Here is a 56,378-nt window from a genome sequence, read left to right on the forward strand (position 1 = left end):
CTTGTGTCATGAGCGAAAAATCCAGCTGCAGCTTTCCTCCATGGCGGCCAGCCCACGCAGCCCGCAGGCTGAAGGCAGGTAAGTCAAAGCGGGGGTGAATGAAATGTCAATTGTCGCGAATGCCGCCGAGATGCAAACGCCCCTCGCCGCCCATGGTAAAACGATCCCCGCTGCAAGGCTCGGCGCACTCGCGCCGACCGATCCCGGAATTGGCACCGAGGCTATCCGCCACCGCTATGAGGAGCATGGTTATGTCTGGCTGAAAGGCCTCCTGCCGCGCGCCGAAGTGATTGATTTCCGTCGTTGGGTCTTCACCCACCTCGCCGAAGCCGGCCTGTTGGCGCCGGGCTATGATCTTGCCCTCGGCGTCGCTGCCGTCGGGGACGTCGACTGGAACCTTGCCAACCGCCGCCTGATGTCGATCGTCCGCTCGGCTGCCTATGAAGGCTTCTGCGCCCAGCCGCGGCTCGTGCACTTCATGGACATCTTTCTCCAGGGCATCTCCTATCTCCATAAACGCAAGCTGATGCGCTATGTCCAACCCGGCACGGCGGTGGCCACGCCCGCCCATTACGACCTCGTCTACCTCCGCGGCGGCACCAGCCGGCTCGTCACCGCCTGGATCCCGATCGGCGACACTCCTGCCGAAATGGGCGGCCTCGTCTATCTCGAAGGCTCGCATGCGCTCGGCCGCGGGATGGAGGCCGAATTCCAGGCAAAGAGCGGTGATCTCTCGCCGGAAGAGCGGATCAGCGCCTATAACAGCCACATGGCCGAGGGCGGCTGGATCTCCAAGGATCTGCCCGACATGGCCCATCGCTTTAACACCCGCTGGCTCGCCGCCGATTACGAGGCTGGCGACGTCGTGCTGCACTCCCCCTACATGATTCACGCCGCCACCACCAACGAGGACCGCGCCCGGCGGCTCCGCCTCTCTACCGATATCCGCTACCAGAATGTCGACGACGAAATCGACGTCCGCTGGAACAACCATTGGAGCCTGGGGGATATGCTGTAAGGCTTTGCTCCGCGCCGCAATGCTTCAGCCGAAGCCAAACCCGCCTGGGATCGATCCTTTGCGAACCAAGACAGCCACTGCGATATCGGCTAGACTTGCCGGCACCGACAGCTTGCTTGGAGGCGTCCCCAGGAGCGGCGGGCGTCGGTGCAGGGGGAACCCGCATGTCGGCAATCGCATCTTTGTTTCAGGAAGCCGCCCGGCTTGCAGCCGGCTTTCGTGAGCGCGCGCCGGCACGCCATGTGCCCCGGCACGATTACGCCGCCTCGCTCGCCGCCTTCGACGAGCCGCTGCCGGCCGCTGGCGCCGAGATGGGCGATGTCATCAGACAGCTCGCAGCGGACGCCGAGCCCGGCCTGCACTTCACCACCGGCCCGCGCTTCTTTGGCTGGGTCATCGGCGGCTCTCATCCGGTCGGCGTCGCGGCCGATTTCCTCACCAGCGCCTGGGGCCAGAATGCCGGAAACCACGTCGCCGCCCCGGCCGCGGCCGCCGTCGAAACCATCGCGGCGAGATGGCTTCTCGACATCCTGAAGCTGCCGGCCGAAAGCTCCGTCGGCTTCGTCACGGGAGCCACGGTCGCCAACTTCACCTGCCTTGCCGCCGCCCGCGGCGAGGTGCTGCGCAAGGCCGGCTGGGATGCGGATGCCAAAGGCCTGTTCGGCGCGCCCAAGATCACCGTGCTGATCGGCGACGACGCCCACACGACGGTCTTCTCGGCGCTTCAATTCCTCGGTCTCGGCCATGACCGCGTGCTGCGTCTGCCGACCGACCCGATGGGACGGATCGATCCGGCCGCACTCGGCGACGCGCTTGCCCCGGTCAGCGGCCCCTGCATCGCCATTCTCCAGGCCGGGCAGATCAATACAGGCGGCTTCGACGAGTTCATCCGCTTGATCCCGGCCCTTCGGGAAAAAGGCGCCTGGGTGCATGTCGACGGCGCCTTCGGCCTGTGGGCGCAGGCTTCGGAGAAATTCAGCCATCTCAGCCGTGGCGTCGAGACGGCCGACAGCTGGGCAACCGACGGCCACAAATGGCTGCAGACGCCCTATGACTGCGGCTATGCCATCGTGCGCCACGAACTCGCCCACCGCCGCGCCATGACGATCGCCGCAAGCTACCTGCCGCTCGCCGCCGAGGGCGAGCGCGATCCTTCCCATTACGTGCCGGAGCTTTCCCGGCGCGCCCGCGGCTTCGCCACCTGGGCGATGCTGAAACATCTCGGCCGCGATGGCATCGCCGCCCTCGTCGACCAATGTTGCGCGTCCGCCCGCCTGCTGGCCGAGCACCTCCAGCGCGAACCAGGCATCACCATCTTGAACGAGATCACGCTGAACCAGCTCATCCTCCGCTTCGCCGCCGACCGCCCGGACGATGAAAGCGACGCCATCACCCGCAAGACCATCGCAAAGATCCGCGACGACGCCACCCTCTTTGCCGGCGGCGCCAAATGGCGCGGCCACGACGTCCTGCGCCTCTCCGTCACCAATTTCCAGACGACCGCGGACGAAGCCCGGCTGGCCGCCGACAGCATCATCGCTGCCTTCCGGAGCGTCAGCTGCGGCTGACGCCAGTGCTAATTAACATTGCGTCAGAGTCGCCATTGCATATTGCGTGCGCTGCCAAGTGCCCAGCCACCCGCCCCCCTCCTTCGAGGCTCCGGCCTCTGGCCTGCGCACCGCAACAACACGGGACGAGGGCGTCCACGCGCCGGCGCTGCCGAAGTTCCGCACACCGTAGCGGATCGGCTATTGACTCATCTCCGAGCAAAGCTACCGTCCTCTGTGCAGGACTAAGGATTCAGCCAGCACCCCTCCCTCGCCACATGTTCTCAACGGCCTCCCATGTCTCAATATCTCCCTGCGATTGCCGCTCTTCTCGCTCTGGTGCCGGCCGCCTCCCATGCCAGCGAGGCACGTGGCAAATCCACGCCTCCTCCGGCGAAGGACTGCGTGGAGGTCAGCGGAACTGCTCTGTCGGGAACAGCCGAGGGCTCGGCCTATGCGGCAGCCGAGCTCAAATGCGGCGCAAAGCTGTCGCTGGTGCTTCAACGCCAGACCGGCAGGAATGGAACCCTTCCCGTCTGGACCGTGATCGACCAGGTGACGATCTCAAAGCCGTCGCCCCGCCACGAGCTTCTGCAGCCGGCCTATTGCTCATCCAGCCGGTTTCCCGACGTCGCCGTCTTTGCGCTCGGCAGGATGGTGGAGCAACCGGATGGCTCCTATCGATCCGAGAATGTGGTCAAAGCCTGGCGGTTCGACGTCAAGCGCGAAAGGCTGGCGGCCATTCCCGCCGACGACGTGATATGTGTGTTGGACGGGGTTGATTGACGGTCTGTGTGGTGAGTCCGATGATAAGCCGCCCCTCATCGTTCGAGGCTCAAGCCTCCGCACCTCAGGACGGGGGCTGACCGTCGGGCCAAGCGCCGCCGAGGCTGACAACGAACCAAGGCCGCCCTCTCTCCGCCCTCCTCCTGAGGCGCCCCCGTAGGGGCCTCGAAGGACGAGGCCCGCCACCACGAAGCTATTGGATTTACTGGAACTAGCAGAAAGGCATAATTCCGGCTTCATCGCCGAACGGCGACGACCGAGCTGGCGCGGTAGCGCGACAGCTGGACCCGGTTGGATTGATTGCCTCCAAAGAGGTAGACGTATTGGCGTCGCTGATCGAAATGATCGAACAGGCTGACATGGAACCGCCTGCCGCTTCGGATGACAACGACGTCTCCCCGCTTCGCCGAGCGGAAGAAGACCGGCTTGCCAAAGCTTTTCCAGGATACCGCCAGGTTGGGATTGGCCGGAGGCTGGCGAGACGATCGTTTGGCGACGAAGGCGAGGAAAGCTCCGCACCACGATGTTCTCCGGGGATTGATGCCGAGAAAAGAAATGGAGCGTTCATGCATGCGATCGTATTTCGAAGCCGTGACCAGCATGTCGGCCTCACACGGTACGGCAAAAACCGTGAGGGCTATGACGAGAATAATTCTCATTGCTTCTCACCATTGTCTGGATAATTTGGAACATCCGAAATGTGGCGAAGAAAAAATCGCAGGCGGAAACGTATGTTCAAATAATGGCAGCAATTAGAATCAATTTAGCCGCGTATTTCCACGAAAATACCCAATGATCAACGAGGAAGAGGGCGAACGACATGGCTTGAAAGCAGACAGTCCGACGATCGGAAATGCGCTGATTGCACACCAGAAGAAGGAGAGTGTCGCGATGAAAGCCGCCTTCGCCCCTAATGAGCCGGCCAGCCCCCACCAAGGCCCGATCATCATACCCACCGCAGCCTAACACCATTGCATAGCTCGGCTTGGCCACTCAACGAGATATATTCCCAGCGGCGCGACGAATACTTGGACCCAAAGGGCAATACATTCTCCTCGCGCGCTAAGCTCCCACCTGACTGCGCCAACCGGATCGGACTGCCTCGGCCCCTTGCTGACGAACAACCGATCCGGCGGGCAATGACGGTCGCGCGAGCTCCGTGCGACGTGCCGAGCAGCGTTGAACCGCGAGTACCAAGCAGCCTTGTTTGAGGATATCGACGCGGAAAGAGGGCTGTGAGAGCTTGCCGACGAGGTTTGAAAGATGGATTGTCGATTCCGGTTGGGCTGCGAAATCAGGCCTTGGCCGAGATCGCACTCAGTTCCTCGAGATCGAGATCCCGCTCCAGCTCGCGTAACGTTTCGTCATCGATATCGCCGGCGCGGTGGAGTCGGATGAGTTCCCGGCGTCCCGTTGCAACAGCCTCGAGAACGACATCGAAGTGAGCGTGGAGAACCGGCACGTAGTGCTCCGTTCTCGCGGCGTAGTCGACGATCGCTGTGGCCCTTCGCTGGTATCGCTCCAGCAATTGAGGATGGATGAGAGTCCCCTCTGCATCATACGCCAGGTTTTGTACCGTCCCGAGCTGCGCCTGCGCCATGGCGGCTTCGGCCTCACTCATGGTAAGGCGCGCCCGTTCCAACTCGGGGCCCGCCAGCCGCGCCCAAGCAATCACCCGCCCCAACGTCGTGCCCTGCACAAGTACGGTTCCGAGAATAACGGCGAACGACGTTACGAGGATGAGGTCGCGGCCCGGGAAATCTTCGGGCAGGCTGAGTGCCAAGGCGAGCGTCACCACCCCGCGTATGCCCGCCCAACTGAGGACGGCGGCGCCGCCGGCGCCCAGCGGTCGGGCGCGTTCGAAGCCGAGGACAGCACAGAACCGGATGACGAAATCGGAGGCGAAAACCCAGGCAAAACGCGCGATCACCAGCGCAAAGAGGATCGCGAGCATCGGCAGACCCATGGTCGCGAGCACGGTGGCGAAGCCGCCGCCGCGTTCGACCACGTCCCGAAGAGACAGACCGATCAATGTGAAAACAGAAGCTTCCATCAGGAAGATCATCACGGTCCAGAAGGACGTGCCGCGCATCCGCGTTGCGGCTGAAAAGACGGTGTGCTGGTGCCAGGATGCGATCAACCCTGTGGTCACGGTGGCGATGACGCCGGAAACATGCAGCAACTCGCCGAGCAGATAGGAAATCCAGGCGAGCAGCACGGTGGCGGCGATGATGAGATACTCGTCGCCGAGACGCCGGACAAGTTTGACCCATGTCGTTCCGATAACGAAACCGACGACGGCGCCGCCAAGCGCCAGCACAAAGAAGTTGCCGGCCGCTTCCATCACGCTGAAAGTTCCTGTTGCGGCGGCGGCAACGGCAAAACGGAAGAGAACCAGACCGCTCGCGTCGTTGAGCAAACTCTCGCCTTCCAACAGAATTTGAAGTCGCCGCGGCAGCCTGACATGCTCCAGCACCGCGCGGGCTGACACTGCGTCCGGCGGCGAAACGATCGCGCCGAAGGCCGCGCAGGCAGCCCAGGGAAGTGCTGGAAAAAGAAGATGCGCAGTCACGGCCACGACCGCGCAGGTGAACAACACGGCACCGACGGCTAGGGAGGCGATGCCGATCATGTGGCGCCGTAGGCGCGCCAGGGGGATCGACCAGGCGCCGTCCATCAGGAGCGGCGGCAGAAAGATGACGAGCACCAACTCGGGATCGACGGTGATTGCCGGCAGCCCCGGCACGAAGGCAAGCAACGCACCACCGGCCAGCAGTGCGACGGATGGCGGCAGTGCGAGCCTATGGGCGGCATATTGCAGCGCGATGATCGCAAGGAACATCCCGATGACAAGCTCGAACAATTGAGTTGGTTCCATCTGCCCTGCCCCCGGCTTGGAAACTGACGTCGAATGCCTACAACATAATCTCTCGGATCGAAATCTACCCATCCCGCGCTTGTCACGGTTTTCCATATCAGCCAATAATTGCGCTTGGCCGTCACGAAAAGTTTGCACCGGTACGAATTTACTTGCCCTTCTTCAATGCGGCATATGTTTCTGCATGCAGGCAAGCGGCGTGAGCGGGGAAACATGACTTCAACACATGCAGACAAAACCGGTGATGCCGTCAGCCGAACCGGCTTTGTCGGATTGGTCGTTGGCGCCGTCGGCGTCGTCTATGGTGATATCGGCACCAGCCCGCTTTACGCCTTTCGCGAGGCGCTCAGACCGTTCACGGCCGATGGCGTTCACGAGTTCGAGGTAATTGGTCTCATTTCGCTGATGGTCTGGACGCTAACCGTGATCGTGACCTTCAAATATGTTCTGTTCCTTCTCAGGGCGGACAATGACGGCGAAGGTGGCACCCTCTCGCTTCTTGCCCTCCTGATGAAAAAGATGGGACGAAACGTGCCCGTGCTGTTCTTCGCGGGCCTGATCGGAGCAGCCCTCTTCATCGGCGATGCGATGATCACGCCTGCCCTCTCGGTCATGTCAGCGCTCGAAGGCCTGAAGCTGGTCACGCCGACCTTTGCCGAGTATGTTCCGCCAATGTCGGCAGCAATCATGATCGCTCTGTTTGCCGCGCAGTCGCGCGGAACCGCCGCTGTTTCAATGTTTTTCGGGCCGATAACGGTATTGTGGTTCCTTACCATGGCGGCAGGCGGCGTCATCCATATCGGCGACGACTGGAGAATTCTCGCCGCGATCAATCCCATCAACGCAGTCTCGTTCCTCGCCCATGCCGGCACCGTCGGCCTCATTGTGCTCGGCGCCGTTTTTCTGACGGTGACGGGTGCCGAAGCGCTGTATGCCGATCTCGGGCATTTCGGGCGGCGGCCGATTCACACGGCGTGGTTCGTGCTCGTCTTTCCGGCATTACTGCTGAATTATCTCGGCCAGGGCGCTCTCGTCCTCAGCCAACCTGCTGCGATCGCCGATCCGTTCTTTCTGATGTATCCCGACTGGGCCTTGCTGCCGGTGGTTCTCCTGGCGACACTCGCTACAATCATCGCGAGCCAGGCCGTGATCACCGGCGCATTTTCGTTGGCCCGCCAGGCGGTTCACCTCGGCTTTCTGCCAAGGCTGCGGATCAAGTTCACCTCGGAGACCAACACCGGCCAGATTTACGTGCCGAGCGTCAATCTTCTCCTGCTGATCGGCGTGCTGATGCTGATTTTTTCCTTCGGCGACTCGGAATCCCTGGCGACGGCCTACGGCATCTCGGTGACTGGGGCCATGGTGATCACAACCATGCTGGCCTTCCAGTTTCTCCGCGCCGTCTGGGGTTATTCTCTCGTGCTCGCCGCCGGCGTGCTGCTGCCGCTCTTGGTCATCGAAGTCGTTTTCCTGGCGGCCAATCTGCTGAAGATCTACGATGGTGGTTGGGTTCCTGTCGCCCTGGCACTGGTGATTATGATGCTGATGTGGACATGGACACGCGGGCAGGCCTATCTGAAGCGGCTGCGCGCGAACAACGAGATCCCGCTCGATTCCTTCATCCGCTCGATCGAGCGAAAGTCTGATCATTCGCCGGTTACGGTTCCGGGAACGGCGGTCTTCCTGACGAGCCTCCCCGACAGGACGCCGAATGTCCTGCTCCACAATCTCAAGCATAACCACGTGCTTCACGAGCAGAACGTCATCCTGACGGTCTGGACCGAGGATGAACCTTACGTTCCCGACAGCAGGCGCACCAAAATCAGCCAGCTGTCGCCGCGTTTCGTGCGTCTCGATATCACCTTCGGCTTCATGGACGAGCCCGATGTCACCAGGGCGCTGGCTCTCTGCCGGGAGGGAGGCTTCAAGTTCGAGATCATGAAAACGTCCTTCTATCTCGGTCGCCGCAACCTCGTCAGGACGCCGAACACCGGCCTGCCCGGCTGGCAGGAACGCATATTCATGGCTCTGGAAGGCTTTGCCATCGACCCCTCCGACTATTTCAACCTGCCGTCCAACCGCGTCGTCGAGCTTGGCGAACAGGTTGCCATATAAAGTCTGATGGCCTCGCCCTGCTTCGCGGCGGCAGCCTCGTCACCGTCGATCATTGCCGGGATTTAATTGGAAGTCCCGGCCTATCCCCCTTACACGCCAAGTCCCGAGACAAAGGAGAGCATATGAAGAGGCGGACTCTTGTACTTGGCGGCGCCGCGATTGCCGCATCGTCGGTCGTTGCTGCGGCAATCTGGCCGCGGCGACATGTCGTGGCGGCAGCCAGGACATTCGCCTGGAAGGGCACCGATTTCCTGAGTGGCGGCACCAAGTCTGTCGCCTTGGAAAAGCTGCCCGCGCCGCTCTTCCGCACTCGCCCGATTGCCTCGTGACCATCGCCCAGACCCTTGGTCCCTGCCATGTCAACGACGTCCCGGCCCGCCAGGACATCTCGGAAGGAGAAGCCGGACTACCGTTGCGGCTGGCCCTCCGCATCGTCCATGCAGCCGATTGCCTGCCGGTCGAAAACGCCGATATCGAAATCTGGCATACCGATCACCGTGGTATCTATTCCGGCCGAGAGGCTGCGAAGATGTGTACGCTTGGTGATGCCGAGGCGATAAGCGGGCTCGCCTTTCGCGGTCGCCAGCTGACTGACATGACCGGCCAGGCAAGTTTTCTGACCGCCTATCCGGGATGGTATAGTGGCCGCACGCCGCATGTTCATTGCCGCATCCTCGTGGATGGCAAGGAGCTTCTCGTCAGCCAGGTCTATTTCGACGATGCCTTGAGCGACATCATCTATGGTGAGCATCCCGATTATCGTGGACGCCCCCGCCGCGATACGCGCAACGACGACGACGGCCTCGTTCCGCAGGATGCCACCGATCACATCTTCGATTTTGAAAAGCTGGGTGGCGGCGTGCTTTCCGCCACGATTACGATCGGCCTCTCTTCCTGAGCCGATAGCAGCGGAGCGACGGGTGAGCCCTTTCCACACGCATCATGAAACCAACGGCAGCATTTCTGCGTATTTCCCCTCGACGGCAGAACACAGACCGCGAGGGATGGTGGCATCGTCAGAGAAGGAAGCATCGCCCATATAGCCAAGCATACCACCGGGAGGGGCTGGCGAGATTGATGCTGAGGCTGCCTGCCACGCGGGCGACGATCAGAGCCGCCGCAGCGGGCCAACCCGATCTCTATGAGCTGTGCGGCGCCTATGGCGAAGCCTGCTCCGTCCTCGACAGCATGCGCAAGGATTGTCGGCCGATTCTGCGATCGTCGCTGAATACGAGATCATCTGCGCGGAAATAGAAGCCGACGTCTTGCGAACGCTGCTCGGCGACCTCTGATGGTCCCTGCCGCCACGGCTTCTCGCCGTAGCGGCGTGCGTCCGGCTATCCTCAGTGCAGCACGCCGTGATGAAGGATAGAGGCGATCACCGGGTCCGCTTCTGAATGATGCAACGGCTGAGGCGTGATCTCATGGTGCGAAATTTCGCTGCCGTTTTCCGGGCCAGCAAGATCAGCGGCTTCGATGGTGACGCCGTGATCGCCGTTGCCGAGTGTCAACCCGTGCTTTTCGACAGCCGCCTTGCCGAAGTGACGAAGCAGCAGGGTTTCATCCGATACACCGTTTTCCCAGATGGGATTGTCGTGATGGGCGCCGACCTTATCCGCAGCAATCTTGTCGGCAGCAAGTTTCAGGTCATTGTGGGATGTGACCCCGGTGTCCGATACGAGGCTGACGCTCGCATCCGCGGCGGCGAGGCTGTCGGCGCTTGCAAGCGTGGTAGGACCTTCTTCGATGATCGTGTTATCGCTGACGGGAAACGTGCCTGCGGCGATGATCGAGGGGGAGATGCTATATGGCGTGACATCACTCGCGATGAAATTGTCATGGAAGGATCCGGATGCCGGCCGGTCGACCTTCAATGCTGCCTGGGTCAGGTCATCGAAGAGATTGCCGTAAATATCGATGCCCTCGCGAACATAGGTCGTCGTGCCGGCGGAGCTGACCGACACGCCCCAGACGCCGTCATGGATATAGTTGCCTGATATATCGTAGTTGCGCGTATCGCCCGTATCGCCAAGACCGATGGCGTAAGACCAGCTGTAGCCGCCATAGCCGGATATATCGTTGTCATGGATAGCAATATCCGTGCCGGCCTGCGCGCTGATCCCGAAGCTGCCGCCAAGGATGGTGTTCCCCTCGATCACCGCGTCCACAGGCCGGATGAGCGTCAGTACTCCCTTCGGCGTCACCGCACCGGTCTGATCGAGATAATTGCCGGTGATGACGATGTTGCTGCTGTCGTTTAGCTGGACGGCATCCGCCGCAGTGCCGTGGGCGTTCGTGACGGTGTTGTTGAGGAGAGTGACCCCGTTGATCTTCTCAATCCAAATGCCGTCGCCGTTGACGTCGTTGATCGTACTGTTTTCGATGGTGATGTTGGAGCCGGTCCGGAAGGTGATGGACCCGGATTTCGACAATCCGGTGTGATCGACCTCGACATTACGAACGGTCCAATTTGAGACATAACCACCATAGATGGCTGCGCCGCCGGTGTCTGAGATCTTGATATTCTCGATGACGATGTTCGACGTATAGAGACTGTGAATGGCATCATTGGGGCTGTGAATGACAGGCGCGTCGCCGACCCCATAGCTGCCGATGGTGATCGGGGCATCGACGGTGCCGGAATATTTCAGGTCGAGCTGATCGTTATAGACGGTGCCGGCCGCAAGCAGCACGCTATCGCCCGGCTGCAGCTTCAGGTTTTCCACTGCCCAGAACGACGCAAAAGGCGCGTCTGCACTGGTTCCGGCATTGGCGTTGGAGCCCGTCGCTGAATTCACATAATAGATTGTCATATCGCCTTGTTCTCGCATTGTCGCGCAACCGTCTAGCTCAGCTGCAACGAGTGGATCGGATGCGGTAGGGACTGAAGGCCATATCAACACGGCCTTCGATTGCCGTTACGGCGTCGACAGGGACTGGCCTGCCTTGCTCCGGAGAGGCGCCTTGCGGAGGCTGCGCCTGGGAGAATACAACCTTCGAGAAAATAATCTAGAGAACAGCGACTAAAAGGTGAATGAACGGTAACCTGCCGTGCTGTCACGGAGGTAGGGGCGAGGTTACCGCGTGGATCAGCCCTCATTCGAACCGCCGCCCTCGTCCTTCGAGGCCTTAGGGCACCTTGAGATCAGGTGCGAAGCGTCGAAGGACGAGGAACGGGCGATCAGCCCGCCACCTTACATCAGCTCAGCAAACCATCCAGATGGACGAAGACGGTCAGCGTATCCCCGTCGCTGTGATGCGAGGTCCCGTCATTGATCCCGTAGCTGAAGGATTCGCTGACGTGTCCGCCGTGGTCGGGGAGCTTCGTCTCATCAAGCGTATAGGCATAATTGCCCTCCCGGTCCACGTGGATGACGCCGTATTCACCGGTCAGCGTCAGACCGTGCTTGCCGACGCTTTGGTCACCGAAGCGGCGGAGCGCCAGGGTCCCGTTGTCCGAGCTGTCGTTTTTGAGGAGATTACCGTGATGGGCATCGCCGGTATCGGTGATGATCTTCAAATTGTCATGGACGGCGACGACCGCCGGATCCACGTTCGCATCCGTCATTGCGGCGGACCTGGCATCAGAACTCGCCAGCACCGTCTCGACACTGGTGACCGTGTGGTTGTTGCTGACGGAAAAAGTGTGCGCGTCGGCGATGGCCGGCGATATGCTGGTCGCCTCTACGCCGCTCTCGATCGTATTGTTGTAAAAGGAGCCGGACGCTGGCCTGTCGACCTTCAGCGCCGCCTGCGTGAGGTCGTCGAAGACATTGTCATGGACTTGGATATTCGTGCGGATATAGCTGGCGCTGTCGGCGGGATCGGTAATGACCACGCCCCATGCGCCGTCATGGATGTGATTTCCCGATATATCATAATCCCGCGTGTTGCCCTGATCACCGAGACCGATGGCGAAGGACCAGTCGTAACCGTGAAATCCCGATATATCATTGTCGTGGATGGCGACGTTCTTGCCCGCTTGCGCGCTGATGCCGAAGCCGCCGCCGCTCAGAGTATTGTCCTCAACCACCGCGTTCACCGGTCTGATGAGCACGATGACGCCTTTGGGGCTATCTGCATGCGTCTGGTCGAGATGATTGCCCCGGATCACGATGTTGCTGCTGTCGTTCACCTGGACGGCATCGGCCGTGGCACCGTGGCTGTTCGTCACGGTATTGTTGAGAAGCTTGACGCCCTCGACTTTTTCGATCCAGAAGCCGTCGCCCTTCCCGGCCGAGATCTTGCTGTTCTCGATCGTGATGTCCCTGCTATTGCGGAAATTCACGGAACCTACTTCGCGCGACAATCCCGCCTTGTCGACTTCGACATGGCGAACCGTCCAGTTCGAAACGCTGCCGCCAGAGATGGCCGAACCACCGCTATTTGTTATTTTAAGGTTCTCGATAACAATGTTCGACGCATAAAGGCTATGAATGCCGTCACCGCCGCTATGGATGACGGGTGCCGCCCCCGTTCCGTAACTGCCGATTTTGATCGGCGCGCTCTCGCTGCCTGAATATTTGATATCAAACTGTTCGTTGAATACGCTCCCTTTGGCAAGGAGCACGCTGTCGCCTGGTTTCAGCGCTAAGGATTCCACTTTGGACAAAGTCGCAAAAGCCGAGTTCTGGTTCGTCCCAGCGTTGCGGTCGGAGCCAGTTGCTGAGTTCACATAGTAGATTGTCATATCACCAATGTTGCCCTGTTCGTCGGATCGCTATGTCGCCACTGAGACCGGCCGGGATCGGCCAATCGCCTGCGGCGGGGGCAACCGTCCACGGCAAGAAGGCGAGAAGATGTTGGCAATGCGGCAGCGGACCGGTTTACGGGCTTTACTCCACAGGCAATGGCGCCGGCTATGATAAGGCGCTGAAAAGCTGCAACTAGAGTCGAGAAAACAGCGACTTGAAGGGGAATAAATTAAGGAACGGGGGCGGGAGATATCTCTCCTTCAGGCTGCACCGTAGTGATTCTGCTCTCGCTTACGCTCAAGCCAAAGCGCCACGCATGCCGATTAGCCCAATGGTGAGAACGCCCGAGGGGCCGTCTCGAATCAGGTGTGGGTGATCATCTCAGCGCCATTCCCCCCTCGCCTGCAAAGCCGAAGTCAGCGGCAGCCGGGCGGCGGCAATCGCCGGCAGGGCGCCCCCGAGGATGCCGATGGCAAGGCCCAGCAGGCCGGCGGTGAAGACCACGTCCAGCGTGACGTCGAGCTGAAAGGCCATCCTGGTATTGTTGGCGCCCATCGTGCTTGCCTGCCAACCGTCGAAACCGAGCTTGGAGGCGAAGACTCCGAGGCCGGCGCCGGCCACCGACAGGAGCACCGCCTCCACCCAGGTAGCGGCGAAGGCCGGCAGGCGGGCAAAGCCGAGGAGGCGTAGCGTCGCGATTTCGACGCTGCGGTCGGAAACCGAACTCATCATCGTATTCAAGGCGCCCGCCGCCGCACCAATCGCCATCAGTAGCGCGATCGGCCAGCCGAATAGGCGGATCAGGCTTTCGGTGCGCTCGGCCTGGCCGGCGTAAAGATCAGCCTCGGAAACCGCCACGAGCGGCATGCCGGGCAAAGCCGGCAGGCGGTCACGCAACGCCGCCAGTGCTCTTGCGGGATCGCCTCCGCCGTCGAGCCGCACACGCAGGCTCTGCACCTGCCCCTGTCGGTCGAAAGCCGATTGCACCGCCTCCAGATCCGCCCAGATCTCCGATTCAAAGGCGCTGCCGCCCGAAGTGAAATGCCCGATGATCCTCCAATCGAGTGCGCCGAGCCGGATCGTCTCGCCGACCGCGAAGCCGGGAAAGGCGTCGGCGACGCGGGCGCCGACGACGATCTCGCGCGCTCCTGGCGAAAACAGCCGCCCCCGCGAAAGCCGCGCGCGTTCACGCAGACCCGGGCCTGCCGGATCCATGCCTCTGAGCGACAGCGTCTGCTCGACGCCTTCGCCTTGTCTCACATCGACGGGAACGACGGTTTCACGCGACAATGCCGGCCCGCCTGCGCCGTCGCGGGCGATCCCGGTGTCGGCGCTCATGGCCGCAAGACTGCGGATCGCCTCGGCCGGCACCTCCGAACCAGTCTCCTGGTTGGTGCCGCCGCCGAGAATAACGGCGATATCAGGCGAGCCGGCGCTGGCGAGGACGGCCTCGAAGCCACGCGCCATCGCCAGGAAACCTGAGAGCACCGCCACGACAAGGGCGACCGATAGCACCATCGACAACGAGATCCACAGCCGTCGCGGCAGGCTGCCAAGGTTGACTCTGATCATAAGAAAGGTCTGCTTGAGCGTTGATGGCATTGGATTATCTCGTTCTGAAGGCGTTGGCGATGGGCAGGCGCACGGCGGTCACGGCAGGCAACAGCCCGGTCAGCAGGCCGAGCCCCGCTATGATGGCGAGAGATTTCGCAAGCACGCTCGCGCCGAAGACGAGGCCGAACTCCGGTCCGATGGAAAGCGTCGCAAGCTTGGCGAGAACAAGTCCGCCCGCGCCGCCGACAAGAAAAATAAACAACGTCTCGCCAAGAATGAGCGCGAGGATCCGCGGACTGGAAAAGCCGAGCACCTTCAAGACGCCGATCTCGAAACGCCGCTCCCTCACCGCAAAGAGCATAGTGTTGACCGCGATCATCAGGATGGTGACGAAGGCCGCACCCACGACGAGGCTGACGATCAGGCCGATGTCAGCGAATTGCCGGAGAAACGCTTCAAGAAACTGCTTTTCCGACTGCGTCCTCGTCTGCGCCGCCGAATTGGCGAATAGAGCATCGATCCGCGCCGCCAGCACACTTGGCGACACCCCCGGGCGCGGACGTACCACGAAGGCGTCAACCGTATCCTTGTTGCGCGCACGAGCGGCATTGAGGGCGTCGTAGCGGGCGAGCATGAAATAGGTATCGGTTCTGGCATCCGCACCCTCAAAAATACCGGCGATCGTGAAGCTCCAATTGCGGTTGCCGTCAGCCCTGGCAAGCTGCCCGGTAAAGCCGATGCGCTGGCCGATCGACCAGCCCTCGGCTTCCGCCAGTGCCCTCCCGACCAGCACCCGATCACCGGCCTCTTCCAATGCCGCGATCAGCTCCGGCGTCAGTTTGAGCTCGTCGCCGTTGGCCGCGGCGATCGCCTGTGGATCGACGGCGCTGACGGCAACCACATTCTTTTCGACCTCGACGAAGCCCCGCATGCGTGCGGTATAGGCAACCGCGGCGACATCGACGTCAGCCGCGATCCGGTTGAGGTAAGCAAGCGGCAGCGGCAGCCCGCGGCTGGACTTGTTGAAGACGCCGAGCAGATTATCGCTGGCGCCGGCCGCGCCTTGGCTGCCGCTGACGAAGCTCGCCGTAAGCCCGTAGATCAGGAAGGCGATGCCGACTGAAAACATCAGCAAAATGGAGCGCAGCCGCTTGCGCCAGGCATTGCGCCGCATGAGCTGGAGGAACGTCATCGGCCCGCCCTTTCCTCGCTGACGAATTCGCCCTTGTTGAGACGCAGCGTGCGCCGGGCAAAGGAAGCGGCCTCGGGATCATGCGTGACCATGATGATGGTCTTCTGAAGCTCGCGATTGAGAAAACTCAGCATCTCCAGGATATCATCGGTGGATTTGCGATCCAGATCGCCGGTCGGCTCATCGCAGAGAATGAGATCGGGATCGGTGACGATGGCGCGGGCAATGCCAACGCGCTGCTGCTGCCCGCCCGACATGCTCGACGGAAACTGCCGCTGCCGGCCCGCAAGCCCGACGAGATCCATGGCCGTATCGACGCGAGCCCGCCGCTCCTTGCGGCCGAGCGGCTTCAACAGTAGCGGCAACTCGATATTCTCCGCCGCATTCAGCATTGGCAGCAGATTGTAAAACTGGAAGACGATGCCCATGGCATGTGCCCGCCAGACCGCCCTTGCCCCTTCGCCCATCTGCTCGAGATGGCTGCGGCCGACCCTGATTTCGCCGGCATCCGGGCTGTCGATACCACCGAGCATGTTGAGCAATGTCGATTTCCCGGAACCAGACGGTCCCATGACCGCGACGAAATCGCCGCGCGGAATGGAGAGATCGAGTCCCGAAAAAATCGAAATCGTCTCCGCACCGATTCGGAAGGACTTCCTGACGCCAGCAAGGGCGATATAAGGTTCTGTGGTGTAGGTCATGGTTCTGCTCCTTTGTGGTTGACTGCTTATGGGCTCGAATGTTCGCGGCCGACCGATCAGCCCTCATCCTGAGGACCCCCGTGAGGAGCCTCGAAGGACGAGGACGGGTGATGAGCCTCCTCGCCCACCACCAGCCGGACGCGCGCCGCCATTGCAGGCCGCATGCCCGGTGGCGGCGAAGAGGGCGACAGGCGCAAGGTCACAGTGCCCTTTTCCTTGGAAATGACCGGCGCAACTTTCGCCACTTCGACCGCGAACGGTTTATCGGGGAAGCCGTCGAGCACCGCCTCGCCTTTGAGACCCGGTCGCAGCAGCGCCATATTGGCCTCGGCCACATCGGCATCGATGACCAGGCTTGCCGTATCGGTGATGGCAAGCAGGCTTTCGTTCTCCCGCACGCTATCTTCGCGCGACAGCACCGTGTCGCCGGCATGCGCATCAAGCCGCGTCACGGTGCCGGAAATCGGCGCCCGCACGGTCAGCGCCTCCATCTGCTCGCGCGCCCTGTCGATATCGAGCTTCGCCTTGTCGAGATTCTGTCTTGCCTGTGCCACGGCATTCCCGGCCGTAGCGAAGGCGGTACGCGCTGCCTCCAGCGCCTCGGCCGACATGGCGTCACGCTGAACCAACCGCTCTGCACGATCCAGCGAAGACCGCGCCTGGACGAGCGCAATATTCCTCGCGTCCAGCGCCAGTTCCGCCATCCGCCCTGCTATATAAGCGCCCCGGAGGGCGAAGCGTGCGCCCGCATCATCAAGCCGCACGAGCACCTGGCCGGCCGCTACCCGATAGCCCGCCTCGACCTCGACGGCGACGATTCGCCCCTCATATTTGGAAAAAAGGGTGGCGATGTCGGGCGCCACGACATAACCGGAGCCTGTGATCTCACGGCTTGGCGCGCCCGCACCCCGGTTCGGTGCGGCGGTGCCCGGAGTTGGCGTGGCTTCGTCAACCGCCGCATCCTCAGGCAAAGCCGCGACTGGCAACGCCGCCCCACCAGCCGATACAACTGCGTCATCATCCATAAATCTTGCAAGCGCGGTCTCGATCCGCTCCAGCGCATTCGGCCGATAAAGAAGACACGCCGCCAGCGACACTGCCCCCGCAAGGGCCAGCCTCGTCGGGAACCCCCGCCGCCGGACTCGGCGCTCCGGCGGCTCCGTCTCGAAGGCCGCGCGCTCGATCGACAGCGATCTGATCCTGGCGGCAAGGTTTCGTTCATGTTCCGATGTTGTGTTCATGCCGACAGAATGGCTGCCGGCGAAAAAACCGCGACCTCGAACATGTTTCAGGCATGCCTCGATCGTGATTGTGTACGCGGTGTCGGGAAAGAGAGGCGACGTGGCCGCCCTCGTTCTTCGAAGCCCCTATGGGGCACCAGGATGAGGTTGGAGAGAGGGCGGCGCTTGGCTTGCCAGAGGCAGAGCGTGGCTTACAACCTCAGCAACACAGCACACTGGTCCGCCTCTCCCCATGCGGCATAAAGACCAGCCCTCATCTTAAGATGCGTCGACCATAGGCCGGAACCTCGAAGGACGGGCATGTGGCTGAGTGCACACGTTGCGCGAATTATTGATAGCACACTGGTGGCCGGGTGGCTCCGCACCTCACCCCCTCTGCTGCCGCCAAGCCACCGGCGTCATATTGGTCACGCGCCTGAACTCCCGATTGAAGTTCGACTTCGTCTGGAAGCCAACCTCGAACATCACCTCGGTCACCGATTTTTTGGTGGCGGACAGCAGGCGGCAGGCCTCGCCGATCCTGTAGTCGTTGACATATTGCGAGACGTTCTTGTCCATCGCCCGGTTGATCGCCGCCGAGATCTGGCGGGTCGGGATGCCGGCCTTGCGGGCGAGCCGGTCCAGGTTGAGATTGGCGTCGCGATAGAGCTTCTTCGCTTCCATCAGCGCGTCGACCGCTGCAATCGTCTCCTTGTCTTCGCTGGCATCGGGCCTGGGCGCGGCCTCCGCCGGCTCGGAGGGGACAGAGCTGCGGCTGGCGGCCGCCGCTGCAATGCCGAGGATGACGAGGCCGACGAGATTTCCGGTGCTGATCAGCGCCAGTGCCCGCTCACCATGCGCCGAGGTCAAATCGAGAAAGACGAGAGTATCGACGGCGGCCGAGAGACACAGTGCGCCGGCCGCGAAGATGATGGCCCGATAGGCCGGCGCGGCGCCTTCGAAGGGCGCGAGCCGCAGCGCGTCCGCCCCCGGGCGCATCAAAAGCAGGATCGCCAGGGCATAACCGATGAAGACGAGCACCAGCGCCATGTCGATCGCGTCCCGCCAGAAGGCCACCAGCAGCAGGATGAGGATAGCGGGCACGGCATGCAGCCCGATCCGCGCCGCAAGCGGCCGCCGGCTCGTCCTCACCAGCCGGGAAACCCCGGCATAGGCAAGCGGCGGCACCATCGCCGCCATCACCGGCGCAACCAGCCCCACCGCCTGCACGCCATAACCCCAACGCAGGCCGGAAAGCACCGATTGCAGCGCCGAGAGCAGGATCAGCGCCAGGAAGGGCAGGTTCGGCGCCGCCTCCTCGTCGCGCCTGAGGACGGCGACGAACAGGATGAGCAGCAGGAGGGCAGCGACGAAGGGAAGAGGAATGAAGATCATGGGGCTCTAAGATCGGAATGGCGAACGGCGCCATCATCGCCGAGTCCGCCGCCCGGCGCGACCTCCATCATGTTTTAGGACACGTTTATCTGGGATTTTTTGGATTGGCGGCCGCGGGTTAGAGCGAGCCGTGAACGACGGAATCAGACACGCCCCAGAAACTCAAGCACACGGGCAGTGAGGAGCGCGGTCGCAGCGGCGTCATATGACGGAAGCGAGCTGTCGGCGAAGTAGTGCTGGTCGCCGGGATAGAGAAAAAGCTCCGCGTCCGCGACCTTCGCCACGATCTCGCGGGCGGCATCGATATCGCCCTCGCCGACGAAAATCGGATCTTTGTCCATGCCGTGGATCTGGACCGGGACCTCGTCTGGCCAGGGTCCGAAGGCCCACTCGCCGCTGATCGGCAGGCAGGAATGGAAAAGCAGTGCCCCGCGGGCGCCGGGCCGCGTTTGTGCCAGTTTCTGCGCTGGCAGCACGCCAAATGAGAAGCCGGCATAGACCAGTTCGGGAGGCAGTTCGGCGGCGAGCCGGACACCGTGTTCCCTGATGGTGTCGAATCCGATCTCGCCGATATGGGCGAGCCCCTCCTCGATGCTATGGAACGTGCGTCCATCGAAAAGATCAGGCGTGTGGACGATGTGGCCCGCCGCCCTGATGGCGTCCGCGAAGGCACGCACTCCAGGAGTCAGCCCTTGTACGTGATGAAACAGCAAGATCTCAGCCATAAGGCGCCTCCCGTCGCGGTGTTTGGCCCGCTCGATGACAAGGTTCAAAGGAGTTCAGACTGGCCCGCGGCAGTTATCTCCGGCGTCGCGCTCGGCCACGATGACGGTATTTAAGGGGCTGCGCCGAAAAAGGCGAGCCGCGTAAAGATCGTGTATTGCGATTCCGATACCATCAGTGCCACGAAGACCAGCACCAGCACCGGCGGCATCAGGATGGCGTAGACGAGCGCCAGCCGCTCCCAGGCCATATGCATGAAGACCGCAACGATCAGCCCGGCCTTCAGCATCATGAACAGGAGGATCAGCGTCCATCGGAGATAGCCCTCAATGCCGAAATAATCGACCAGGTAGGAAAAGGCGCTGAGAACGAATAGCAGGCCCCAGACGAAGAGATAGAGCCGGATCGGATGCTGCTGTCCCGTGTGTGCTTGTGCATGCACCGTTTGGCTTTGGGCATGCGCCGTTGTCTCGCTCATGACGACCTCACCATAGCTAGAGCCCTACCACAGATAAAAAAACGCGAAGATGAAGACCCAGACCAGGTCGACGAAATGCCAATAGAGGCCCATGATTTCGACTGCTTCATAGCGCCCACGCCGGCTGGTGAAAAAACCACGCCGCTCTATGTCAAAATCGCCCCGCCACACCTTCCGGGCGATTATGAGCAGGAAGATCACGCCGATCGTGACATGGGTGCCGTGAAAGCCCGTGATCATGAAGAAGGTCGATCCGAATTGCGCCGCTCCCCATGGGTTCTCCCAAGGGCGCACGCCTTCGGTGATCAGTTTCGTCCATTCGAAAGCCTGCATGCCGACGAAGGTTGCGCCAAGAAGTGCCGTCAGCAGCATCAGTATCGCCGTCACGCGGCGGTTGCGGCGATAGCCGAAATTGACCGCCATCGCCATGGTGCCGCTGCTGGAGATCAGCACGAAGGTCATGATCGCGATCAGGATCAGCGGCACATCCTGGCCGCCGATATGAAGCGCGAAGACCTCGCTCGGATTGGGCCAGGCGACGGGCGTCGACATGCGGGCGGTCATATAGGCGATCAGGAAACAGCCGAAGACGAAGGTGTCACTAAGCAGAAAGATCCACATCATCGCCTTGCCCCAGGAGGCGGTCTTGAAGGCGCGCTGATCCGAGCTGAAATCGGCCGCGACGCCGCGCAGGCCCGCCGGCCTGAGGCCTTGCTCGCCATGTGTCTGGATAATCTGCATCATGTCCAAACCTCCTGGTTCGGCTCCTAATTGATCAATGTGCGGCAGAGATCGACGAAATCGTTGGCCCAGCCGGCAAAGAGCGCGAAGAGCGCAAGCCAGACGGCGAGCATGAAATGCGAATAGATGGCCGAGAGATCGACGCTGAGCCGCAGCCTCTCCGGCTGCACTTCGGCTGAACATGCCCTGACCGTCGTGTGGGCGAGCACGGCAAGGCCGCCGAGAATATGCAGGCCGTGCAGGCCGGTCAGCATATAGAAGAAGCTATTGGCGGGATTGTCGGCCAGCACGTAGCCGGTCGCCGTCAGCTCCCGCCATGCCTGGATCTGCCCGGCGAGAAAGAAGACGGCAAGCGCAAATGCGGCGACGAGCGCCGGCCGCAGGCTTTCCATGCGGCCATGCTGCGCTTCGCGTTTGGCCCATTGCAGCGCCGCGCTGCTCAGCGCAAGGGCTGCGGTATTTACCCAGAGCAGGCGCGGAACCGGCATCCCCCACCAGTCGGCCGAGGCCGCACGCATGAAATAGGCGCTGACGGCAAGGCTGAAGAGCGCGCCGACGACGCCCAGGAACACGAAGAGGCCGATCTTGACTGCCGGTACCGGCGACCGTTCGGCGCCGTCATGCGCCGGCAGCTCCACCGACCCGGTTTCGAGCCAGGGCTTCGAGGCCAACCTCTGGCCGGAGAGCCACCAGATGATGATGGCGGCGACAGCGGCGAGGAAGATCAGCATGACGTTCATGCCGGAATCTCCCGCGTGGCGCCGCCCGTTGCAGGCACGTTCTGCGGAATGAAATCCTCGGCCGCGCCAGGCACGCTGTAATCATAGGCCCAACGGTAGACGACGGGCAGGTCTCTGCCCCAATTGCCGTGCGCGGGCGGCGTCTCAGGCGTCTGCCATTCGAGCGTCGTCGCCCGCCATGGATTGCCGCCCGCCTCCCTGCCCCGGAAAAGGCTCCAGGCGAGATTGAACAGGAAGACCATCTGTCCGGCGCCGACGACGAGCGCCATGACGGTGATGAAGATATTCAGCGTATGGGCCGAAGGTGGAACGAAGGCCGTTTCTCCCATCTCGAAATAACGGCGCGGCACGCCGAGCAGGCCGAGATAATGCATCGGAAAGAAGATCGCATAGGTGCCGAGGAAGGTGATCCAGAAGTGGATGTGGCCGAGTGTCTCGTCCAGCATGCGTCCCGTCACCTTCGGATACCAGTGATAGATCGCCCCGAAAATGACGAGGATAGGCGCGACCCCCATGACCATGTGGAAATGGGCAACGACGAACATGGTATCGGACAGCGGCACGTCGACGACGACGTTGCCCAGGAAGAGGCCGGTGAGCCCGCCATTGACGAAGGTGACGATGAAGGCCAGTGCGAAGAGCATCGGCAGCGTCAGGTGGATATCGCCGCGCCAGAGCGTCAGCACCCAGTTGTAGACCTTGATCGCCGTCGGGATGGCGATGATCAGCGTCGTGGTGGCGAAGAAGAAGCCGAAGGCCGGGTGCATGCCGCTGACATACATGTGATGCGCCCAGACGACGAAGCTCAAGCCCCCGATGATGACGATCGCCCAGACCATCATGCGGTAGCCGAAGATGTTCTTGCGCGCATGCGTGCTGATGAGATCCGAAACGATGCCGAAGGCCGGAAGTGCGACGATATAGACCTCTGGATGCCCGAAGAACCAGAAGAGGTGCTGGAACAGGATCGGGCTGCCGCCGCCATGTTTCAGCTGCTCGCCCATTTCGACGATGGCGGGCATGAAGAAGCTGGTGCCGAGCAGGCGATCGAACAGCATCATGACGCAGGCGACGAAGAGCGCGGGAAAGGCAAGCAGCGCCATCACCGTCGCGGTGAATATGCCCCAGACGGTGAGCGGCATCCGCATCAGCGTCATGCCCCGTGCGCGGCCCTGCAGCACGGTCACCACATAGTTCAGGCCGCCCATGGTGAAACCGATGATAAAGACGATCAGCGAGATGAGCATGAGCAGGATGCCCCAGTCCTTACCGCCCGGCGTGCCCGATAGAACGGATTGCGGCGGATAGAGCGTCCAGCCCGCGCCTGTCGGGCCGCCGGGGGCGAAAAAGCCGACGGCCAGGATCAGCACCGCGATGAGATAGATCCAGTAGCTCAGCATGTTCGCGTAAGGAAACACCATGTCGCGCGCGCCGACCATCAGCGGGATGAGGTAGTTGCCGAAGCCGCCGAGAAAGAGCGCGGTGAGCAGATAGATCACCATGATCATGCCGTGCATGGTGATGAACTGGTAATAGTGATCGGCATCGATGAAGGCGAAATAGCCGGGAAAGGCGAGCTGGATCCGCATTAGCCAGGAGAGCACCAGTGCCACCAGGCCGATCGAGATGGCAGTCAGCGAATATTGCACGGCAATGATCTTGGCATCCTGGCTGAACACATATTTCGTCCACCAGCTGTGCGGATGATAAAGCTCGACATCCTCGACTTCCGCGGGCGGGATGACACCTGCGCTGCCGGACGGAATCTCGACCATGATATCTCCTCCTATACCCGGCTGGTTGATCAAACCGGCCGTCGTCCCGGTTCAGTTCGCCGGCGGCGGCTCTCCCGATGACGCCGTAAGCTGGGTGAATGTCTGCTGCTGCCCCAGCCAGGTCTGATAGTCTGCCTCGCTGTCGACGATGACGGTGCCGCGCATCTGTGGATGACCGACGCCGCAGAGTTCAGCGCAGAGAATCTCGAACGTGCCTGTGCGCGTCGGTGTCAGCCAGAAATAGGTGACCATACCGGGGATCATGTCCATCTTCGCGCGGAATTCCGGCACGTAGAAATCATGAAGCACATCGACGGAGCGCAGCAGGATATGCACCGGCTTACCGATCGGCAGATGAAGCTCGCCGCCTTCGACGATGATGTCGTCGAGGCCGTTCGCATCGTTCTTGTCGAGGCCGAGCGGATTGTCGGAAGTGACGTCACGCGTCTCGGCACGGCCGAGCTTTCCGTCCGCGCCCGGCAGGCGGAAGCTCCACAGCCACTGCTGGCTGACGACTTCGACCGATGCGGCATCGGCAGGCACTGTGATGAACTGGTTCCAGACGATCAGGCCGGGCGCCAGCATTGCCGCAACGCCAACCGCCGTTCCCGAGGCCAGAACCAATTCCAGCTTGCGATTTTCGGGCTCATAATGCGCCCGGTTGCCCGGTCTGTGGCGGAAGCGGAAGACGCAATAGGCCATGAAGGAAATCACCGCCACGAAGACGATGCCGGTGATCCAGAAGGTGATGACGAGCGTGTTGTCGATATAACTCCAGTTGGACGCAATCGGCGTCCACCACCACGGGCTCAGCACATGGAACAGCACGGAGCCGACAACAACCAGGACGAGAACCAGTACAACAGCCATTTCCGCCCCTCCTGGGCCGACCGACCGTGAAACCGCACTCCACAAATGTCGAGTTTATTATCGCACAAATAGAAAATGTCGGCAATTACGGCGATTTAGGCATGCGCCGCCGCCGGCAACCCGTCATTTGGAAGTATTCCCCATCATTGGGAATATTGTTTGAGATAGGCGATAAGATTGGTGATCTCCTGGTCATCCTTCACCCCTGCAAAGGCCATTTTGGTGCCCTTCACCTTGGCTTTCGGATTGTGCAGATAGTCACGCAACGTAGTCTCGTCCCAGACGAGACCACCTTCGCCGGCCGCCTTCATTCCCGCAGAATAAGCAAAATCAGGATGCGTTCCGGCCTTTCGGCCGAACAGCTTGTTCAGTGACGGACCCACCTTGTTCGTATCGGACTCGACGATATGACAGGTCGCGCATTTTTTGAAAACGGTGGCGCCGGCCGTCGCGTCCCCCTCCTGCGCTCCAGCGTTGGGAGGGGAAAGGGCAATGACGGATGCGGCGATCAGCAGAATAACACGGTAATCCACGGCAAACCTCATCCTCCTCAAGGTCGCCAGCCACTCTCACCCTCGGCCATCATTCGCGCGGGGGTGGTGGTTGCTAGGGGTTAAAGTTAGTCCATCGCGGATGCAAGTCAATCGCTTCCACGATTGCTGGCACTTGGGCACAATCCGATACCCTGTGGCCCGACGCGAATGCCGGTCCAAAATCCGGTCAGCACGCGATGATCTGCTGGAGAATGGCGCCGCGCCATCCGACTTATGCTCCGATCGAAAGCGCCTCTTGTACGGCCAATTCGGCCATGGCAAGCGCCGCCTCTCGGGTCTTGGCGGCAGCGATGAAGCGGCCGTTATGGCAGAAGCTCGCTCCCTCGATGCCGCAGACCGCCTCCAGCTCACCATTGGTAAGGCCGGCCCAGCTTGCCGGCAGATCGGCCCGGAGCTCGAACCCGTCGTCGGCGCGGCGAATGCCGGTCACGCACCAATCCTTTTCGCGCGGGTGGACGACGAACAGCAGCTGATCGGCGCCGGCCTTGACGATGGCGGGGCGGAAGGGCATCCCTCTCGGCAATTCCAGAATGCGCCCCTGCGCCGCAGCCCCGATCGCCCGATACACGATCGCCTCGGCCCGCAGTTTTGCGGCCCTCTGGGCGATCCCGGCATCGATGAAACGGCGTGCAATGGCCAGCGCCGCATGGAAGGCACGATCGTCAGCCTCAGGTTCCGCCTCATCGAACACCGGTTTCAGGGTCTCGAGCAGCGCCGGCAGCGTCAGGCCCGCCAAAGGACCCGAAGGGCTGAGCGCGCCATTGTCGGTCAGGTCGATCGGCAGCACGAAACCAATGTCGAAAGCGGCGTGGAGGGCTTCGACATAATGATCGGGAAGACCGGAGGCTGCGAGATAATCGCGGCCATAATGCTTCCAGATCAGGCCGAACGAGCTGTAGGGCTGGCCATCGTCGCGCAGCGGCGCGCCGCGCTGATGATGATCGAATATGCCGGCGGCAGGATCATAGGCTCCGCCGACATCATAGATGATCCGGTCCGGGGCTGGCGTAATCCATTCCGGCGCCCGGCTGCGGATCAGACGCGCCTGCGGGAAAAGCCGCGTCAGGATGACGCTCGACAGCAGTTCGTCGGCATGGAAACCACCGGAATGGGTAACGAGGAAATCGGGGCTCATGGAAGCTATGCGCCTTGTGGTTTGGCGGAGGATCCGCTTGCGGGTCTGAACGAGATAGCCGTTGGCGGCCGCTATCTCAACCCGCCTTCACACATTCTGCGCAGCGTCGGAAGGCGACTGGGCAGCTTTGAAACGACATGCGTGAAGGCAAAGGCCTAAGGCAGCGCCGGTCCCGGCTGTGCTGCAACAAGCGCGCGGCCGGCCGCTGCACCGGCATGCAGGCAGATCAGTCCGATCACAGCGAGAGAATTGATCAAAAGAACCTCGGCGCCGACCGCTGCCGAAAACGCGTCATCGCCGGAAGGAAGCACTACCGTCGCGGCTAAGAGCACAGCTTCATACGCGACGAACCCGGCGATAAAGGCGCCGGCCATGGTGGCGGCAGGGCCGGCCTTGAGGCGAAGCACGCCGAGTGATGCCACGAGCGATGCAAATGCGGCGATACCGATCGTCAGCCCCCAAGCAAAACTGTCGAAGGTCTGGGGATAGCCGAGTATGAGATATCCGACCGTCTGGTTGGCAAGCCAGGCGAGCAGCACCGCCATTATCGCCATCTTCCGGGGAAGAACGACAGCCGAGACTGCCGCCAGGGCAACGAAAGGCGTGACGCAGGCGAAAAGCAGGCTGAGAGCGACACTGACGCCGGCAATGACCGTGACCCAGGCGACGGCGAAACCGGGAGCTGCCGGGCGCAAAGGAAGCTGATTTCGTTCGAGCATTTCGAAACTCCGTTCGACCAGGCGCATACATTCTGGGAAATCATAGGCCAGTCCGGGAAAAAGGCCAGCGAGTTCATGCCGGCAGTCGGCACCTCGCCGCCTCCATCATAAGGCATCCAGCGGGATCTTCAGATACCGGCGGCCATTCTCCTCTGGTTCCGGCAGCCGACCGCCGCGAATGTTGACCTGCAGCGCATGCAGCATCAGCTTCGGCTTGGGCAGCGTACGGTCGCGCACCTGACGCAGCGCCACGAAACCGGCCTCGTCCATGCCTGCAATATGCGGATTGGCGCGCTTTTGGGCTGCGACCGTGCTTTCCCAGCGCGGGTGACGACCGCCCGGCTGGTAATCATGGCCGGAAAAGAGGCGGGTCTCCTCCGGCAGCGACAGGATCGCCTGGATCGAGTGCCAGAGAGCGGCCGCACTGCCGCCCGGAAAATCCGCGCGCGCAGTCCCTGAATCCGGCGTGAACATCGTATCGTGCACAAAGGCGGCGTCGCCGATCACATAGGTCACCGATGCCAGCGTATGGCCGGGCGAAAACATCACGCGGGCCGTAAGGCCGCCGATTTCAAACGTGTCGCCATCGGCAAACAGCCGGTCCCACTGCGAGCCGTTGGTCGCTAGCGCCGGCCAGTTATAGATCTCTTTCCAAAGCCTCTGCACATCGGTGATATGGACGCCGATCGCCGTCTGCGCGCCGGTCTTTTCCTTGAGATAATGGGCGGCGGAGAAGTGATCGGCATGCGGATGTGTGTCGAGTATCCACTCGACCGTCATCCCCTCGCTCTCGATATAGGCAAGGATGGCGTCGGCGCTCACCGTTCCCGTCGCGCCCGACATCTCGTCGAAGTCGAATACCGGATCGATGATCGCACAGCGTTTCGTCACCCGATCTGACGCGACATATTGCACGCTGCAGGTGCGGGGCTCGAAAAAGGCCTTCACCTGAAGCCGCTGGCTTGCCGCTTTTTCGAGCCAGCGGCGCGCGCCGGCAAGATCGAAACCGAGGCCTTCGCCGAAGGTCTGGACGTCCTCCGGCTTCATCCGCCCGTCGAGCACCTCGCCCAGCACATAGAGTGTCAATGCCCGCGTGCCGCTCTTGCAATGAGCGAAGACCGGTCCCTTCGCCTCAGTCATCGCCGCCTGAAAGGCGCGGATATCGCCCTCGGTAATCTCTTTGCCGTTCACCGGCACGAAACTGTAGGAAAGCCCGGCGGCGGCCGCGGAAATCTTTTCTGCCGCATTGCCTGGCTGGCCCGGCTCCTCGCCGTCGGGTCTCGCGTTGATAACGGCGGCGAATCCCTGCTTGGCGAAATCGACAAAACCGTCTGGATCGGGCTGCCCCGACACCGATATCCGCTCATTGACCCTCACGGGCATCATCGAAGCCTCCGCGCCGCCCTGACCACGCAGTATCGCACGTATAGTCGCACAATCTCACAAGTATATTGCCGAGCGCAAGAATAGAGGCGCCTGTTCTCGCGCTCGCCCGACTGGTCAAAACGACAGCATCGCCGCCCCTTGCCCGGCTGGCCGGCTGCAACGGGTCAGTGCGGCTGCGGTCCGGCCAATCCGAGAGCCAGCGTCATTTCATTGACGATCCCGAGCCGCGCTTCAATCACGGCAATTTTTTCAGGTGTGTCGGCGCCTGTCGCCTCGATATCGATGAACAACTGCTCGCAGCCGCCTGGCGTCACTGTGCCGAACATCTGGCCAGGTTCTTTGCTGATATTGCGCCAGCTATGACACACATTCGGCGGCAGAACGACGACCGATCCCACCGGCGCGTCGAATGCCTCATCGCCACACCGGAATCGATAGAGCCCGCGGATGACCCGAAAGACTTCAGTCTCCCGCGTGTGCGTGTGCGGAGCCGGGCCATGTCCCGGCGGCGTGAAGGTTTCCCACATGCCGAATGCACCACCGGTCTCGGCGGCCGTGGCATGGATGACGATCCTCGCCCCAAACGGCGTCTTCGCAACCCGCTCCCTGCTAGACAAAGAAACGACGGCATTCTTGAAAGTCGACATATCCCACCTCCCCCTGGGACGATATCTGTTGAGGAGCTCATCCTCATGCCTGCGGTTCGTCGATCTTTGCCTCGATATTGCATCCATTGGGATCGAGAACGAAGCAGGCGTAACAAATTCCGGCAGTTTCCAGCCCCACGCGCTTCAGCCTGTCACGCTCATCTCCGATGGCAACGCGAACCGGCCGCAATCAGTCCTTTTGACCGATCGACATCGAATGTGACGTCCGTTGAAGTCAATCCTGGCCCTGCAGGCGATCCATCACCTGAAGCAACAGATCGGCGCATACCTTCGTCGGTTCGTCCTCAGCGCATTTCAGGTCGATCCGGGTATTTCCATCCTCGATCTGGAAACGGGCCGCCTTGGAGGGCGGCGGCAGGCGATGACCGCGATAATCACGGAAGCCCATGTCGCCTCTCGAACCATGCCAGCGGTAGTCGGGGCGATCTCGGGACTGCTCATCCGCCCCGTGACGCATCACCCTCTCATCATCAGGCGCAGGCGGGGGTGGCGATGCGGGCTCATTCGCTGCGGGTGGCTCGCCGGCGGGTGGTGGAGCGGGCGGCTGTTGGGCGAAGGCGGTGGCGGCCGATGCTGCAAGGGCAAGACCGGAGAGCAAGAGTCTTTGCATGGGGATGTTCCTTTCAGAGAAGAGGTATGCCTGTAAACACCGCGGCGCGGCTTTAGTTCACGCCCCGCCGGCGCTTGTGATCGAAATCAGCAGCACAGCTAGGATGTCTCGCCTGCGTCCCACTGCGAGAGGACATGCACTTGCCCGCCGCTTCGGATTTGCCGACGCAGAGCTGACGAGAACTTCGCGTCGCTCAAGGCGCACCGCTTCTTTCGCCTCGCCTCTGCCTTGTTGGGCGACTATGCTCAACGCCGATTCGCTGTCCGCGATGAGGGCGTGCGGAAACGAGATATCGAAGGAGAAGACGATGACGGACGCCAAGAGCGGCATTACCGGGCTGCGGCCGCAAATCACCGTGGTTGGCGTCGGCGGCGGCGGCGGCAATGCGATCAACAATATGATCGCGGAGAAGCTGGCAGGCGTCGAATTCGTCGCCGCAAACACCGATGCCCAGGTTCTTGCCACCTCAAAGGCATCGCGCCGCATCCAGCTCGGCGCGAATGTGACGGAGGGCCTCGGCGCCGGTTCCCTGCCGGAAATCGGACATGCGGCGGCAGAAGAATCGCTCGACGAGATCATGGATCACCTGGCAGGATCGCACATGTGTTTCGTCACCGCCGGCATGGGCGGAGGAACGGGCACGGGCGCAGCCCCGGTCATCGCGCGCGCCGCACGCGCGGCCGGCATCCTGACCGTTGGCGTCGTCACCAAGCCGTTTACCTTCGAGGGTAATCGCCGCATGCGGACGGCGGAAGCTGGCATCGAGGCCCTTCGTCAGGCGGCCGATACCGTTATTGTCATTCCCAATCAAAACCTTTTCCGCATCGCCGATGCGAAAACCACCTTCGCCGATGCCTTCATGACGGCCGACCGCGTGCTCTTTGCCGGTGTCGGCTGCATCACCGACCTCATCGTCAAGGAAGGTCTGATCAACCTCGATTTCGCCGACGTGAAGTCGGTCATGCAGGGCATGGGCCGCGCGATGATGGGCACCGGCGAAGCCGCCGGCGAAAGCCGGGCGATGAAGGCGGCGGAAGCGGCAATCGCCAACCCGCTTCTGGATGATATTTCGATGAAGGGCGCCAAGGGCGTGCTGATCTCGATCTCCGGCGGCTCGGATATGACCTTGTTCGAAGTGGACGAGGCGGCAAGCCGCATTCGTGACGAAGTGCAGGACGACGCCGACATCGTCGTCGGCGCGATTTTCGACCGCAGCCTCGACGGCAAATTTCGCGTCTCGGTGGTGGCGACCGGCCTGGAAGGCAGCTCTCTCTCCGCGTCCCCTTCTCACGCGCCCGCTGAGCCGATTCAGACGCGCACGCTGCAGTAAGCGGCGGCAGTCAACCGGCCGGTTTGTCAGAGATCGGCCGGATAAGCATCGCACTCAAAACGCAGGAAAGAATGCGGCGCTCATGCTTCGAGGCATGGCCCCTAAGGCTATGCGCCTCATCATGAGCGTGGTCGGAAGATACCGCGCCAATGCTCAAGAGAGACACCGCGGAACTCAAGATAGAAAATTGAAGTACCTGTTTCTATTCGCCGCATTATCACTGACCACGGCTCTCCTTTCGAGCTCTGAAGACTTCCAGTAGCAGTCCCTATCAATCACGGCAGCAGCGTCACTGTCTCACCTGACTAATTCTCTGATCTTCGCCGCATCCTCCTCCGTCGCCGGATTATACACCACCATGCTGAGGTCCGGCCGACCGTCCACCTGGAAGGCGGAATATTCGAAGGAGAGCAGGCCGAGGACCGGGTGTTTGATGTGTTTGGCGCCCTCGCCATGGGTGCGCACATCGTTGTCGCGCCACATGGCCAGGAATTCCGGGCTCTTGCGGCAGAGTTCGTCGACCAGCGGCTCCACCTCGGCGGCAGCACCGGCGCGTGCCGCATCCACCCGGAAGGCGGCCACGACGAAGCGGGCGACACTTTCCCAGTCATATTGAGCAGCGCGCACGCGCGGGTCGAGGAAGATGAAGCGCAGCACGTTGCGCTCTTCCGGCGGCAGCGCGCCGTAGTCGGTCAGTAGCACGGTCGCCGCCCGGTTCCAGCCGACCACATCCCAAATCGCGGTGCGGATCAGCGCCGGGCACGGATCAAGCGCGTCGAGCACGCCCTGCAGCCGCGGCGTGATGCCCTGGCCGCTGCGGTAGCGCACTTCGGGCGGGCGGCCGAGCCCAATCAGAAAGAGGTGCTCGCGCTCGATATCCGTCAGCATCAGGGCACGGGCGATTCGGTCGAGCACGTCGGCCGAAGGCGCACCGCCGCGGCCCTGCTCCAGCCATGTGTACCAGGTGGGGCTGATATTGGCGCGGCTCGCCACCTCCTCGCGGCGAAGCCCCGGCGTACGGCGCCGCTCGCCGGCAAAGCCAAGGGCGGCGGGATCGAGCTTGCCGCGGCGGTCCTTGAGGTAGCTGCCCAGCCGATTATCGGAGGCGACGAATTCGCTCATCCTGTTAGCCTTTATACCATGATAAGATCACTACTTTACCATGATATCAGCCTGCTCGATATCTGTCTGCGTCCAATCAGGAGATATCGACATGCGCGTATTCGTTACCGGAGCCACAGGGTGGGTGGGCTCGGCCGTCGTCAAGGAGTTGATCGGCGCCGGCCATCAGGTTCTCGGCCTGGCCCGCTCGGACAAGGGAGCGGCCGAACTGGCGGCATCAGGAGCCGAGGTCCAGCGCGGCACGCTTGACGACCTGGAGGGTTTGAAGCGCGGCGCGGCCGAGGCCGACGGCGTCATCCACACGGCCTTCAACCATGACTTCTCGAAATTCGCGGAGAATTGCGCCGCCGACCGGCGCGCCATCGAGGCGCTCGGTGAAGCCCTCCGGGGCTCCAACCGTCCGCTGCTGGTCACTGCCGGCCTCGGCCATGCACCCGGCCGCATCGGCACCGAAAAGGACCCGCCGATGCCAACGACCGAAACCTATCCCCGCGCCTCCGAAATCACTGCGGTATCACTTGTCGCCCGCGGCGTGCGCGCCTCCACCGTCCGGCTCCCGCCATCAGTGCACGGGCATGGCGATCACGGCTTCATCCCAATCCTGATCGATATCGCCCGGCGGAAAGGTATTTCCGCCTATATCGGCGACGGGGAGAATCGCTGGCCAGCCGTGCACAGGCGCGATGCCGCCCGGGTCTACCGCCTGGCGCTGGAGCATGGCGCCAGCGGTGGCCCCTCCCTCGCGGTCGCCGAAGAGGGTGTGCCCTTCCGGGAGATTGCGGAGCTCATCGGCCGCCGCCTCGGCGTGCCTGCCGTCTCGCTGTCGCGGCAAGAGGCGGCTGAGCATTTTGGCTGGTTTGGAATGTTCGCCGGCTTCGACGTGCCCACCTCGAGTGCACACACCCGCACTCTCCTCGGCTGGCAGCCCATGGAACCTGGCTTGCTCGCCGATATCGACCACCCGGCCTATTTTGCCGGGGCAGCACAAGGCTGAATGTCGAGCCATCGCTCACGAGCCTCATCCTGAGTTGCCCCGCAAGGGGCCGCGTCGGATGAGGCGGGTGCGCTACCGGCTCAGCGCATCCGTCCCTCGTTCATATCGGCGGGATCGTAGTTGATGTCCCAGTCCTTCTCGGGCTTCTTCTTGCCCGGCGGGTTCTTGTTCACCGTGGCGTCCTCCGAGCCGGTGATCACGGTCGGCTTGGCGCTGGCAACGCCGCTGGCCTTCCGGTCGGCCCGGGATTTGGCAAACTGACCGGCGGCGTCCTTTTTCGGATTGCCCATGTCATTCGCCTTTCTGCTTCATAGCGTCGGAAATGTCGTTCATTTCAGGATCGCGGTTGTTCTCACCATTGGCGTCGCGATTCCTGTCCGGATCGTCCTTGGGTTTGAGATATCCGCGCGGGGTGTTTCCCTTCGGTCCTTCCCACCGAGGCGATTGATCGGTCGTGCCGGGGGCGCCGTCCTTGGGGGTGGTCATGCCCATCGTCGTTTCTCCTTGGTTGAATAGGAAAAACCGCGAAAGCGAGGAAGGGTTCCGGCAGAAAATTTGGAACAGTCCCGGTCCCCATCGGTTGGTGAAAAGTCGAGAACCTCGAAAAAGGAGCCGAACATGAGCAAGACCAACGTTCGAGAACTTCAGAAACGCGCCGAACAGCAGGTCAGAAACACCAGCGCCGGCGGCCATCTCGGCGGCACCTATTTCGGCCAGCAACCGGACGGAAAAACCGCGTCGGACACCACCAATGACAGCGCAAAGGCAAGACCAAACGATGGGACCAATTGAGGCCGGCAGGCTCCCGCGACGCGTGAAATGACGCTATCTGCCACCCGACGAATTCTGTGCGCCCAGTACGCTGGGCGCACAAAATTTCAGACCCCCCGCAGGCCTGTGCGCGGGAATGAGGTTCAGTCCGGCTGCTGTCGGAAAACTACCTCGTTACGCAATCACAAACCGCCTCAACCAAACAAGAAGTCGCCCGAGTTAAAATTCGCAAGCCCGCCGAGGGTCGTGATGTTGTCGAATTCAGCCACCAGCACCGCGCCGCCGGCTGAACCTGGGTTCTGATCGTAGTAGACCGCCGCATGGCCGAGATCCGTATTGTGGAACACGAACAATGCCCCTGTGGTTATGTTGCCGTAACCATCGATGGTGCTCTGGACGGTTGCGTTCGTGACGCTCACGTCTGTTTTGACAGCAAGCTCCGTTCCGGCAACATTGATCGTGGCGTTGTTCCCCACCTTCACATTGTCCACAATTGTATTGTTGTTGCCGACGGCGAACTCGAATGTGCCGCCTCCAACGTCCAACTGGAACCTGTCCACGGTTGTGCTATTCGTCCCAGCATTGAAATCAGTCATATGGTTCGTTGTGGTGGCAAACTTTTGGAAAAAGAAGGTGTCATTTCCCACGCCACCGGTAAGGATGTTGTTGCCAGCACCACCGTTTAGCGTGTCGTTGCCGTCTTGACCGAAAAGAGTGTCGTCACCTCCCAGCCCGAACATCATATCGTTACCGCCGCCACCGTAGAGCACATCGTCGCCGGTTCCACCGGTCGGATTGTCCACTGAATTGCCATTGCCACCGGTAATTACAGTGAACGTCTCCGTCTTTTCGAAGGTCGGCCCTATAGGATCACCGGTCTGCGTTGCCGTTACCGTCACTGAAAATGTACCGTTCGTCGATAACGCACTCGAATGAAGCGTATTGCCGGTTATCGAGAACAAGCCCGGATTCGACTGCGAAGCAATGTTGAAGCTGAATCCACCCGCGTCGGGATCAGTCGCCGACAGCAGACCACTGAACTCGAAACTATTGAAGTTGACGCTGTCCGCCGGAACGACAGGCGTCAGCTTAATGTCGGTCGGTGCCTGCCTGGCTGGTCCATCATCCGCGCCGGTGATGGCGACGACGATGTTGTGGCTGGCGGTGCCGTCGAGCGAGCTGACGCTCAGCGTGTCGCTGACCGCGTCGCCCTGGTTGAGCGCCTGCGTCGCCGCCCGGCTGTTGTCGAGCGTATAGGTCCAGCTGCCGGTGGCGGCATTGAAGCTGAAGCTGCCATAGATGCCGTTCAGCGATGCCGGGGCGGCAAACACCGCCTCGCCGTCGTCGACGTCGCTGACCGTCAGCTTGCCGGAGGCGCTCGGATCGCCGCTGCCGGCCGCACCCGCCTCGACCGTCGCCCGGTCGTCGGTCACCGTCGCATCGACGACGATCGCAGCCGCATCGTTGGCGCCGGTGATGGCGACGACGATGTTGTGGCTGGCGGTGCCGTCGAGCGAGCTGACGCTCAGCGTGTCGCTGACCGCGTCGCCCTGGTTGAGCGCCTGCGTCGCCGCCCGGCTGTTGTCGAGCGTATAGGTCCAGCTGCCCGTGGCGGCATTGAAGCTGAAGCTGCCATAGATGCCGTCGAGCGATGCCGGGGCGGCAAACACCGCCTCGCCGTCGTCGACGTCGCTGACCGTCAGCTTGCCGGAGGCGCTCGGATCGCCGCTGCCGGCCGCACCCGCCTCGACCGTCGCCCGGTCGTCGGTCACCGTCGCATCGACGACGATCGCAGCCGCATCGTTGGCGCCGGTGATGGCGACGACGATATTGTGGCTGGCGGTGCCGTCGAGCGAGCTGACGCTCAGCGTGTCGCTGACCGCGTCACCCTGGTTGAGCGCCTGCGTTGCCGCCCGGCTGTTGTCGAGCGTATAGGTCCAGCTGCCGGTGGCGGCATTGAAGCTGAAGCTGCCATAGATGCCGTCGAGCGATGCCGGGGCGGCAAACACCGCCTCGCCGTCGTCGACGTCGCTGACCGTCAGCTTGCCGGAGGCGCTCGGATCGCCGCTGCCGGCCGCACCCGCCTCGACCGTTGCCCGGTCGTCGCTCACCGTCGCATCGACGACGATCGCAGCCGCATCGTTGGCGCCGGTGAGTGAGATCGAGACATTGGCCTCGCTCAGCGTGCCATTGCCGAGCCGTATCGCATAGACAAAACTATCTTTGAGGATTTCACCGGCAGACAGTGTATTGATATCCGCGCCCGAGCCCGCGATGCCGCTTCCATCGCTAATGCGGTATTCAATCTTTCCATTGTTGATCCTGACCCAATTGCCGAGCAGGGTCGTCTCCCAGGCAGATGCCCCATTCGCTCCGACGTCTTTCGCAATAAGCTCATAATCAGTTGTAATTGGATTGCCATCTCCGTCATCGACCGAGAAGAGGGATTTGGCATTCCCGCCAAGATCATTCGACATCACGTCAAGGGTTATCGTTTTGGTGGCCGCATTGTAGAGCTGAAGACTGAGCAGCTGATCTTCCGTCCAGATGTAAGAGTCATCCTTCGCCTGTGGCGCATTGGTGAAAGAAGTCGTGCTGCCACCGCCGGTGCTTTGCGTAGCCATTAAAATACCCCCATGACTCAAAACAAGTAATCCGGAACCGATTTAAGAATATTAAGGCTAAGACGACACGAAGGAACACGTCGCCGCCCCGGTATTTTCGAGGCAAACACCATATTTCTTAATTCAGAACCGGAATACTCCCCACTCCTAATAAAGTGTTAACATATATACTGTGAAATAAAAGACGATTTTCTTGCGACGGTTAATTTCTCCTCGAATTCGCTACGAGAGAAGGCCTCTTGTCAGCGCGGCACGCGCGCGACGGCGATTGCCGAGGCTGAAATCGCAGACGTCGATCGTAATGAGCAATGGGGTGTGACGGCGGCGCGAGGCGTTGGTGAAGCGCAGGCTCAAGCTTCAGAGCGTTTCCACTCTTCCTCGATCGATCAGGTCAGCACGGCTGAGTCCACGCCGATCATTTCATCGACATGTCATGAAACTTCTAGCTGGGGATCGGCTTTCTACAACGAAGCCAAACAAGGAGCTCCCAATGTCCGGCGAAGCCGAAAATAATGGAAAAACCGCCATCGTTCCAGTTCAGAACCCGTCAGCAGCCGAACAAGCCGCCACTGCGTCCGTGCTCGAAGACATGCAGAAAGCAAGCACGGAGACCCGTCAGCCGGAGCCGGCCGCCGCGTTGTTCTCCTGGGAGATCGATCCGCCGGAACTGGCCAAACTGATCTCCGAAGTGATGACACTGCCGATGATCCTGTGGTCGACGGGTATATCCCTGACCTATTCCCTCTGGCTGTCTTCGCTGCTTCCCGCACGCGAGACGATCGGCTCGATCAAGCAAAGCGCGGATTACGCTTAGCAACTTCGGCTGACTGCGGCCGACCACGCCCCCAGCCCATGCGATCTCCGCCCCCACCACGGAATATTTGTGGAATGAAGGGCAGAGCGGCGGCAAGCGCCTGCGCGCCGCCGCTCGTCAAGTTTCGCGCAATTGCATTATTCGTTTATGTCGGGCTCGACGACCCTAGCCAGATTGCGTAGCGACTCCTGCCAGCCGAGATAGCAGGCTTCGGGCGGGATGAGATCGGGCACGCCGGCCTGGGTGATATCCACCTCAGTGCCGACCGAGACTTTCTTCAGCGTCACCGTGACTTCCATTTCGCCCGGCAGGTTCGGGTCGTCGAACTTGTCCGTATAACGCACGCGTTCGCCCGGGACGAGCTCACGAAATTCGCCGCCGAAGGCGTGGCTATTGCCAGTGGTGAAGTTACGGAAAGACATTCTGAAGGTGCCGCCGACGGCCGGCTCCAGGTGATGCACTGTGCAGAGGAAGCCGTTCGGCGGAAGCCATTTTGCGAGCGCATCTGCCTCGATGAAGGCGCGATAGACCTTCTCCGGGCTCGTGGCGAAAACGCGGTGCAGTCGTATGGTGCTTGGCATAGTGGTGATCCTTGTCTGGACGGAATGAACGAGCTAAGGACGGACAAGTCTTCGCCGATCCGACAGTGAGCCGAAATTTTCTTTAAGAAAAAATCACTCACGTCCGAACTGCACCGCACCGCAAATACGCTTCCCCGTTCGCGTCATGCTGCCGCCTGCTCCCCCACTGCGTTGAGCAGCAGCCGTGCGGCCTGCTTCGACGATGCCGGGTTCTGTCCGGTGATCAGCAGCCCGTCCTGGACGACATGCACGGCCCAGTCCTCAGTCGCCGAAAACTTCGCCCCCTGCTCCCTCAGCACGTCTTCGAGCAGATAGGGCACGACCTCGACGAGGTGCACGGCGGCCTCCTCGGAATTGGTAAAGCCGGTCACCGTGCGCCCCTTCGCGATCGGCCCGCCGTCCGGCGCCGTTACATTGGTCAGGATTCCCGGTGCGTGACAGACGAGCGCCAGCGGCTTTCCCGCCGCAAGCATCTCCTCGATCAGCGTGTGCGCATTGCGGTCGTTCGTCAGGTCCCAAAGCGGGCCATGGCCCCCGGGGAAGAACACAGTGTCATAATCGGCCTGATCGATGTCGGACAGCCTCAACGTGTTGGCAAGCGCAGCCGTCGCGGTCGGGTCCTTTTCAAATCGCCTCGTGTCGTCCGTCTGAAACGCCGGCTCATTGCTCTTCGGATCGAGCGGAGGTTGGCCCCCTTTCGGCGACGCGAGCACGACCTCCGCCCCGGCGTCACGGAAGACGAAGTAAGGGGCCGCGAGCTCCTCAAGCCAGAAGCCCGTTTTCTTGCCGGTATTTCCCAGCTGATCATGTGATGTGAGAACCATGAGAATTTTCATTGCTCAGCTCCTTCGATCCGGCCGGCGGACAAAGCTCCCCGCGTCCGGTTTAACGGTGATGACTGCCTGCAATCTCATGCTGAATGAGAGAAAGCATAGATCGGCTGCACCCGCGACACAAGCCTTCCGCCATCGGCCAGCGCTGCCGGCGCTCGGATAGCGTGCCACGCAAAAGCGTGCCTGTGCGTTTCGGGGCCTGGGTGTATGAAGAAGGACAAATCGCCCATAGGATCGGCCGCACTGCATTGGCATCCGAAGGATCTGGAAAGTGATCAAGCCGAATTATCGGGATATTGCCCGCCACGCGGGCGTTGGAACGGCCACGGTCGAGCGGGTCCTGAACGGACGCGGGGGCGTTCGGCCGGAACTGGTCGAGAAGGTCATATCCGCCGCGCGGCACCTGGACTATCCGCGCAAGCTTCCCGACACCCATCGCGGCCTGCTCAGGATAGAAGTGCTGATGGTTCGCCCGGAAACGAGCTTCTATCGTCGCCTTTCCCACGCCTTCGAAAGGATTGCTGCGACCCTTGATCCGTTGGTGGTTGTGCACCGCAGTTTCACCGACGAGATGAATCCGGAGGCGATTGCGCGGCGCATCCTCTCCACCGACCTTTCACGTGCCGGCTTGATCCTTGCCGTGCCGAGCAGCCCCTTGATCAGCGCCGCGGTGGAAAAGGTAAATTCGCAAGGCCTGCCGGTAGTCCACGTCGTCACCCGCGCTTCCGAGCGCGTCGGCGAGTTCGTCGGCATCGACAATACTGCCGCGGGCCGGACGGCTGCGCTCTATATCAGCCGAATGGCCCTTCGAACCGGCCCTGTCGTTGCGATCTGCCATCCCATCTATCAGGTGCACCGCGACCGGATTCGCGGCTTTTCGGATTATTTTCGCGACCATCCCGGCGCCTCCAATTTCGAATGGCTGGGCTTCGGCGGCGATGAAGAGCGCGCCAGCGCCGATCTCTTGTGGTCGGCTCTGGAGATGTATCCCGGCCTTGCCGGCCTCTACAATGCCGGCGGCGCCAATTCCGCCCTGATCGAAGTGCTGCGCCGCCATCCGAGCGGCGGCAACGTGTTCTTCGTCGGACATGAATTGACGGACTATACCCGCGCGGCCCTGAAGGACGGCATCATGGATGTCGTGCTGGATCAGGCGCCGGAAGCCCAAGCGCGGCGGGCGCTCGACCACATCCTGCGCCGTATTGGCTTGACCGATATCGAGCCGGACCGGACCCCGATCCGCTTCATCACCATCACTAAGGAAGGACTTTGATCTAATTAGATCAAGGAAGGCTTCGGTGTTCGTAACGCCCCCTGCTACTTTCGCGTCAGGAGAAGATCCGGCGCGCAAGAAGCCGCATCGGATCAAGGCGCACGGGGCGCTCTCCTTTACCAAAAAAGAGTGCGGGCACGGAGACATCAGGCGCCCGGAGGAGATGCCAATGGATGATCTGAACTTCGGCAAGCGTAACAAGCGCGGCGACTGGGCGCCGAACCACCCGGTCGAAACCGCGCCGCTTTTCGTCTTCCCCCCGCAACTGACGGCAATCCTGAAATGGCTGCCGCACTACTTCCTTCCCTGGAACCTGATTTTTGCGGTGTCTGCGCTCGCCTATTGGGCCTGGATCATTCCCCCGGTCGCCACGATGCAGACGCTGAGCTTCGGCTGGATAGCGTGGCTATTCGCCGTGAATGCGATCTGCGTATTCCTGTTCTATGGAGCCTTTGAACTGCATCTTTATGTTCTGAAGCGCCAGGAAAACCGCTTCAAGTACAATGGCAAGTTCCCCGCCGACCAGAAAAACAATGCTTTCTGGTTCCAAAGCCAGAACCTTGACAATATTCTGCGCACTTTCCTTTCGGGCGTCGTGATCTGGACCGCCATCGAGGTCGGCATGCTCTGGGCCTATGCCAACGGCTATGCGCCGTGGCTCGGCCTTGCCGAAAACCCTTGGACGCTGGCGCTCGTCGCGCTCGTCGTTCCGATCATTCACGAGTTCCACTTCTTCTGCATTCACCGGCTCATCCACACGCCCTTTCTCTATAAGTGGGTGCATTCGGTCCACCACAATTCCGTCAACCCCTCCCCCTGGTCGTCGCTGTCGATGCACCCAGTCGAGCATCTGCTCTATTTCGGAACGGCGTTTTACCACCTGATCCTGCCCTCCAACCCGGTCATCATGCTCTATCAACTGCACTATGCCGGCTTCGGGGCAATTCCCGGCCATGTCGGCTTTGACAAGGTCGAGGTCGGCAAGGACAGGCTGATCGATAGTCACGCCTATGCGCATTACCTCCACCACAAATATTTCGAGGTGAACTACGGCGATGCCCTGATCCCGCTCGATAAGTGGTTCGGCACCTGGCACGACGGCTCGCCCGAAGGCGAAGTGCAGATGCAGGAACGCTACCGCAGGCGCAAGGAAAGGCTCGCAGCCCGCAAGGCTCGCCTGGAAGCCGAAGGAGCCGCCGAATGACCTGGGTTTCAGCTGGCAGACTTGACGACATCGAACAGGAAGGCGCCATCCGTTTCGACCATGGCGGACGCACCTACGCGATCTACCGTGGCCCGGATGACAGCGTCTACTGCACCGCCGGGCTCTGCACCCACGAGGCGATTCACCTCGCCGACGGACTGGTCTTGGATTTCGAGGTGGAATGTCCGAAGCATTCCGGCGCCTTCGACTACCGCACGGGTGAAGCGCTGAGGCTGCCGGCTTGCGAGAATCTGAAGACCTATCCGGCGGAGGTGGTCGACGGAGAGGTGCGCGTGGCCCTCGGTTAAGTGGCCAAAGAACATGGCGGAATACGCCAAGAAGAACTGAACCTCGCCGGCCGGCGTCTCCTCGTCACGAGCGCCGGCTGCTCTTGCTGTCGGAGAATGCTATGAACGGTATGGTCATCATTGGTGCGGGCGAGTCCGGAACCCGGGCGGCCTTCGCCCTGCGCGAGGCGGGTTATTGCGGAGCAGTCACGCTGGTCGGAGCCGAGCCTCATCTGCCCTATGAACGGCCACCTCTGTCGAAAATCGTCGACGACACGGTGCAGATGAAGCTGATCTGCGCGAAAGAAGCGCTTGAGGCGGCCGGCATCACCTATCTCAAGGGCTGCTCGGTCTCCAAGCTGGATCCCGTCGCCGCAACCGTAAGCTTGAGCCATGGTCAGCTATTGGGTTACGAAAAACTGCTGCTGACCACCGGCGCACGGCCGAGGCGGCTTGCCTGTGCCGGCGCAGAACGCGCGCTCGACTTTCGCACCCACGCCGACGCCGAAGCGATCTTCTCCAAGGTTGCGCCCGGCCGGCGCGTCGCGATCATCGGCGCAGGTCTGATCGGGATGGAACTCGCATCGGTCCTTCGTGCAAAGGACGTTGCGGTCGATGTGATCGAGGCCGCGCCGAAACCTTTGGGCCGCGCCGTCCCTGCCCGTTTTGCCGACAAGCTGCATGCCCGGCATGCCGCCGAAGGCGTGCGCTTCCACTTTGATCGGAGCGTTGCGGAAATCGGTAACGATAGTGTCGTCTTGAGCGATGGCACCATCCTGTCCGCTGACCTCGTCGTCAGCGCCATCGGGGTCCAGCCTGAAATGACCTTGGCGGAAGCATCGGGACTGGCCACGGGCAACGGAATTCTGACGGACGCATGCCTTCGCACCAGCGCGCCGAACATATTTGCCGCGGGCGATTGCGCGGCGGTGGCTCAAGCTGGCGGAGGACACATCCGCTTTGAAAGCTGGCGGAATGCCAGAATGCAGGCCGAGACCGCAGCACGGAACATGGTCGGCGCCGCCGAGACTTTTGCCGCCATTCCCTGGTTTTGGTCCGACCAGTACGATCTCGGCCTCCAGGTGGCGGGGCAGCCGCTGCCCGGGCATCAGAGCGTCCGGCGATCGGCAGCGGAGGGAGAGCTCGAATTCTATCTCGATGACGGGCGATTGGTAGCCGCCGCGGGTCTCGGCATCGGCAACGGCCTGGCCAAGCATATCAAACTTGCCGAAATGCTGATCGCCGCTTGTATCAGTCCCGAACCTGCGGCATTGGCCGACCCGGGCGTGAACCTCAAGACCCTTCTGAAAAGCGCGCGGGCCGCGTGATGCAGAAGCTCCTGATCTTCCAGTCGCTCTGGGCCATGGAGCGCCGGCACACGGACGGGTTCGAGCCCAGCCTCGACGACAATATCGCTGCGATCTGCGAGGCGGGCTTCGACGGCATCAGTGCGCACTATACAAACCGCGGCGATGTCATCCGCCTCAACCAGGCCATCCGAGGCACCGGCTTGAAGATCGAGGCAGTCTGCTTCCCCCGCTGCGTCGAGGATTTGCGTCTGCCGCTGGAACTTGCCGCGGCCTTTCCGGTCAGCCACATCAATCTGCAGCCCGATATCCGCCCCCGCCGGATCGAGGATTGCCTGCCGATTCTCGATGGCTGGATGCGGCTCGCCGAAGATGCGGGTATCCCGGTATTCATCGAAACCCATCGCGACAGGATGACGACGGACCTGTTCTTCACGCTCGATCTACTCGATCGACGCCCCGATCTGCCGTTGCTGGCCGATCTTTCGCATTTCCTGGTCGGGCGCGAATTCGCCTTTCCGGTCGATGAGGAAAATCACGCGCATGTCAGGCGCATCCTGCAGAATGCCCATGCATTTCACGGCCGCGTCGCTTCACGCGAACAGGTGCAGATCGAAATTTCCTTCCCGCATCACCGGCCGTGGGTTGATCTCTTCCTGCAGTGGTGGGACTACGGCTTTCGCCATTGGCGATCACGTGCAGCCGATGATGCCGAGCTGGTCTTTACCTGCGAATTAGGGCCCAAGCCCTATGCCATCACCGGCAGAGACGGCAACGACTCGACGGACAGATGGGCCGAATCACTGGCGCTGCGCCAGATGGTGCGCGAACTGTGGACTGCCATTGCCTGAACCGCCGGAACAATCGCGCGGCAAGTCGTTCTTTCGTCAGCCCCCAGGCACCGCTTCCAAGGCGGCGGCAAACAACCGGTCAGAACACTGCAGATGCGTCCACAGCCCGTGAACGCGTTGGCGGAGGTTGGGGATTGTTAATCAGAATTGCCTAATGTATTTCTTAACGTGCACAAGTTGTGCGGTAGTTAAGTTGCTATAATATCTGGTAGGGCATTCAATCAGGGAGAGCCTCCGACATGCGGAAAATTCCTGCTGCCAGCTTGGCCCTCGAAAAACCGGAGACAATCGATTCGGGGGGCCTGGTCGACCGGCTTTTGTTCTTTGATCGCGATTTCAATCCCGTTGAAAATTTGCTTGGCAATGCGCTGCCCGCTTCCGTCAAACCAGCCGCCTCCTTCTGGGAGCATTTTCCGGAGCTGGACAAATCGGCAGTCATGCTCGCTTTCCGTTCACTGGGTGACAGCGCCCAGCCTTTGCGAATAACAGACGCACTCGGCGGATCACATGACCTGACGATCTATCGGATCGGTGATCTGTTTGCCGTGGTCCGATCCGAGGAGCAGGTTGACGACGAACGCGCAACCCTTTTGCATCTCGCCACCCACGATCCATTGACTGGACTGCCGAACCGGCGCCAATTCAGCGAGGACCTGACCGCGCTGTTGCAGGAGATCGCAGGCACGAGCGAAACTCTATCATTGATGCAACTCGACCTTGACGACTTCAAACCCGTCAACGACACGCTCGGGCATGCCGCGGGCGACAAGCTTCTTCAATCGGCTGCAAAGCGTATTCAAGCCTGCCTCTCCAGCGATGACAGAGCCTATCGACTGGCCGGCGACGAATTCACGGTGATTTCCGTCGGCGGGGGACATCCCGCCAAAGCCCATCGCCTGGCCGAAGATCTGGTTGCTGCGTTCAAAAAGCCCTTCGCGATAGACGGCATTGCGGTCTTTGTCGGCACCAGCATCGGCATATCCACCGCTCCGCCGGACGGCACGAGTCCGGAACAGCTGATGAAGGCTTCCGACCTCGCACTCTACGCCGCCAAGAAAGAAGGGCGTGGTCGGGCTAAAGCCTATGACCCAACAATGCTCGAATTGCTGGAGCAGCGGGAACTGCTGCGCCGCAGCCTGCGCACGGCGCTCGACCAACAGCAGTTCTATGTCGAATACCAGCCCATCGCCGAGCACGGCTGCATTGTCGGTTTCGAAGCATTGCTGCGGTGGCACCACCCTCTGCTTGGAAAAATACCACCGGCGGCATTCATTCCGATGGCCGAGGCGGATGGAATGATGCCAGAGATAGGCGCGTGGGTTTTGGGGCAGGCATGCCGCGAGGCGAAGAAGTGGCCTGATAACTACATAGTCGCCGTCAATTTGTCGGTGGCTGAATTCTTGACAAGCGGTCTCACCGACCGGATTTCCCAGACGCTGGACTTGGTCGGACTTCAGCCCGAGCGTCTGGAGCTCGAAATAACCGAAAGCGTGCTGCTCGAGCGGACCGTCAACAACATCGACACTCTGAATACCCTTAACGTGTTGGGCCTGCGGATTTCACTGGATGATTTCGGCACGGAATATTCTTCCCTGAGCTATCTCAAGACATTCCCTTTCGACACGATCAAAATCGACAAGTACTTTATTACCGATCTCGAAACCGATGTGAAAAGCCAGGCAATCGTCCGCTGTGTCGTGAACCTCGCACATGACCTCGACATGCAGGTGACGGCCGAGGGGGTTGAGACGCCCGGTCAGGCGGAATGGTTGCGCAGCGTGGGCTGCGACAGGCTTCAGGGCTATTTGGTGAGCAGGCCACTTCCGGTCGAGGCCATTGAGGAATTCATTACCCGGGCAGAAGGATCCAAAAAGCAAGCTTGACCACGCGCCGATTTTCGCCGTGCATTTAGACCACGCAGATCTGACGCTCCAGACGGACGATTGGAGGGTATATTGGAAGAGGAAGCATCCCGCTTCGACGATCCGGCATTTTCGCCGATGGTATCGCTTGAGATGAATATCGCGATGTTCAAATCTCAATGGCAATTTTGCGATGAGATAGCGGAATATATCTCCGACATTCTCGGCCAGGGCCACAGTGATCCCGCTCGCTACTCCAACTTTCTTTCGGTCGCGGCGAACGAGCTCATCGAATTTGCCTTCCGCGCGACGGACAAGCGGGGAAGGATAAGTTTCAGCCTCTATCGCAGCGCGACATTCAATCGGCTGAGAATTATGTTTCCTTACGAGGAAGAAGTTGCCCACAAGCACACAAAGCCAAGATCATCAGGGAAAACACAGCCCCTCGACAGCGGGTCCGGTCACTTGGTCGCAAGGTCTGATAGAACGGCTTTGCTCAACAGTTTGACAACAATATTCGGCGCCGCGATCCGCATCGAGAAAGATGATGTCGATGGGATCGAAATCGTTGCGGATTTCCCCTCGGCCGAGGACTTCCAATGAACCTTCTTCCCCTGCCCTTCACAGTACGGTCTGATCCGACAAATCAGGAGCTCGTGCTGTCTGGCAAAATGCGGCCGGAAAGCGCCGCCGAGATTGGCGAAGCTCTCGAGCTGGTGCGGCAGAGTTTGGAAAGATATAGCGGCATCGTTTATCTCAACGTCAAACGCCTCACCCACATCAACATGACAGCCTTCGCCGCTCTGGCCGATGTCCTGGCAGCAGGCTGCCGAGCTCGGCCGGAACGGGAGATCAAGATTATTACGTCGAGCGTGATGGCATGGTCTGCCTCGCTCTTCGAGATGCTGGCAGCATCGCAGCCAAACCTGTCGGTCGAGGTCTATGATTCGGCATTCTATCCGGGGCAAAGCTTCGTCGAGGACGAGAGCTTCATTCCCATTCTGCGCACGCAGACGAAGATGACATGGAGGCACGAACGCGAACTCTTGCCGCGCCACGGTCTGCGCAGCAGTCTCGCCATGGCCGATATCTGCTGCGGCATTGGTGATTTCGCAGCTCTGGTTCAACGGGAATTCAAGCCGACGCGCCTTGTCGCACTAGACCACTCGGTGCGCAGTCTCGATTATGCCCGCAAGGTCGCTGCCGAGTTCGGCCTGGAAGGCATCGAGTACACCTATGGCGATGCGTCTCAGATGCTGCTTCGAGACAATCAATTCGATTTCGTAACCTGCCGGCACTCGCTGCAGATTTTCGACCGCCCCGAAATGCTCTTGCGTGAGCTTTATCGCATCTGCAAGCCCGGCGGCCGTGTCTACATCACCAACGAAAAGAACTCGCATTGTCTGGGTGAGCCGCATGCCGACTCGATCAGATGGACCTACGAGGAAGTGGCGAAATTGTTCAGGCACTTCGACATGGATGTCGAGATGGGGCCGAAAAGCCGCCACCTCCTGCTCAACGCCGGATTCGATAACATCCAGGTCGACTGCTTCATGGTCACGAACCTTGACGGCGATCCCCAGGACTTCGCAGACATCATCGAGGCCTGGGAAAATGTCTATGCCGGTGAGATGGCCGTCCGCCGCGGCGACTCGCCGGATTTCATTCGCAGATTCCGGCAAGGATTCAAGGATCACGTCTTTGCCGCTCTTCACCCCAAAGGTTATGCCGGCTGGCCGATCTGGGCAGCCTCTGGTCGAAAGCCGCTGTGATGGATGGAGGATTATCGAAAAGAACGGTAGGACTGGCCTCGTTTCGGGCGAAATTCATCCTGGTCGTCGGTGGAGCCGTTCTCTTCGACTTGCTGGTCAGCGGTGGCCTGGCGCTTTGGAATGTTCAGAGGCTGTCGCGTGACGCGACACTCGAAGTCGGCCAGGGTCTCGAAGCCGCCAGCCAGGAATATATACGCACCTATGCCGATTCGACCGCAGCCCAGGTGAACCTGCTCCTGCGCCAGGTTCACAACGACGTCGACACTTTGGCAGGCGTGCTGCAGGCGCAGATCGACAACCCCGCCCGCAATACCGATGTCGGCGCGGCAATCGCCCGCACATCGCCGGACAGCGTCAGTCTATCTTACGACGAGAAGGGGAAATGGTCGCAGAACGCGCCCGGCTCCGCTTCGGTCGTCAGCGTCTGGGGTTACCTGCTCGGACAGGACCATCAGCCGAAATCCGAAATCAGGCGCGATATAGAGACAAGCGCGGTTCTCGATCTCGTTGCGCCGAGCCTGCTGCAGCACGGCGCGTCAAAGCTGCAGATGTATTACATCGGACCGAGGGAACGACCGATCTTCAGGACAGCGCCCTACACCGACCAGGCTCAGACCTTCGACCGCCTTTATCCCGGGCACAACGAGGCTGATTTCTGGAACTTCTTTTTTCCCGGGCTTTACGAGTCCTGGCAAGGCTGGGCCAGGAACATGAAGACGCGACCGGTCGCGGACGACATCACGCAAACGGCTCCCTATACCGATGCCATTACCGGGAAGCTGATCGTCAGTTTCTTTCATCCGCTTTGGACCGCCGATCGGAAGGATGTCGCCGGGACGGCCGGCGCCGATATCACGCTCGACCAGCTCGCCCAGACGGTTGAAAACGTGAAGGTGGCCCAGTCCGGCTTCGGATTTCTGGCAATGTCCGACGGAAACGTGGTCGCGATCAACAGCACCGGCGAAGAGACGCTCGGTCTGCGTTCCGCGAGCGATGCGAGCGGAACCGGCGTGACCGGGCTGGAACGTTCCTTGAAAGGAAGCTCCCAGCCTGCGATAGCGAAACTGGCTCTCGACCGGGAACAGGGCATTCAACATCTGCTGCTGCAGCGGGACGGCAACCAGGTTCCCTATATTGTCATCGTCAAGAAACTGCCCGCGACCAACCTGTGGTCCAGCGGCCCGGTTCGGCAGGAGGCAATGCTGCTTGGGGTAGTTGTTCCGGAACGGGAAATCGACGCCTCCCTCTATGCCGCCCAGGCCAAGATTTCCGAGGCCACCAACCGCATCGTGATCTACCAGATCCTGGCGATCTTGATGTCGTTGCTCATCGTGACGATCGCGGTGTTTGCGGCTTCGAAACGCATAACGAGCGGGATCAGCGCACTTGCCGGCGCCGCCAAGCGGATTCAGGCGCAGGACTATTCAGTCAGAGTGGCAATAACAAGCAAGGACGAGGTCGGCGCGGCCGGTGAGGCTTTCAATCGGATGGCCGAGCAGATCAGCTATCACACCGAAAATCTCGAGCAACTCGTCGAAGAACGAACCGCCCAGATCGAAGATCAGAAGGAAGAGATTTCGACGCTGAATGCGCAGCTCGAGCGGGAAAATCGTCGTCTGGGAACGGAGCTCGCCGTCGCCGAGAGAATCCAGCTGATGGTTCTGCCGCTGCAACAGGAGCTTGAGGAATTTCAGGACATCGAGATCGCAGCCTATATGAGACCTGCGGAAGAAGTCGGCGGCGATTATTACGACGTCTTGAAGAACGGAAAACGGTTGAAGATCGGCATCGGCGACGTCACCGGCCACGGGCTCGAAAGCGGCGTGTTGATGCTGATGGTCCAGTCCGTCGCCCGCGCTCTTCAGGAAGCGGGGAACTCCGACGCCGTCAAATTTCTGGCGAATCTAAACAGTGCCCTATTCAAAAACATAGTCAGGACCAGAATAGACAAACATCTCACCCTGGCCTTTCTCGATTATGACGGCAAGGAGATGATCTTGTCGGGACAGCACGAGGAAGTCGTCATCGTGCGGGCGAACGGTGAGATCCAACGCATCGACACCATGGATCTCGGTATACCGATCGGATTGGAAGCCGATATTTCCACCTTTATCAAAACACGTGAAATAGCATTCGAGAAGGGCGACCTCATACTCCTGCACACCGACGGCGTGACAGAAGCCGCAAACGATGCGGGAGAGCTGTTCGGCATCGAACGTCTCTGCAGGGAAGCACTTCGCTTGAAAGGTCAGAGTGCTGAGAAAGTCGTTTCTGAAATTGTTGCAGCGCTGATGCTCTTCATCGGATCGCAGAAAATCTACGACGACATCACGCTTCTCGCGGTACGGCATAGGTGAGACATGGCGCCCAAAATATATGGCATCGAATCTCTGGCGGACATCAGCCTGGGTTCTGGCGCTCGCCTGACATTGAGCGATGGGCCGCTTCAGCTTAGATGGAAGCATTCGGGAATGACTTCGGACTTCCTAGCGAAGATCATGGCGCTGCCCTATTCCCGGTCGAGGAAAGATTATCTGCAGGCGCATCATGATATTGGATACCTCAGCAACGAGCTGATCGAAAATGCAGTCAAATTCCGACAGCCTGGCGAGATCCTCATCGAAGCCGGCATAATCGAAGGAAGCTTTCTGCTCAGGGTGAAGAATGCCATCGACAGCGCGACGTCGTCGCGCTTCCAGCAGCTCCTGCATCGCCTTCAATCGAAGGAACCCGGCGTACTCCTTCTTGAGCAAATCGAAACCAACGCCATATCGCCGGAAAGCGGTTCCGGTTTGGGCCTGCTCACCCTTTTGAGCGATTACGATGCGAGAATGGCATGGACATTCGAAGAGAATAAGGACGAGCATATCATACTGACGACGACTGCAGCTGTGGCGATGCCGCCCTCCTCCAATCTGTGAGCGAAGAATGGAAATCAGCGACGAAAACTTCCGCGTATGGGCGGAAAAAAACGAGGTGTATTTCGACGGCGTCTTCCGCCTGGCAGGCCCGGACGCCTACGCGCCGATCTATTCAATGATAACAGGCCTTCTCCATGAAGGGCACAAACAGGTGACGTTCAACCTGACGGGCCTCGAATTTCTGAATTCCTCGGGCATCAACCTCCTGGCGAAGCTCACCATCGAAGCCAGAAAGATGGGCGACCTCCTGCTTATCGTCAAAGGCACCAATCAACATCCGTGGCAGGCAAAATCCCTCCCGAATCTGAAGAAGCTGCACCCGCTGCTCGACTTGCGCCTGGCGTGATCGACCTTGAGCCGAGGACGACGGAGATTGGGGTTGGCGTCTCGCCAAACTCGGCAGGCCCGCATGCCGCATCTCGGATGACGACCGGTGCTCCGCTCCACGTTTGACCTCACCGCGCCAATCTGTGACCACCCTTCCATGGACGAGCAAAGGGAACTTGCTCCATGGAATTTATGCCGCATAGCACGATCTTTCACCCATCCGGATGATTGCAATCACTGGTCCGAACTATAGTCTAGGGCAGGTTTTCGGCAACTCCATCGAAATAGTCATCGATTGGGGCTCGATCTTCGCGACGAACTCTTTTTGAAGAGCATGCCCGAGCAAGCAGATGCGGCTGGTGTAAAGGAACCGTCATGGCTGGAGCAGCCTTGGTCGGTCCGTAGGCTCCATGTCGTCGGATGATCTTTAAAGGGTAACGACATGCGCAAAACAATGGCCATCGGCCTGGTTGCCGTGATCGCCATCTATGTTCTCGGCGGCATGAGCGCGAGACATGAGATCTTTCCCTGGCCACAACTTTCCGCGCTGAAGAAAACGATTGCCGGAGAGAAGGCGGCGGCTTCAAGCCGTTATACTTTCGACGACAAGGAACGACTCATCGCAGATGAATCAAAAACCGCTGTGACCTGCCCGACTCAAACTGATCGGACTGCCGTCCTACTCATTCTTGGCCAATCGAACGCGGCCAACTACGGTGGACAACGGCACCGGTCGGATTATGGCGCTCGCGTTGTAAACGCCTTTGACAAACGGTGCTTCATCGCTGCGTCGCCACTTCTTGGATCGACCAATACCAAGGGGGAGTACTGGACGCTTCTTGGGAACAAATTGATCGGGTCGGGACAAAATGACAGCGTCATTCTCGCACCACTCGCATATTCCGGATCGGAGGTCGCTCGATGGGCGACAGGCGGTGACCTCAATCCTGTGCTGATCGATACAATGAAACAGCTTCAGGATTCCGGTTATAGAATAACGAGCGTCCTCTGGGTGCAAGGAGAGGCGGACCTCGTTCTGGGCACCACTTCGGAGGCCTATCAGAAACATTTCATGTCGATGGTTGACACATTGCGTCAGCACGGCGTCGAAGCCCCCGTTTACATTTCGATCGCATCGAAATGCCTCGAACCGAGCAACGGCGGCTTCAAGGAACATATTCCAGACAATCCTATTGTACGGGCGCAACTGGCCTTGTCAAAAAGCGGCCACGGTATCCGAGAGGGCGCGAATTCTGACGCCTTGCTCGATGGCGACGACCGCTACGACGATTGCCATATCGGGGGCTCAGGCGCGGAGAAAGTGTCGCAGGCCTGGCTGAACCTTTTGCGTGGCGAGAGCCACCTGGAAAGCTCGCGATAATCTTCCCTGAACCGTTTGCGCGCCTTGGCGAGCTTGGATGTTTCCTTAGGACCATAGCCGGGGCCTTTCGCCGGACCTCAGTCCGATGTGCAGCGCGCGATAGCAATCTATCCTTCAAGTCAGATCTCGACGTGCAGTTGCACGCCATCTGGTGGTCTCATTCGGAGGAAAACGATGCGGAAAGCAACCTTAGCGTCCCTGGCCGTGCTTTCGCTGACGCTTGCAGCAAGCCCGGTAACGATTGCGGGGCTCGACATGAGCGCGCTGGCGAAGGACGGCGGAAACGGCGGCGGCAATGGTGGTGGCAATGGTGGTGGCAACGGCGGCGGTAATGGCGGCGGCCACGGAAACGGTGGCGGCCACGACAGCGGTTCAAACCATGGCAACTCCAACTCGTCAGCCGTGAGAGGCAAATCGTCAGAGGCATCGGGCAAGTCCAAATCGGGCAAGTCAGATACCGCAGCCACCAACAAGAAGGAGAAGAACCTTTCAGCACAGCTTGCGGGCCTGAATTCCTTGAAACGGAATTACAGGGCGCTGATGAACACATCGGACCCGCGCATGGCCGCCATCTCGGCCTACGCCGTGGCTTATGCCCAGTATGAAATCGACAACGGTATCGAGCCCGCGGCCGACGATCCCCTGCTGGGCGATCAGGCGCTGGAGGACGCTTTGGCTTCCGCAACGAAAACCGGTCAGGTCAGCCCGGCGGTCCTGGATCAAGCCAAGACCATTCTCGGGGTTGGCGATGCCGACGGCAAGATTGATCAAATCCGCACCTCGCTGGAAAACGCCGCGTCGGCGGCGCCAGACGAATAGCCACATGGCGAGATGTGAGAGGTGCGAAGCCGACTCTGGTAAGCTTCGCACCGAACTACGAGAGCATTTCCGTTTCTGTTTGCGTCCGGAAATGCTCTATTTTTTTGCCAATTTTCCGGCGGCCCAAGCCTTCCTTATCAGTCATTCCGCGTCTGCCGCCAGATCTGCGAAGACATGGTTCGCATAGTCAGAGATGGACCCCACCCCTGCACTTCCGCCGATATGATCCTGCGCCACACAAGTTCAGCATCTTACTGTTCGCCAGCCCACCCGGATAGCGGGCCCGAGCGCCGGACGACCTAGACCATCACTTGTCTTGCGTGCGGCATGTCACTCTTGCGCAAGCAATGTCCTTCCTGATGTACACCGAAATTCATAGAAAATTCGCACGGATAGAACAACGCCCGCGATGAGGACGACAATCCCAGCGCTTTCGATCGGGGTCGGCCAACGAGCATGTACGACAAGTCCACCGATCACACCGAAGGCCGTTTCCGAGACGATCAATTGCGCAGCCAAGGCAACCGGCAGGCTCCGCGACGCAATGTTCCAGGCCCAGACGCCGCCTACGGTTGCCAGCAGCGCGAAAGAAGCGCCCCAAACATACAAGCTGCCGGCGGCACTCCAACCGAATCCCAGCGTTGGAAGCCGGAAGAGGTCCAGCGCGGCGCCGAAGGGGTAGAAGGCCAGCATCAGGATGCCACCTCCCACCAATATCAACGCAGCCCACACACCGGAGGGCATTTCCGGCCGGGCCGCCAGTGCAGCCTGATTGGCAAGAGCGAACCAGACCCAAAGTCCCACGGCGGCCAGCGCCAGTGGCACGCCAACCCAAAATGATCGCACCGAATTCAATCCTTCGGTCGTAAGTGCCGTGCCGTTGACGAGAGCAAGGCCGGCCAGCACCAGCGCCAGAGGCATCATGAGAGATCGCCATGGCAATGATCCCTGACGCTTGTTACCAACGACCATCAATACGATCGGCACCAGGCCGAGAAAGGCAGGAGCGATGACCGGACCGGCAAAGACGGCCGCGCCCGTCACAGTCAGGAAGTAGCCGACATATCCGATGAAAGCGAGCCAGATTGCATTCAGCCAGTTGCGAGGTGTCAGGTGGCGCAGGACACCCTTCTCGGAAAACAGGATGTAAAGTCCGACCAGCGCCGAGACACCATGACGGACGAGGGCGAAATCAAAGGTGGAATAGTCGCCGATGATCAAGGGCACGATGAAGTTGAGCGAAAAGGCAAAAGCCGCAAAGAGAGCGGCCGACACGCCAACATAGAAGATTCTGTCCATGACGATTACTCCTTCTGAAGTTGCGTCACCGAGCCGTTGATCTCCGTGACACCGACGGTGTCTATCGGCAGTCAGCGAAACCCTTGATCGGATGGGAGAAATGTACTGGCCGGGAGCCCTGGCCGGCAGCCGGTGAAATTGAGAACCACCTTCTCAATGCTCATCCACCGGATCGTGAAGCGGTTCCGCATCGGCGAGACCGTTTGAACGACAAGAGGCTACCCGGGTGATGATGAGGGGTGCGCCCGCGGCCATTGCTGTTCATCAGAACCGATTTCCCATATCCTCAAGATCGAGGCTTTCACTCGTCGGGGTGTTATGGATCGGCTTGATGCAATGCGGGTTCTGCTTGCAGTGGTTGACGCCGGCAGCTTGTCGGCGGGCAGCCGGAAGCTGAACGCGCCGCTGCCGAGCGTCAGCCGCAAGGTTGCCGAACTGGAGCGATATCTCGGCGCAAACCTCATCATCCGGACAAGCCGCAACCTGCAGCTCACCGATGCCGGTCGCGACTATGTCGATGCGGCGCGCAGGATCATTGCCGATCTCGAGGAGGTCGAACGCAGGGCCTCAGGCGAATATCAGACGCCGCGGGGACTGCTGACCATCACGATGCCGATCGAGTTTGGCCACCGCTACGTTCTGCCAATCGCGCTCGATTTCATGAACAAGCATCCCGAAGTGACCTTGAACCTTCTGTCCCTCGACCGCTCTGTTCATCTGGTCAACGAACAGGTCGACGTCGCGATCCGACTTGGCGAGTTGGCCGACAGTTCGCTCTATGCGGTCAAGGCCGGCGAGTTCCGCCTGTTGACCTGCGCAAGCCCGGCCTACCTGGAGCGGCATGGCACGCCCCAGCATCCGACCGAGCTCACCGATCACGACGGCATCATGTTCAACGACAGGTCCTTCTTCTGGAATTTCGAGATCGAGGGGAAGCCGGTCGAGGCGATGCCACGGAGCCGGATCGAGGTGAACACCGCGGCCAACTGCGTCGCCGCCGCGTGCAATGGAGCCGGGATCGCCCGCCTCTTCGACTATCAAGTTCCCGAGGAGCTGTCTTCGGGAATGCTCGTGCAGATCTTGAAGGACTATGACGGCGGGCCCAAGCCGATCCACATCGTTTATTCCCGTCAGGGCCTGCTTGCCCTCAAGCTGCGCGCCTTCATCGACTGGATTCTGCCGCGGCTTCGCGCGGCCTGCAGCAGATATGGCGATGCGCCGTCACCGGAATGAAGTGCGCACTTCCCCGACCGTCCGCGCCCGATCCTGGAGGTGCCGATAATCGCCAAGCATGGTCATTGTCATGGCGGTCGCTGAGACTCAATTCGTCAGCGAACGATGCGGTCCACCTGCGCCTGAAGGTGTGGGCCAATCAGCAGGATGGCGGGAATGACGATGAGATAGGCGATGCTCCACGAGCGCAGCCACGTCAGCACGAATTCCTCGGAAAAACCCAGATTGAGCGCGAGCAGTGTGAAAGAGATGATCCCTGTCGTTACGATGCCCATCGACAGGGCGAAGGCGACCTTGCGTTTGAAAAGCGTGTTCATGTCCGTCTCCTGGCTGGATGAGAGATCAAGACCGCCTCGGCAGGTCTCAATCCCGGTTAGCACTTCGAAGATCGCGCAATGCCGGCACCGGCGGTAGCGGGGCGAACCCTCGGCGGTTGGAAGCGATATGCCCCCGCAACGCGCTGCTTTCGACATCCTCCACAGCGCTGCGGCTTCGCAACCTGGTGCAGGACTGAGCGAAAACGAGAGGCTTGCTCTCACGCCTGCTCGCTACCGGGCAAGTCTTGCCGAGCTCATATTCCCGTCATCGCCGCCCGGGACCCTGCTGGGCCGTGGCGGCGCCTGAGACACCAGCAGTGTGCTGTCCCACCGGCTGAAATCGAACAAGGAGCATCCAAATGTCGAAAGTCATCTACACCGGCACCACCAACACCACCGGCGGACGCGACGGCGCATCCCGCACTTCCGACGGTCGCCTCGATGTGAAACTCTCCCCGCCCGGTTCCTCGGCTCCAGGCACCAATCCCGAACAGCTCTTCGCCGCCGCCTGGTCCGCCTGTTTCCTCGGTGCGATCGGAAGAGCGGCTGCCGAACGCCAGCTTCGCATCCCCGCCGATGCTGCCGTCAATGCCGAGATCGACCTCGTCTCGAACGATGACGGCGGCTATGTCCTGCAGGCGCGACTGAACGCGAAGTTGCCGGGCATCGAGACTGACATCGCCAAGTCCCTGGTCGAGCGCGCTCACCAGCTCTGCCCCTACTCCAAGGCCACACGCGGCAACATCGCCGTCGAACTCAACGCCGCCTGATCGGCCTCAACTCAGCGTCGCGCCGGTGTCCCGACGATGTCGGTCACGACAGGCGCGTCTACAAAGGATTATGTCATGACCACGGTCGCAAGAGCCCTCGCAACAGCAGCCTTCCTGCTCGCCGGCACATCCCTCCACGCACAGGCGCCGCATCAGGCGGCGACGCAGTTCCTTCCGATCAAGAACG

55 protein-coding genes and 2 pseudogenes (2 of these 57 cut by a window edge) are annotated in these 56,378 nt (G+C 60.8%); 27 read left to right on the forward strand and 30 right to left on the reverse strand.

Annotation, left to right across the window (positions count from 1 at the left end):
- A protein-coding gene (locus NL154_RS12165; RefSeq protein ID WP_221122696.1) for a helix-turn-helix transcriptional regulator crosses the window boundary here: on the reverse strand, positions 1-10 show its 5' end (the start). 812 nt of this gene lie to the left of the window's left edge; the window shows 10 of its 822 coding nt (coding positions 1-10); the start codon lies at positions 8-10; its stop codon lies beyond the left edge, outside the window.
- Between the two features lie 93 nt (positions 11-103).
- On the opposite strand from NL154_RS12165, the gene NL154_RS12170 reads away from it, so the two are divergent.
- From NL154_RS12170 to NL154_RS12180, 3 genes are all read left to right on the forward strand, one after another.
- A complete protein-coding gene (locus tag NL154_RS12170) occupies positions 104-1,018 on the forward strand; it encodes a phytanoyl-CoA dioxygenase family protein (protein WP_210630897.1) in 915 nt (304 codons plus the stop codon).
- A gap of 164 nt (positions 1,019-1,182) precedes the next feature.
- Positions 1,183-2,586: a pyridoxal phosphate-dependent decarboxylase family protein gene (locus NL154_RS12175; RefSeq protein WP_434732731.1), complete on the forward strand. Its 1,404-nt coding sequence runs from the start codon at positions 1,183-1,185 to the stop codon at positions 2,584-2,586.
- Positions 2,587-2,862: 276 nt separating this feature from the next.
- Entirely contained in the window at positions 2,863-3,351 is a 489-nt protein-coding gene (locus NL154_RS12180; protein WP_247241724.1) for a hypothetical protein, read from the forward strand.
- A 236-nt stretch (positions 3,352-3,587) separates the two neighbouring features.
- Here the strand turns inward: NL154_RS12180 and NL154_RS12185 are convergent, their stop codons facing one another.
- On the reverse strand, positions 3,588-4,010 hold the full coding sequence (locus NL154_RS12185; RefSeq protein ID WP_434732732.1) for a TIGR02594 family protein: 423 nt from the start codon (positions 4,008-4,010) through the stop codon (positions 3,588-3,590).
- Between the two features lie 133 nt (positions 4,011-4,143).
- Here NL154_RS12185 and NL154_RS12190 point away from each other — a divergent pair, with 133 nt between their 5' ends.
- Positions 4,144-4,317, forward strand: a complete 174-nt coding sequence (locus NL154_RS12190; protein WP_221122693.1) for a hypothetical protein — start codon at positions 4,144-4,146, stop codon at positions 4,315-4,317.
- 328 nt (positions 4,318-4,645) lie between these two features.
- Here NL154_RS12190 and NL154_RS12195 read toward each other — a convergent pair whose 3' ends face one another.
- Positions 4,646-6,229 carry a Na+/H+ antiporter gene (locus tag NL154_RS12195; protein ID WP_221122692.1) on the reverse strand — a complete coding sequence of 528 codons (1,584 nt, stop codon included), beginning with the start codon at positions 6,227-6,229 and terminating at the stop codon, positions 4,646-4,648.
- A 213-nt stretch (positions 6,230-6,442) separates the two neighbouring features.
- On the opposite strand from NL154_RS12195, the gene NL154_RS12200 reads away from it, so the two are divergent.
- The 3 genes and pseudogenes from NL154_RS12200 to NL154_RS12210 all read left to right on the forward strand — a co-directional run bounded on the left by NL154_RS12200 (position 6,443) and on the right by NL154_RS12210 (position 9,636).
- A complete protein-coding gene (locus NL154_RS12200; RefSeq protein ID WP_210630892.1) occupies positions 6,443-8,344 on the forward strand; it encodes a potassium transporter Kup in 1,902 nt (633 codons plus the stop codon).
- 122 nt (positions 8,345-8,466) lie between these two features.
- Positions 8,467-9,242 (forward strand): annotated as a pseudogene (locus NL154_RS12205) (protocatechuate 3,4-dioxygenase).
- Positions 9,243-9,286: 44 nt separating this feature from the next.
- Positions 9,287-9,636: pseudogene (locus tag NL154_RS12210) on the forward strand (nodulation protein).
- 51 nt (positions 9,637-9,687) lie between these two features.
- On the opposite strand, the gene NL154_RS12215 reads toward NL154_RS12210, so the two are convergent.
- The 19 genes from NL154_RS12215 to NL154_RS12305 all read right to left on the reverse strand — a co-directional run bounded on the left by NL154_RS12215 (position 9,688) and on the right by NL154_RS12305 (position 29,499).
- Positions 9,688-11,157, reverse strand: coding sequence for a right-handed parallel beta-helix repeat-containing protein (locus tag NL154_RS12215; protein ID WP_210630891.1), 1,470 nt, complete (start codon positions 11,155-11,157; stop codon positions 9,688-9,690).
- A 386-nt stretch (positions 11,158-11,543) separates the two neighbouring features.
- On the reverse strand, positions 11,544-13,034 hold the full coding sequence (locus NL154_RS12220; protein ID WP_210630890.1) for a right-handed parallel beta-helix repeat-containing protein: 1,491 nt from the start codon (positions 13,032-13,034) through the stop codon (positions 11,544-11,546).
- A 385-nt stretch (positions 13,035-13,419) separates the two neighbouring features.
- Positions 13,420-14,640, reverse strand: a complete 1,221-nt coding sequence (locus NL154_RS12225; protein ID WP_434732733.1) for an ABC transporter permease — start codon at positions 14,638-14,640, stop codon at positions 13,420-13,422.
- Positions 14,641-14,644: 4 nt separating this feature from the next.
- On the reverse strand, positions 14,645-15,784 hold the full coding sequence (locus tag NL154_RS12230; protein ID WP_221145371.1) for an ABC transporter permease: 1,140 nt from the start codon (positions 15,782-15,784) through the stop codon (positions 14,645-14,647).
- Entirely contained in the window at positions 15,781-16,485 is a 705-nt protein-coding gene (locus NL154_RS12235) for an ABC transporter ATP-binding protein (RefSeq protein WP_434732734.1), read from the reverse strand. Before NL154_RS12235 ends, NL154_RS12230 begins: the two co-directional genes overlap by 4 nt.
- Positions 16,486-16,541: 56 nt before the next feature.
- A complete protein-coding gene (locus NL154_RS12240; protein ID WP_434732735.1) occupies positions 16,542-17,726 on the reverse strand; it encodes an efflux RND transporter periplasmic adaptor subunit in 1,185 nt (394 codons plus the stop codon).
- A gap of 366 nt (positions 17,727-18,092) precedes the next feature.
- Positions 18,093-19,100, reverse strand: a complete 1,008-nt coding sequence (locus NL154_RS12245) for a helix-turn-helix domain-containing protein (protein ID WP_221122688.1) — start codon at positions 19,098-19,100, stop codon at positions 18,093-18,095.
- Between the two features lie 143 nt (positions 19,101-19,243).
- The gene (locus tag NL154_RS12250; RefSeq protein ID WP_434732736.1) at positions 19,244-19,825 is read right to left on the reverse strand and encodes a dienelactone hydrolase family protein; all 582 of its coding nucleotides are present in this window, start codon (positions 19,823-19,825) and stop codon (positions 19,244-19,246) included.
- A gap of 110 nt (positions 19,826-19,935) precedes the next feature.
- Positions 19,936-20,301: a cytochrome C oxidase subunit IV family protein gene (locus NL154_RS12255; RefSeq protein ID WP_434732737.1), complete on the reverse strand. Its 366-nt coding sequence runs from the start codon at positions 20,299-20,301 to the stop codon at positions 19,936-19,938.
- 24 nt (positions 20,302-20,325) lie between these two features.
- Positions 20,326-21,045 (reverse strand): heme-copper oxidase subunit III family protein, encoded by a 720-nt coding sequence (locus NL154_RS12260; protein ID WP_210630883.1) that lies wholly within the window; start codon positions 21,043-21,045, stop codon positions 20,326-20,328.
- A 23-nt stretch (positions 21,046-21,068) separates the two neighbouring features.
- A complete protein-coding gene (locus NL154_RS12265; RefSeq protein ID WP_210630882.1) occupies positions 21,069-21,782 on the reverse strand; it encodes a cytochrome c oxidase subunit 3 in 714 nt (237 codons plus the stop codon).
- Complete coding sequence (ctaD, locus tag NL154_RS12270) at positions 21,779-23,557, reverse strand: cytochrome c oxidase subunit I (protein ID WP_434732738.1); 1,779 nt, start codon at positions 23,555-23,557, stop codon at positions 21,779-21,781. The genes NL154_RS12265 and ctaD overlap by 4 nt, the downstream gene beginning before the upstream one ends.
- Before the next feature lie 51 nt (positions 23,558-23,608).
- On the reverse strand, positions 23,609-24,427 hold the full coding sequence (locus tag NL154_RS12275; protein ID WP_210630880.1) for a cytochrome c oxidase subunit II: 819 nt from the start codon (positions 24,425-24,427) through the stop codon (positions 23,609-23,611).
- A 143-nt stretch (positions 24,428-24,570) separates the two neighbouring features.
- The gene (locus NL154_RS12280) at positions 24,571-24,960 is read right to left on the reverse strand and encodes a c-type cytochrome (RefSeq protein ID WP_221153477.1); all 390 of its coding nucleotides are present in this window, start codon (positions 24,958-24,960) and stop codon (positions 24,571-24,573) included.
- 232 nt (positions 24,961-25,192) lie between these two features.
- The gene (locus NL154_RS12285; protein WP_434732739.1) at positions 25,193-26,116 is read right to left on the reverse strand and encodes an MYG1 family protein; all 924 of its coding nucleotides are present in this window, start codon (positions 26,114-26,116) and stop codon (positions 25,193-25,195) included.
- Positions 26,117-26,271: 155 nt separating this feature from the next.
- On the reverse strand, positions 26,272-26,835 hold the full coding sequence (locus NL154_RS12290) for a hypothetical protein (protein ID WP_434732740.1): 564 nt from the start codon (positions 26,833-26,835) through the stop codon (positions 26,272-26,274).
- Positions 26,836-26,940: 105 nt separating this feature from the next.
- Positions 26,941-28,221, reverse strand: coding sequence for a bifunctional sulfur transferase/dioxygenase Blh (blh, locus tag NL154_RS12295; protein ID WP_434732741.1), 1,281 nt, complete (start codon positions 28,219-28,221; stop codon positions 26,941-26,943).
- Between the two features lie 164 nt (positions 28,222-28,385).
- On the reverse strand, positions 28,386-28,868 hold the full coding sequence (locus tag NL154_RS12300; protein ID WP_434732742.1) for a cupin domain-containing protein: 483 nt from the start codon (positions 28,866-28,868) through the stop codon (positions 28,386-28,388).
- A 235-nt stretch (positions 28,869-29,103) separates the two neighbouring features.
- A complete protein-coding gene (locus NL154_RS12305; RefSeq protein WP_097600080.1) occupies positions 29,104-29,499 on the reverse strand; it encodes a hypothetical protein in 396 nt (131 codons plus the stop codon).
- A 307-nt stretch (positions 29,500-29,806) separates the two neighbouring features.
- Here NL154_RS12305 and ftsZ point away from each other — a divergent pair, with 307 nt between their 5' ends.
- Entirely contained in the window at positions 29,807-30,829 is a 1,023-nt protein-coding gene (ftsZ, locus tag NL154_RS12310) for a cell division protein FtsZ (protein WP_085780110.1), read from the forward strand.
- Between the two features lie 297 nt (positions 30,830-31,126).
- Here ftsZ and NL154_RS12315 read toward each other — a convergent pair whose 3' ends face one another.
- Positions 31,127-31,951: a helix-turn-helix transcriptional regulator gene (locus tag NL154_RS12315; RefSeq protein ID WP_434732743.1), complete on the reverse strand. Its 825-nt coding sequence runs from the start codon at positions 31,949-31,951 to the stop codon at positions 31,127-31,129.
- Between the two features lie 91 nt (positions 31,952-32,042).
- Here NL154_RS12315 and NL154_RS12320 point away from each other — a divergent pair, with 91 nt between their 5' ends.
- The gene (locus NL154_RS12320) at positions 32,043-32,945 is read left to right on the forward strand and encodes an SDR family oxidoreductase (protein ID WP_434732744.1); all 903 of its coding nucleotides are present in this window, start codon (positions 32,043-32,045) and stop codon (positions 32,943-32,945) included.
- Positions 32,946-33,025: 80 nt separating this feature from the next.
- Here the strand turns inward: NL154_RS12320 and NL154_RS12325 are convergent, their stop codons facing one another.
- Positions 33,026-33,235, reverse strand: coding sequence for a hypothetical protein (locus NL154_RS12325; RefSeq protein ID WP_085778591.1), 210 nt, complete (start codon positions 33,233-33,235; stop codon positions 33,026-33,028).
- A gap of 1 nt (position 33,236) precedes the next feature.
- Positions 33,237-33,437 (reverse strand): hypothetical protein, encoded by a 201-nt coding sequence (locus tag NL154_RS12330; protein ID WP_085778592.1) that lies wholly within the window; start codon positions 33,435-33,437, stop codon positions 33,237-33,239.
- A 126-nt stretch (positions 33,438-33,563) separates the two neighbouring features.
- On the opposite strand from NL154_RS12330, the gene NL154_RS12335 reads away from it, so the two are divergent.
- Positions 33,564-33,737 carry a hypothetical protein gene (locus NL154_RS12335; RefSeq protein ID WP_097600084.1) on the forward strand — a complete coding sequence of 58 codons (174 nt, stop codon included), beginning with the start codon at positions 33,564-33,566 and terminating at the stop codon, positions 33,735-33,737.
- Between the two features lie 173 nt (positions 33,738-33,910).
- On the opposite strand, the gene NL154_RS12340 is transcribed toward NL154_RS12335, so the two are convergent.
- Positions 33,911-36,340, reverse strand: coding sequence for a VCBS domain-containing protein (locus NL154_RS12340; RefSeq protein WP_434732745.1), 2,430 nt, complete (start codon positions 36,338-36,340; stop codon positions 33,911-33,913).
- Positions 36,341-36,830: 490 nt separating this feature from the next.
- Between NL154_RS12340 and NL154_RS12345 the strand changes: the two genes are divergently transcribed.
- Positions 36,831-37,154 (forward strand): hypothetical protein, encoded by a 324-nt coding sequence (locus tag NL154_RS12345; RefSeq protein WP_434732746.1) that lies wholly within the window; start codon positions 36,831-36,833, stop codon positions 37,152-37,154.
- Between the two features lie 137 nt (positions 37,155-37,291).
- On the opposite strand, the gene NL154_RS12350 is transcribed toward NL154_RS12345, so the two are convergent.
- Both NL154_RS12350 and NL154_RS12355 read right to left on the reverse strand, forming a co-directional pair.
- Complete coding sequence (locus NL154_RS12350) at positions 37,292-37,735, reverse strand: SRPBCC family protein (RefSeq protein ID WP_064803462.1); 444 nt, start codon at positions 37,733-37,735, stop codon at positions 37,292-37,294.
- Between the two features lie 143 nt (positions 37,736-37,878).
- Positions 37,879-38,571, reverse strand: coding sequence for a type 1 glutamine amidotransferase domain-containing protein (locus tag NL154_RS12355; protein ID WP_434732747.1), 693 nt, complete (start codon positions 38,569-38,571; stop codon positions 37,879-37,881).
- Between the two features lie 268 nt (positions 38,572-38,839).
- Here NL154_RS12355 and NL154_RS12360 point away from each other — a divergent pair, with 268 nt between their 5' ends.
- The 13 genes from NL154_RS12360 (at position 38,840) to NL154_RS12420 (ending at position 52,572) form a co-directional block, all read left to right on the forward strand.
- Entirely contained in the window at positions 38,840-39,841 is a 1,002-nt protein-coding gene (locus NL154_RS12360) for a LacI family DNA-binding transcriptional regulator (RefSeq protein WP_210630865.1), read from the forward strand.
- A gap of 169 nt (positions 39,842-40,010) precedes the next feature.
- Positions 40,011-41,045 (forward strand): sterol desaturase family protein, encoded by a 1,035-nt coding sequence (locus NL154_RS12365; protein ID WP_210630864.1) that lies wholly within the window; start codon positions 40,011-40,013, stop codon positions 41,043-41,045.
- Positions 41,042-41,353: a MocE family 2Fe-2S type ferredoxin gene (locus tag NL154_RS12370; RefSeq protein ID WP_210630863.1), complete on the forward strand. Its 312-nt coding sequence runs from the start codon at positions 41,042-41,044 to the stop codon at positions 41,351-41,353. Before NL154_RS12365 ends, NL154_RS12370 begins: the two co-directional genes overlap by 4 nt.
- 101 nt (positions 41,354-41,454) lie before the next feature.
- Positions 41,455-42,660, forward strand: coding sequence for an NAD(P)/FAD-dependent oxidoreductase (locus tag NL154_RS12375; protein ID WP_221122683.1), 1,206 nt, complete (start codon positions 41,455-41,457; stop codon positions 42,658-42,660).
- Entirely contained in the window at positions 42,660-43,490 is an 831-nt protein-coding gene (locus NL154_RS12380) for a sugar phosphate isomerase/epimerase family protein (RefSeq protein ID WP_259669828.1), read from the forward strand. The genes NL154_RS12375 and NL154_RS12380 overlap by 1 nt, the downstream gene beginning before the upstream one ends.
- 239 nt (positions 43,491-43,729) lie before the next feature.
- Positions 43,730-45,373 (forward strand): putative bifunctional diguanylate cyclase/phosphodiesterase, encoded by a 1,644-nt coding sequence (locus NL154_RS12385; protein ID WP_210630860.1) that lies wholly within the window; start codon positions 43,730-43,732, stop codon positions 45,371-45,373.
- A 72-nt stretch (positions 45,374-45,445) separates the two neighbouring features.
- Positions 45,446-45,955: a hypothetical protein gene (locus NL154_RS12390; protein WP_434732748.1), complete on the forward strand. Its 510-nt coding sequence runs from the start codon at positions 45,446-45,448 to the stop codon at positions 45,953-45,955.
- Positions 45,952-47,124: a class I SAM-dependent methyltransferase gene (locus tag NL154_RS12395; protein ID WP_210630858.1), complete on the forward strand. Its 1,173-nt coding sequence runs from the start codon at positions 45,952-45,954 to the stop codon at positions 47,122-47,124. Before NL154_RS12390 ends, NL154_RS12395 begins: the two co-directional genes overlap by 4 nt.
- Positions 47,121-49,481, forward strand: coding sequence for a SpoIIE family protein phosphatase (locus NL154_RS12400; protein ID WP_434732749.1), 2,361 nt, complete (start codon positions 47,121-47,123; stop codon positions 49,479-49,481). Before NL154_RS12395 ends, NL154_RS12400 begins: the two co-directional genes overlap by 4 nt.
- Positions 49,482-49,484: 3 nt before the next feature.
- Positions 49,485-50,045, forward strand: coding sequence for a slr1658 superfamily regulator (locus NL154_RS12405; RefSeq protein WP_210630856.1), 561 nt, complete (start codon positions 49,485-49,487; stop codon positions 50,043-50,045).
- 7 nt (positions 50,046-50,052) lie between these two features.
- Positions 50,053-50,391 carry a slr1659 superfamily regulator gene (locus tag NL154_RS12410; protein ID WP_210630855.1) on the forward strand — a complete coding sequence of 113 codons (339 nt, stop codon included), beginning with the start codon at positions 50,053-50,055 and terminating at the stop codon, positions 50,389-50,391.
- Between the two features lie 423 nt (positions 50,392-50,814).
- Positions 50,815-51,753 carry a sialate O-acetylesterase gene (locus NL154_RS12415; protein ID WP_210630854.1) on the forward strand — a complete coding sequence of 313 codons (939 nt, stop codon included), beginning with the start codon at positions 50,815-50,817 and terminating at the stop codon, positions 51,751-51,753.
- Between the two features lie 174 nt (positions 51,754-51,927).
- On the forward strand, positions 51,928-52,572 hold the full coding sequence (locus tag NL154_RS12420) for a hypothetical protein (protein WP_210630853.1): 645 nt from the start codon (positions 51,928-51,930) through the stop codon (positions 52,570-52,572).
- 330 nt (positions 52,573-52,902) lie between these two features.
- Here the strand turns inward: NL154_RS12420 and NL154_RS12425 are convergent, their stop codons facing one another.
- Positions 52,903-53,871 carry a DMT family transporter gene (locus tag NL154_RS12425; RefSeq protein ID WP_221145395.1) on the reverse strand — a complete coding sequence of 323 codons (969 nt, stop codon included), beginning with the start codon at positions 53,869-53,871 and terminating at the stop codon, positions 52,903-52,905.
- Positions 53,872-54,189: 318 nt separating this feature from the next.
- Here NL154_RS12425 and NL154_RS12430 point away from each other — a divergent pair, with 318 nt between their 5' ends.
- Entirely contained in the window at positions 54,190-55,104 is a 915-nt protein-coding gene (locus NL154_RS12430; RefSeq protein WP_434732750.1) for a LysR family transcriptional regulator, read from the forward strand.
- Between the two features lie 95 nt (positions 55,105-55,199).
- On the opposite strand, the gene NL154_RS12435 is transcribed toward NL154_RS12430, so the two are convergent.
- Positions 55,200-55,421: a DUF2798 domain-containing protein gene (locus NL154_RS12435; protein WP_210630850.1), complete on the reverse strand. Its 222-nt coding sequence runs from the start codon at positions 55,419-55,421 to the stop codon at positions 55,200-55,202.
- 359 nt (positions 55,422-55,780) lie between these two features.
- Between NL154_RS12435 and NL154_RS12440 the strand changes: the two genes are divergently transcribed.
- Both NL154_RS12440 and NL154_RS12445 read left to right on the forward strand, forming a co-directional pair.
- Entirely contained in the window at positions 55,781-56,191 is a 411-nt protein-coding gene (locus NL154_RS12440; protein WP_221122677.1) for an organic hydroperoxide resistance protein, read from the forward strand.
- A 75-nt stretch (positions 56,192-56,266) separates the two neighbouring features.
- Positions 56,267-56,378 carry the 5' end (the start) of a DUF6130 family protein gene (locus NL154_RS12445; protein WP_221122676.1) on the forward strand. Its footprint extends 338 nt past the window's final position, so the window shows 112 of its 450 coding nt (coding positions 1-112); its start codon is at positions 56,267-56,269; its stop codon lies beyond the right edge, outside the window.

The organism is Rhizobium sp. YTUHZ044 (genome assembly GCF_051123975.1).
Taxonomy (GTDB): Bacteria; Pseudomonadota; Alphaproteobacteria; order Rhizobiales; family Rhizobiaceae; genus Rhizobium.

Bases quoted from the DNA above. Each gene is read 5' to 3' on its own strand.
- NL154_RS12170 (WP_210630897.1), top strand. From the start codon at position 104: ATGTCAATTGTCGCGAATGCCGCCGAGATGCAAACGCCCCTCGCCGCC.
- NL154_RS12175 (WP_434732731.1), top strand. From the start codon at position 1,183: ATGTCGGCAATCGCATCTTTGTTTCAGGAAGCCGCCCGGCTTGCAGCC.
- NL154_RS12180 (WP_247241724.1), top strand. From the start codon at position 2,863: ATGTCTCAATATCTCCCTGCGATTGCCGCTCTTCTCGCTCTGGTGCCG.
- NL154_RS12185 (WP_434732732.1), bottom strand. From the start codon at position 4,010: ATGAGAATTATTCTCGTCATAGCCCTCACGGTTTTTGCCGTACCGTGT.
- NL154_RS12190 (WP_221122693.1), top strand. From the start codon at position 4,144: ATGATCAACGAGGAAGAGGGCGAACGACATGGCTTGAAAGCAGACAGT.
- NL154_RS12195 (WP_221122692.1), bottom strand. From the start codon at position 6,229: ATGGAACCAACTCAATTGTTCGAGCTTGTCATCGGGATGTTCCTTGCG.
- NL154_RS12200 (WP_210630892.1), top strand. From the start codon at position 6,443: ATGACTTCAACACATGCAGACAAAACCGGTGATGCCGTCAGCCGAACC.
- NL154_RS12215 (WP_210630891.1), bottom strand. From the start codon at position 11,157: ATGACAATCTATTATGTGAATTCAGCGACGGGCTCCAACGCCAATGCC.
- NL154_RS12220 (WP_210630890.1), bottom strand. From the start codon at position 13,034: ATGACAATCTACTATGTGAACTCAGCAACTGGCTCCGACCGCAACGCT.
- NL154_RS12225 (WP_434732733.1), bottom strand. From the start codon at position 14,640: ATGCCATCAACGCTCAAGCAGACCTTTCTTATGATCAGAGTCAACCTT.
- NL154_RS12230 (WP_221145371.1), bottom strand. From the start codon at position 15,784: ATGACGTTCCTCCAGCTCATGCGGCGCAATGCCTGGCGCAAGCGGCTG.
- NL154_RS12235 (WP_434732734.1), bottom strand. From the start codon at position 16,485: ATGACCTACACCACAGAACCTTATATCGCCCTTGCTGGCGTCAGGAAG.
- NL154_RS12240 (WP_434732735.1), bottom strand. From the start codon at position 17,726: ATGAACACAACATCGGAACATGAACGAAACCTTGCCGCCAGGATCAGA.
- NL154_RS12245 (WP_221122688.1), bottom strand. From the start codon at position 19,100: ATGATCTTCATTCCTCTTCCCTTCGTCGCTGCCCTCCTGCTGCTCATC.
- NL154_RS12250 (WP_434732736.1), bottom strand. From the start codon at position 19,825: ATGGCTGAGATCTTGCTGTTTCATCACGTACAAGGGCTGACTCCTGGA.
- NL154_RS12255 (WP_434732737.1), bottom strand. From the start codon at position 20,301: ATGAGCGAGACAACGGCGCATGCCCAAAGCCAAACGGTGCATGCACAA.
- NL154_RS12260 (WP_210630883.1), bottom strand. From the start codon at position 21,045: ATGATGCAGATTATCCAGACACATGGCGAGCAAGGCCTCAGGCCGGCG.
- NL154_RS12265 (WP_210630882.1), bottom strand. From the start codon at position 21,782: ATGAACGTCATGCTGATCTTCCTCGCCGCTGTCGCCGCCATCATCATC.
- ctaD (WP_434732738.1), bottom strand. From the start codon at position 23,557: ATGGTCGAGATTCCGTCCGGCAGCGCAGGTGTCATCCCGCCCGCGGAA.
- NL154_RS12275 (WP_210630880.1), bottom strand. From the start codon at position 24,427: ATGGCTGTTGTACTGGTTCTCGTCCTGGTTGTTGTCGGCTCCGTGCTG.
- NL154_RS12285 (WP_434732739.1), bottom strand. From the start codon at position 26,116: ATGAGCCCCGATTTCCTCGTTACCCATTCCGGTGGTTTCCATGCCGAC.
- NL154_RS12290 (WP_434732740.1), bottom strand. From the start codon at position 26,835: ATGCTCGAACGAAATCAGCTTCCTTTGCGCCCGGCAGCTCCCGGTTTC.
- blh (WP_434732741.1), bottom strand. From the start codon at position 28,221: ATGATGCCCGTGAGGGTCAATGAGCGGATATCGGTGTCGGGGCAGCCC.
- NL154_RS12300 (WP_434732742.1), bottom strand. From the start codon at position 28,868: ATGTCGACTTTCAAGAATGCCGTCGTTTCTTTGTCTAGCAGGGAGCGG.
- NL154_RS12305 (WP_097600080.1), bottom strand. From the start codon at position 29,499: ATGCAAAGACTCTTGCTCTCCGGTCTTGCCCTTGCAGCATCGGCCGCC.
- ftsZ (WP_085780110.1), top strand. From the start codon at position 29,807: ATGACGGACGCCAAGAGCGGCATTACCGGGCTGCGGCCGCAAATCACC.
- NL154_RS12315 (WP_434732743.1), bottom strand. From the start codon at position 31,951: ATGAGCGAATTCGTCGCCTCCGATAATCGGCTGGGCAGCTACCTCAAG.
- NL154_RS12320 (WP_434732744.1), top strand. From the start codon at position 32,043: ATGCGCGTATTCGTTACCGGAGCCACAGGGTGGGTGGGCTCGGCCGTC.
- NL154_RS12325 (WP_085778591.1), bottom strand. From the start codon at position 33,235: ATGGGCAATCCGAAAAAGGACGCCGCCGGTCAGTTTGCCAAATCCCGG.
- NL154_RS12330 (WP_085778592.1), bottom strand. From the start codon at position 33,437: ATGGGCATGACCACCCCCAAGGACGGCGCCCCCGGCACGACCGATCAA.
- NL154_RS12335 (WP_097600084.1), top strand. From the start codon at position 33,564: ATGAGCAAGACCAACGTTCGAGAACTTCAGAAACGCGCCGAACAGCAG.
- NL154_RS12340 (WP_434732745.1), bottom strand. From the start codon at position 36,340: ATGGCTACGCAAAGCACCGGCGGTGGCAGCACGACTTCTTTCACCAAT.
- NL154_RS12345 (WP_434732746.1), top strand. From the start codon at position 36,831: ATGTCCGGCGAAGCCGAAAATAATGGAAAAACCGCCATCGTTCCAGTT.
- NL154_RS12350 (WP_064803462.1), bottom strand. From the start codon at position 37,735: ATGCCAAGCACCATACGACTGCACCGCGTTTTCGCCACGAGCCCGGAG.
- NL154_RS12355 (WP_434732747.1), bottom strand. From the start codon at position 38,571: ATGAAAATTCTCATGGTTCTCACATCACATGATCAGCTGGGAAATACC.
- NL154_RS12365 (WP_210630864.1), top strand. From the start codon at position 40,011: ATGGATGATCTGAACTTCGGCAAGCGTAACAAGCGCGGCGACTGGGCG.
- NL154_RS12370 (WP_210630863.1), top strand. From the start codon at position 41,042: ATGACCTGGGTTTCAGCTGGCAGACTTGACGACATCGAACAGGAAGGC.
- NL154_RS12375 (WP_221122683.1), top strand. From the start codon at position 41,455: ATGAACGGTATGGTCATCATTGGTGCGGGCGAGTCCGGAACCCGGGCG.
- NL154_RS12380 (WP_259669828.1), top strand. From the start codon at position 42,660: ATGCAGAAGCTCCTGATCTTCCAGTCGCTCTGGGCCATGGAGCGCCGG.
- NL154_RS12385 (WP_210630860.1), top strand. From the start codon at position 43,730: ATGCGGAAAATTCCTGCTGCCAGCTTGGCCCTCGAAAAACCGGAGACA.
- NL154_RS12395 (WP_210630858.1), top strand. From the start codon at position 45,952: ATGAACCTTCTTCCCCTGCCCTTCACAGTACGGTCTGATCCGACAAAT.
- NL154_RS12405 (WP_210630856.1), top strand. From the start codon at position 49,485: ATGGCGCCCAAAATATATGGCATCGAATCTCTGGCGGACATCAGCCTG.
- NL154_RS12410 (WP_210630855.1), top strand. From the start codon at position 50,053: ATGGAAATCAGCGACGAAAACTTCCGCGTATGGGCGGAAAAAAACGAG.
- NL154_RS12415 (WP_210630854.1), top strand. From the start codon at position 50,815: ATGCGCAAAACAATGGCCATCGGCCTGGTTGCCGTGATCGCCATCTAT.
- NL154_RS12420 (WP_210630853.1), top strand. From the start codon at position 51,928: ATGCGGAAAGCAACCTTAGCGTCCCTGGCCGTGCTTTCGCTGACGCTT.
- NL154_RS12425 (WP_221145395.1), bottom strand. From the start codon at position 53,871: ATGGACAGAATCTTCTATGTTGGCGTGTCGGCCGCTCTCTTTGCGGCT.
- NL154_RS12430 (WP_434732750.1), top strand. From the start codon at position 54,190: ATGGATCGGCTTGATGCAATGCGGGTTCTGCTTGCAGTGGTTGACGCC.
- NL154_RS12435 (WP_210630850.1), bottom strand. From the start codon at position 55,421: ATGAACACGCTTTTCAAACGCAAGGTCGCCTTCGCCCTGTCGATGGGC.
- NL154_RS12440 (WP_221122677.1), top strand. From the start codon at position 55,781: ATGTCGAAAGTCATCTACACCGGCACCACCAACACCACCGGCGGACGC.